The organism is Butyrivibrio sp. X503, assembly GCF_003625475.1.
Taxonomy (GTDB): domain Bacteria; phylum Bacillota; class Clostridia; order Lachnospirales; family Lachnospiraceae; genus Butyrivibrio.
This window is the reverse complement of record NZ_RAIQ01000002.1, coordinates 461374-519044: the sequence shown is the minus strand read 5'-3', so window position 1 is coordinate 519044 and position 57671 is coordinate 461374. Positions and strand designations below refer to the sequence as shown.

The 57671-nt window shown below is 40.4% G+C and carries 53 protein-coding genes (2 of these 53 only partly in view); 47 read left to right on the top strand and 6 right to left on the bottom strand.

The window, feature by feature from the left end:
- From D6853_RS05225 to D6853_RS05190, 8 genes are all read left to right on the top strand, one after another.
- Window positions 1-1015 carry the 3' portion of a sensor histidine kinase gene (locus D6853_RS05225; protein ID WP_120656968.1) on the top strand. 713 nt of this gene lie to the left of the window's left edge, so the window shows 1015 of its 1728 coding nt (coding positions 714-1728); its start codon lies off the left edge, out of view; the stop codon is at window positions 1013-1015.
- An 8-nt stretch (window positions 1016-1023) separates the two neighbouring features.
- Window positions 1024-2619, top strand: coding sequence for a response regulator transcription factor (locus D6853_RS05220; RefSeq protein WP_120656967.1), 1596 nt, complete (start codon window positions 1024-1026; stop codon window positions 2617-2619).
- Between the two features lie 109 nt (window positions 2620-2728).
- A complete protein-coding gene (locus D6853_RS05215) occupies window positions 2729-4267 on the top strand; it encodes an ABC transporter substrate-binding protein (RefSeq protein ID WP_120656966.1) in 1539 nt (512 codons plus the stop codon).
- A 20-nt stretch (window positions 4268-4287) separates the two neighbouring features.
- Complete coding sequence (locus D6853_RS05210) at window positions 4288-5217, top strand: ABC transporter permease (RefSeq protein WP_243108299.1); 930 nt, start codon at window positions 4288-4290, stop codon at window positions 5215-5217.
- A gap of 10 nt (window positions 5218-5227) precedes the next feature.
- On the top strand, window positions 5228-6112 hold the full coding sequence (locus D6853_RS05205) for a carbohydrate ABC transporter permease (RefSeq protein WP_120656964.1): 885 nt from the start codon (window positions 5228-5230) through the stop codon (window positions 6110-6112).
- Window positions 6113-6229: 117 nt separating this feature from the next.
- Entirely contained in the window at window positions 6230-7609 is a 1380-nt protein-coding gene (locus tag D6853_RS05200; protein ID WP_120656963.1) for an ABC transporter substrate-binding protein, read from the top strand.
- 115 nt (window positions 7610-7724) lie between these two features.
- The gene (locus D6853_RS05195) at window positions 7725-8612 is read left to right on the top strand and encodes a carbohydrate ABC transporter permease (protein ID WP_120656962.1); all 888 of its coding nucleotides are present in this window, start codon (window positions 7725-7727) and stop codon (window positions 8610-8612) included.
- A complete protein-coding gene (locus D6853_RS05190) occupies window positions 8609-9439 on the top strand; it encodes a carbohydrate ABC transporter permease (protein WP_120656961.1) in 831 nt (276 codons plus the stop codon). Before D6853_RS05195 ends, D6853_RS05190 begins: the two co-directional genes overlap by 4 nt.
- On the opposite strand, the gene D6853_RS05185 is transcribed toward D6853_RS05190, so the two are convergent.
- Window positions 9440-10261 carry a helix-turn-helix transcriptional regulator gene (locus D6853_RS05185; RefSeq protein WP_158588666.1) on the bottom strand — a complete coding sequence of 274 codons (822 nt, stop codon included), beginning with the start codon at window positions 10259-10261 and terminating at the stop codon, window positions 9440-9442. It abuts the gene before it with no gap.
- Between the two features lie 100 nt (window positions 10262-10361).
- On the opposite strand from D6853_RS05185, the gene D6853_RS05180 reads away from it, so the two are divergent.
- The 9 genes from D6853_RS05180 (at window position 10362) to D6853_RS05140 (ending at window position 19413) form a co-directional block, all read left to right on the top strand.
- Window positions 10362-11195 (top strand): Nif3-like dinuclear metal center hexameric protein, encoded by an 834-nt coding sequence (locus tag D6853_RS05180; RefSeq protein ID WP_120656959.1) that lies wholly within the window; start codon window positions 10362-10364, stop codon window positions 11193-11195.
- 12 nt (window positions 11196-11207) lie between these two features.
- The gene (locus D6853_RS05175) at window positions 11208-11609 is read left to right on the top strand and encodes a DUF3237 family protein (RefSeq protein ID WP_120656958.1); all 402 of its coding nucleotides are present in this window, start codon (window positions 11208-11210) and stop codon (window positions 11607-11609) included.
- A 16-nt stretch (window positions 11610-11625) separates the two neighbouring features.
- On the top strand, window positions 11626-12426 hold the full coding sequence (locus tag D6853_RS05170; RefSeq protein ID WP_120656957.1) for an alpha/beta hydrolase: 801 nt from the start codon (window positions 11626-11628) through the stop codon (window positions 12424-12426).
- Window positions 12427-13230: an adenylyl-sulfate kinase gene (locus D6853_RS05165; RefSeq protein ID WP_120656956.1), complete on the top strand. Its 804-nt coding sequence runs from the start codon at window positions 12427-12429 to the stop codon at window positions 13228-13230.
- A gap of 2 nt (window positions 13231-13232) precedes the next feature.
- On the top strand, window positions 13233-14762 hold the full coding sequence (gene gtfA / locus D6853_RS05160) for a sucrose phosphorylase (protein WP_120656955.1): 1530 nt from the start codon (window positions 13233-13235) through the stop codon (window positions 14760-14762).
- Window positions 14759-15865 carry an alpha/beta hydrolase-fold protein gene (locus D6853_RS05155; protein ID WP_120656954.1) on the top strand — a complete coding sequence of 369 codons (1107 nt, stop codon included), beginning with the start codon at window positions 14759-14761 and terminating at the stop codon, window positions 15863-15865. The genes gtfA and D6853_RS05155 overlap by 4 nt, the downstream gene beginning before the upstream one ends.
- A gap of 92 nt (window positions 15866-15957) precedes the next feature.
- Window positions 15958-16866 carry a hypothetical protein gene (locus tag D6853_RS05150; protein ID WP_120656953.1) on the top strand — a complete coding sequence of 303 codons (909 nt, stop codon included), beginning with the start codon at window positions 15958-15960 and terminating at the stop codon, window positions 16864-16866.
- 161 nt (window positions 16867-17027) lie between these two features.
- Entirely contained in the window at window positions 17028-18713 is a 1686-nt protein-coding gene (locus tag D6853_RS05145) for a putative polysaccharide biosynthesis protein (protein WP_120656952.1), read from the top strand.
- A 25-nt stretch (window positions 18714-18738) separates the two neighbouring features.
- A complete protein-coding gene (locus D6853_RS05140) occupies window positions 18739-19413 on the top strand; it encodes a hypothetical protein (protein WP_120656951.1) in 675 nt (224 codons plus the stop codon).
- 40 nt (window positions 19414-19453) lie between these two features.
- On the opposite strand, the gene D6853_RS05135 is transcribed toward D6853_RS05140, so the two are convergent.
- Window positions 19454-21232, bottom strand: a complete 1779-nt coding sequence (locus D6853_RS05135) for an Rqc2 family fibronectin-binding protein (protein WP_120656950.1) — start codon at window positions 21230-21232, stop codon at window positions 19454-19456.
- Window positions 21233-21382: 150 nt separating this feature from the next.
- Here D6853_RS05135 and D6853_RS05130 point away from each other — a divergent pair, with 150 nt between their 5' ends.
- Window positions 21383-22012, top strand: a complete 630-nt coding sequence (locus D6853_RS05130) for a flavodoxin family protein (protein WP_120656949.1) — start codon at window positions 21383-21385, stop codon at window positions 22010-22012.
- An 11-nt stretch (window positions 22013-22023) separates the two neighbouring features.
- On the opposite strand, the gene D6853_RS05125 is transcribed toward D6853_RS05130, so the two are convergent.
- Both D6853_RS05125 and D6853_RS05120 read right to left on the bottom strand, forming a co-directional pair.
- A complete protein-coding gene (locus D6853_RS05125; RefSeq protein ID WP_120656948.1) occupies window positions 22024-22620 on the bottom strand; it encodes a TetR/AcrR family transcriptional regulator in 597 nt (198 codons plus the stop codon).
- Window positions 22621-22622: 2 nt separating this feature from the next.
- On the bottom strand, window positions 22623-23702 hold the full coding sequence (locus D6853_RS05120) for a hypothetical protein (protein ID WP_120656947.1): 1080 nt from the start codon (window positions 23700-23702) through the stop codon (window positions 22623-22625).
- Window positions 23703-23883: 181 nt separating this feature from the next.
- Between D6853_RS05120 and D6853_RS05115 the strand changes: the two genes are divergently transcribed.
- The 22 genes from D6853_RS05115 to D6853_RS05010 all read left to right on the top strand — a co-directional run bounded on the left by D6853_RS05115 (window position 23884) and on the right by D6853_RS05010 (window position 44645).
- Window positions 23884-24057, top strand: a complete 174-nt coding sequence (locus D6853_RS05115) for a chorismate--pyruvate lyase (protein ID WP_120656946.1) — start codon at window positions 23884-23886, stop codon at window positions 24055-24057.
- Between the two features lie 71 nt (window positions 24058-24128).
- Window positions 24129-24995, top strand: a complete 867-nt coding sequence (locus D6853_RS05110) for an AraC family transcriptional regulator (protein WP_120656945.1) — start codon at window positions 24129-24131, stop codon at window positions 24993-24995.
- 42 nt (window positions 24996-25037) lie between these two features.
- Window positions 25038-25715 (top strand): YczE/YyaS/YitT family protein, encoded by a 678-nt coding sequence (locus D6853_RS05105; protein ID WP_120657010.1) that lies wholly within the window; start codon window positions 25038-25040, stop codon window positions 25713-25715.
- 32 nt (window positions 25716-25747) lie between these two features.
- Window positions 25748-27499: a 1-deoxy-D-xylulose-5-phosphate synthase gene (locus D6853_RS05100; RefSeq protein WP_120656944.1), complete on the top strand. Its 1752-nt coding sequence runs from the start codon at window positions 25748-25750 to the stop codon at window positions 27497-27499.
- 101 nt (window positions 27500-27600) lie between these two features.
- Window positions 27601-28290: an aspartate/glutamate racemase family protein gene (locus tag D6853_RS05095; protein WP_120656943.1), complete on the top strand. Its 690-nt coding sequence runs from the start codon at window positions 27601-27603 to the stop codon at window positions 28288-28290.
- 110 nt (window positions 28291-28400) lie between these two features.
- Complete coding sequence (locus tag D6853_RS05090) at window positions 28401-28982, top strand: DJ-1/PfpI family protein (RefSeq protein WP_120656942.1); 582 nt, start codon at window positions 28401-28403, stop codon at window positions 28980-28982.
- Window positions 28983-29004: 22 nt separating this feature from the next.
- A complete protein-coding gene (locus tag D6853_RS15470) occupies window positions 29005-29193 on the top strand; it encodes a hypothetical protein (RefSeq protein WP_243108298.1) in 189 nt (62 codons plus the stop codon).
- A 57-nt stretch (window positions 29194-29250) separates the two neighbouring features.
- On the top strand, window positions 29251-29982 hold the full coding sequence (locus D6853_RS05080) for an AlkZ-related protein (RefSeq protein ID WP_120656941.1): 732 nt from the start codon (window positions 29251-29253) through the stop codon (window positions 29980-29982).
- Between the two features lie 38 nt (window positions 29983-30020).
- Window positions 30021-30725, top strand: coding sequence for a hypothetical protein (locus D6853_RS05075; RefSeq protein ID WP_120656940.1), 705 nt, complete (start codon window positions 30021-30023; stop codon window positions 30723-30725).
- 66 nt (window positions 30726-30791) lie between these two features.
- A complete protein-coding gene (locus D6853_RS05070; RefSeq protein WP_147367704.1) occupies window positions 30792-32618 on the top strand; it encodes a zinc ribbon domain-containing protein in 1827 nt (608 codons plus the stop codon).
- Between the two features lie 106 nt (window positions 32619-32724).
- Complete coding sequence (locus tag D6853_RS05065) at window positions 32725-33198, top strand: PH domain-containing protein (RefSeq protein WP_120656938.1); 474 nt, start codon at window positions 32725-32727, stop codon at window positions 33196-33198.
- 95 nt (window positions 33199-33293) lie between these two features.
- The gene (locus D6853_RS05060) at window positions 33294-33962 is read left to right on the top strand and encodes a flavodoxin family protein (protein WP_120656937.1); all 669 of its coding nucleotides are present in this window, start codon (window positions 33294-33296) and stop codon (window positions 33960-33962) included.
- 148 nt (window positions 33963-34110) lie between these two features.
- On the top strand, window positions 34111-35292 hold the full coding sequence (locus tag D6853_RS05055; protein WP_120656936.1) for a MerR family transcriptional regulator: 1182 nt from the start codon (window positions 34111-34113) through the stop codon (window positions 35290-35292).
- Window positions 35293-35361: 69 nt separating this feature from the next.
- On the top strand, window positions 35362-36867 hold the full coding sequence (locus D6853_RS05050) for a methyl-accepting chemotaxis protein (protein ID WP_120656935.1): 1506 nt from the start codon (window positions 35362-35364) through the stop codon (window positions 36865-36867).
- A gap of 216 nt (window positions 36868-37083) precedes the next feature.
- Window positions 37084-37899, top strand: a complete 816-nt coding sequence (locus D6853_RS05045; protein ID WP_120656934.1) for a helix-turn-helix domain-containing protein — start codon at window positions 37084-37086, stop codon at window positions 37897-37899.
- 9 nt (window positions 37900-37908) lie between these two features.
- The gene (locus D6853_RS05040; RefSeq protein ID WP_120656933.1) at window positions 37909-38142 is read left to right on the top strand and encodes a purine biosynthesis protein PurH; all 234 of its coding nucleotides are present in this window, start codon (window positions 37909-37911) and stop codon (window positions 38140-38142) included.
- A 51-nt stretch (window positions 38143-38193) separates the two neighbouring features.
- Window positions 38194-38376, top strand: a complete 183-nt coding sequence (locus D6853_RS05035; RefSeq protein ID WP_120656932.1) for a hypothetical protein — start codon at window positions 38194-38196, stop codon at window positions 38374-38376.
- A 411-nt stretch (window positions 38377-38787) separates the two neighbouring features.
- The gene (locus D6853_RS05030) at window positions 38788-40479 is read left to right on the top strand and encodes a hypothetical protein (protein ID WP_147367703.1); all 1692 of its coding nucleotides are present in this window, start codon (window positions 38788-38790) and stop codon (window positions 40477-40479) included.
- A 374-nt stretch (window positions 40480-40853) separates the two neighbouring features.
- Window positions 40854-42191: an ATP-binding protein gene (locus tag D6853_RS05025; RefSeq protein WP_120656930.1), complete on the top strand. Its 1338-nt coding sequence runs from the start codon at window positions 40854-40856 to the stop codon at window positions 42189-42191.
- 17 nt (window positions 42192-42208) lie between these two features.
- A complete protein-coding gene (locus D6853_RS05020; protein ID WP_120656929.1) occupies window positions 42209-42988 on the top strand; it encodes a carbon-nitrogen hydrolase family protein in 780 nt (259 codons plus the stop codon).
- A 230-nt stretch (window positions 42989-43218) separates the two neighbouring features.
- The gene (locus D6853_RS05015) at window positions 43219-43572 is read left to right on the top strand and encodes a hypothetical protein (RefSeq protein WP_147367702.1); all 354 of its coding nucleotides are present in this window, start codon (window positions 43219-43221) and stop codon (window positions 43570-43572) included.
- A gap of 50 nt (window positions 43573-43622) precedes the next feature.
- On the top strand, window positions 43623-44645 hold the full coding sequence (locus D6853_RS05010) for a lysozyme inhibitor LprI family protein (RefSeq protein WP_120656927.1): 1023 nt from the start codon (window positions 43623-43625) through the stop codon (window positions 44643-44645).
- Between the two features lie 297 nt (window positions 44646-44942).
- On the opposite strand, the gene D6853_RS05005 is transcribed toward D6853_RS05010, so the two are convergent.
- Window positions 44943-46115 (bottom strand): CFI-box-CTERM domain-containing protein, encoded by a 1173-nt coding sequence (locus tag D6853_RS05005; RefSeq protein ID WP_120656926.1) that lies wholly within the window; start codon window positions 46113-46115, stop codon window positions 44943-44945.
- Window positions 46116-46826: 711 nt separating this feature from the next.
- Between D6853_RS05005 and D6853_RS05000 the strand changes: the two genes are divergently transcribed.
- Window positions 46827-48572, top strand: a complete 1746-nt coding sequence (locus D6853_RS05000; protein ID WP_120656925.1) for a hypothetical protein — start codon at window positions 46827-46829, stop codon at window positions 48570-48572.
- An 80-nt stretch (window positions 48573-48652) separates the two neighbouring features.
- On the opposite strand, the gene D6853_RS04995 is transcribed toward D6853_RS05000, so the two are convergent.
- The gene (locus D6853_RS04995; protein ID WP_120656924.1) at window positions 48653-49087 is read right to left on the bottom strand and encodes a hypothetical protein; all 435 of its coding nucleotides are present in this window, start codon (window positions 49085-49087) and stop codon (window positions 48653-48655) included.
- Window positions 49088-49419: 332 nt separating this feature from the next.
- On the opposite strand from D6853_RS04995, the gene D6853_RS04990 reads away from it, so the two are divergent.
- The 6 genes from D6853_RS04990 to carB form a co-directional block, all read left to right on the top strand.
- Window positions 49420-50022, top strand: a complete 603-nt coding sequence (locus D6853_RS04990) for a KTSC domain-containing protein (protein WP_120656923.1) — start codon at window positions 49420-49422, stop codon at window positions 50020-50022.
- Between the two features lie 120 nt (window positions 50023-50142).
- Window positions 50143-51252 (top strand): hypothetical protein, encoded by a 1110-nt coding sequence (locus D6853_RS04985; protein ID WP_120656922.1) that lies wholly within the window; start codon window positions 50143-50145, stop codon window positions 51250-51252.
- Between the two features lie 262 nt (window positions 51253-51514).
- Complete coding sequence (locus D6853_RS04980) at window positions 51515-54106, top strand: metallophosphoesterase (protein WP_120656921.1); 2592 nt, start codon at window positions 51515-51517, stop codon at window positions 54104-54106.
- Between the two features lie 80 nt (window positions 54107-54186).
- Complete coding sequence (locus D6853_RS04975; RefSeq protein ID WP_120656920.1) at window positions 54187-54672, top strand: low molecular weight protein-tyrosine-phosphatase; 486 nt, start codon at window positions 54187-54189, stop codon at window positions 54670-54672.
- 18 nt (window positions 54673-54690) lie between these two features.
- Entirely contained in the window at window positions 54691-56205 is a 1515-nt protein-coding gene (locus D6853_RS04970) for a hypothetical protein (protein WP_120656919.1), read from the top strand.
- A gap of 120 nt (window positions 56206-56325) precedes the next feature.
- Window positions 56326-57671: the 5' portion of a carbamoyl-phosphate synthase large subunit gene (gene carB / locus D6853_RS04965; protein ID WP_120656918.1), read on the top strand. 1903 nt of this gene lie beyond the right edge of the window; only the first 1346 of its 3249 coding nucleotides appear in the window; its start codon is at window positions 56326-56328; its stop codon lies beyond the right edge, outside the window.

Genomic DNA, 57671 nt, shown 5'->3' with positions numbered 1-57671 from the left:
GGGAAAAGAGTATGTGCTTGGCGCTGAGAACTACCGTATAAGAGCTTACGCAAAAGAAACCTTCAGTTTTAAATTCCTTCAGTTGGATGTATGGGCGATGCTGGCGATCATCCTGATCCTTTTTGCATATACGATGTTCATGATAAGACACCTCAGAAAGAGCATCATAAGACCTGTCGGTAAGCTTCAGAGAGACATGGAAAAGATCCAGCTCGGAGACTATGAGCTTAGAATATCCGATGAATTCGGAAGCAAAGAATTTAATCTTTTAAAAAACACGTTCAACAAGCTTATGGATGAGATCATGGGACTTAAGATCAAGTCCTATGAGAAGCAGATAACACTTCAGGAAACCGAGCTTAAAGCGGTCAAACTGCAGATAAGACCTCACTTTTTCCTAAATGCGATGACTACGATATCAAGTCTTTCGCAGCAGGGCAAAAACGAGGAAATAAGGCGTTACATAGACTCTTTATCCAAGAATATCAGATATATGTTCAGATCGGGACTTCATACGGTGACGCTTGATGAAGAGATAAGGCACGTCGAGAACTATTTTGAAATGCAGGAGCTTAAATATCCGGGCTGCGTCTTTTTCTACATTGATGCAGCGGATGACGTAAGAGACTGGAACATCCCGCAGATGCTCATTCATACGGTGATCGAGAATGAGTACAAGTACGCCGTCGACATCAACTCGATGCTGACGATCCTTATCAAGGCAGAACCGGTAAAAAGAGACAACGAGGAAATGCTCAGGATAGAGATAGAGGACGACGGAAGTGGATATCCCGAAAATATTCTTGATGACTTCAACAACGGTTCGTCAACAACACCTAAGGACGGAAGCAGAGTCGGACTCTTTAGCATCAAGAGAATTCTTGAAATCATGTATGAAAGAAACGATCTTTTTGAGATCAGCAATATCGAGCCGCACGGCTGCAAGAATACGATGTATATTCCGAAAACGCCCAAACACGAAGTGGACGAACACAGCAAGATAAACATAGATTGAGGAGTATTATGAGAGTGCTTATTGTTGATGATGACATCGCAACCGTTGATGTCATCAGGGATACCGTGGATTGGACATCCCTTGACGTGGAAGATGTGTTCACTGCCTACAATATCAAAGAAGCCAAGAAGATCCTTACGGATGAGCCAATCGATATTGTTATCAGTGACATTGAGATGCCTAAGGGAAGCGGTATTGAGCTTTTAAAATGGTATAGGGAACAGGAACTTGACGGAGAGTTCCTCTTTTTGACGTGCCATGAAAGCTTCGATTATGCAACAAGTGCCATGAAGCTCCATGTTTTCGAGTATCTCCTTAAGCCTTTTGATGTTCATGTCATGGAAGCGACGCTCCGCAAGATGATCGGAGATCTTTTGGATAAAAGAAATATCAAAGAAACCAGCGAGCTTGGGAAATGGGCCAAAAAGAATACTTCAAGGCTCTACAATAATTTCTGGATGGATATACTCACTTCCAAGATCGCGCCGAGTGCTTCGGATATAGAAAAAGAGATAGCTTCAAGGCGACTTGATGTTGACCCGAAAGGCTTATACAGACTTGTTGTATCCAGGCTTTCCGGTATTGAGAAAGACAGGGAGATCATAAGTATAAGTCTCATTCTTTTTATACTCGAAAACATCCACATGGAAGTTCTTTTGGGTGATCCGCAGGCAAATTTCGCCACCGGCTTTGAAGTTGGAGGAGAAGTATTTATTGTTTCGATCGTTCCCGTGGATGAAGGAAAAGAAGAGCAGTCCAAAAAAGATATATTGGAAAAATCCAATGTTCTTCTTACGCAGCAAAAGAAGATATTATTCTCAGAGATGACAACCTGCATCGGAAGAAGCGTTCACATGCATGAGTTTTACGATGCATATCAGAAAATAAAGGGTATTATTCAAAAGAACGTATCCTACTACGGAACGGCTTTTTGCGAGGAGGATGTGGCTAATAATCGCAGCTCATTGGGAATAAACCTTGATTCTTCAAAGCTCGAAGCTCTGCTTTCATCGAATAATAAGATGGAGTTTATGAGCATTATAAAAACCTGCTTAAACGAGACCTCCAAGGGCAATGCTCTTACCGATGATGCCCTGAACAGGCTTGTAAAAGAGATCCAGCAGATCGTATATACATATCTTGGCAAAAAACAGATCGGAGCTATCGGGCTTATTGAGGACGAAAACCTTGGTAAGCTTGAAAAGAATGCGACAAAATCTGTTATCGACATGATAAAGTGGGTGGGCTATCTACTCGATGCCACATTTGAGTACGAGAAAAAAATTCTGAAAAGCTTCACTATTTGTGATAAAATAAATACGTATATTCGTCAACATTATAAGGAACACATCGGTCGAAATGAGATAGCGGAGGAGTTTTTCCTTGCTCCCGAGTATCTTTCCAAGGTCTATAAGAAAGAAACCGGTATCTCGATCAATGAAGCTATAGCCGCTTGCAGGGTAGAACAGGCCAAGCTCCTGCTTGACAGGGGGGAGAGAGTCAGCGACGTCGCAGAAAAGGTGGGGTTTGACAACTTTACCTATTTTTCCACTACATTCAAAAAGCTTGAAGGGGTATCACCGACAAAATATAAGAAAAAATAACCGGAAATATGGTAAGGCGTTTTTTTGAAAATTAATATCGCTTTTTTTAAAGAATCACTTTTTTTCGAATGATAATCTTAAACCATCAAAAAAGGGAGGTTCTATTATAATGAAAAACGTAAAACGTATTCTGGCATTAGTTCTTACAGCAGCAATGGCGATCACGGCTGTTGCATGTTCGGATCCTACGGCACAGCCCGACGCGGGTTCTACAGATGCCGCAGTATCCAAGGAATCGGGTTCTTACGACCAGGTTACCTATGCTTATTGTACTTTCAATAATATTCCCACAGAAGAAGATCTTGATGAGGTTGAAGAAGCCATCAACAAGATAACAAGAGAGAAGATCGGAGCAGAGATTACTCTTATGCCTATTCAGATCTTCGAGTATTCAAGTAAAATCAATCTTGCACTCCAGGGCGGAGAGAAGATTGATATCTTCGAGTCACTCGGTGATTTCGGTTCATATGTTTCAACTGACATGTGCTACGACATCACTGATATGATCGATACCTATGCTCCCGGTGCAAAAGAGATAGTTGGCGACAGCTGGCTTGAAGCTTGCAAGTCAAACGGAGTTCTCTATGGTATCCCCACTATGAAACCTATCGCGCTTACTCCCATGCTCATCTATCGTCAGGACATCGCAGACGAGCTTAATATCGACATGAGCAAGGTTAATTCAATCGAGGATGTTACTTCTGTTCTTGAGACAGTTAAGGCAGGACATCCCGATATGATCCCTCTTGCAGCGGTTCAGACAGGAGAGATCGGACTTTCAACAAACTACGGCGAAGTTGATTTCCTTAACGATGACAGATATAAACCCATCGGCGTGCTTATGGGTGATGATCTTACCGTAACCGATCTTTACGGAACAGACAGATTTAAGGAGCTTTGCAAGCTTGTAAGAGGCTGGTACAACAACGGTCTTGTTATGCAGGATGCAGCAACAACAAATTCAGCTGCTGCAGAGACTATGAGCTCAGGTAACTACTTCGGATACCTCGCTGCATACAGTTATCCCGAAGAGGATACAGCCGTTTCACTTGAAGCACAGGTTGCAGGTTATGACCTTGGAGCAAAGATCATCGGTGATGCTTATCTTTCAACAAGTGATATCAATGCAATTACTTTCATGATCGCATCAACAACTGATGTTCCCGAAGCAGCACTTAAGTTCCTTGATCTTACATATACAGATCCCGATGTTATCAACCTTCTTATCTACGGTATCGAAGGAAGAGATTATGTAAAGAACGCTGACGGCTCCGTTTCATATCCCGAGGGCCAGGATGCTGCTACAGTTCCATATACAGCACAGCTTTCATGCGGAACACTCGGAAACTTCTTTAACATGTACCAGATGGGTGTTGCTAACCCTGAATCACTTCAGTGGGAGCTTGATCAGAACAAGAACGCAAAGACATCACCCGCTATGGGCTTTACCTTTGATTCAAGCAATGTAAAGACACAGTACACTGCAGTACTTAACGTAATATCACAGTATCTTCCCGGACTTATCTGCGGAAGTCTTGATCCCGACACAGAGATAGATAAATTTATCCAGGCTCTTAATGATGCGGGATATCAGGATATTCTTAACGAGAAGCAGTCACAGCTTGATGCCTGGAAGGCTTCCAAGTAATGACTTTGGAGGGTAAACAAGTGAAAGAGACACCTGTTAAAAACAAAAAGAAGAGGTTTAAAAATCTGCCCCTTTCTTTGATCGCACTTCCGGGAGTGATCTATCTTCTAATAAACAACTACATACCGATGTTCGGAGTATTTCTGGCATTTAAGAAATACAGCTTGAAGAAGGGAATCTTCGGAAGTGATTTCTGCGGATTTGATAACTTCAAATTCCTCTTTAAGACCAAGGATGCCATGATCATGACAAGGAATACCGTGCTTTATAATATTGCGTTTATCATAATAGGCACGATCCTTGCGATAGCTGTAGCGATCATGATGTGTGAGCTCGGAGAGAGGAAAAGAGTAAAAGGCTTTCAGGCTCTTTTGCTGTTACCCAATCTTTTATCCTGGGTTGTAATAGGATTTATAGTTTACGCATTCTTAAATGCGGATTCAGGTTTTTTAAACAATACCGTACTAAGGACACTGGGCATCAACCCGGTGTCCTGGTATGCAACCACAGGTCCTTGGCCTGCGATACTTATAATCGTTTTTCTCTGGAAAAATATGGGTTATCAGTCGATCGTGTACATGGCAAGTATCTCCGGAATAGATAAATCAATCTATGAGGCAGCCGCTATTGACGGTGCCGATAAGATGACACAGATCTTTAAGATAACACTTCCGATGTTAAAACCGACGATCATCACGCTTGTGCTTATGTCCATAGGAAGGATCTTTTATTCAGATTTCGGACTGTTTTATCAGGTTCCGCAGAATTCCGGAGCGCTTTTTAACGTAACTCAGACAATTGATACTTATGTTTACAGAGGACTTATGGAGCTTAATGATGTGGGCATGTCTGCGGCAGCCGGCTTATACCAGTCATTTGTAGGCTTTATACTGGTTCTTTTGGCTAATTTTACAGTCCGTAAGATAGACCCGGACAATGCACTTTTCTAAGGAGATGGAGATGACAGAGAGTAAAACTTTTAACAGAGCTTCAACGATCATACTGACTATTCTCGTAGTATTCGCCATGCTCCCGATAGTTTTGATAGTAATGGCTTCATTTACGGCGGAGACTGCGCTTGTAAGAGACGGATACAGATTTATTCCAAAAGAGCTTAGTCTTAACGCATATTACTACATGATCAAACAGGGAAGATTGATACTAAGATCATACGGAGTATCCTTCTTTGTAACCTTTTTCGGTACGGCGGTAAGCGTGCTCCTTACGACAATGCTTGCTTATCCCATGTCGAGAAAGTCATACAGATATCGCAATGTGCTTGCGTTTTTTGTATTCTTTACAATGCTTTTTAACGGCGGAATCGTGCCTTCATACATCATGTGGACAAGATTCTTCCATATCAAGGATACGATCTGGGCACTTATGATACCCAATTATCTCGTCAGCGCTTTTAACGTAATCCTTGTAAAAAACTATTTCCAGAACAGCATTCCCGATTCTCTTATAGAAGCGGCACAGCTTGACGGAGCAAGTGAATTCAAGATTTTTTTCAAGGTCATGCTTCCTCTTGCGATACCTGCTGTCGCTACGATAAGTCTTTTTACGGGAATAGCATATTGGAACGACTGGACCAACGGTCTTTACTATGTAAATAACGAGAAGTTCTACAGTATTCAGCAGCTTCTCATGAAGATAATGAGTAACATTCAGGCGCTTCGTTCAAACTCAAACGCATCACTCCTCGGAACAGGCGCAGTTGAGCTCCCGAGTACTTCGGTAAGAATGGCGATGGCTGTTATCGGAATACTCCCGATTGTCATTATTTATCCTTTTGTACAAAAATATCTTGTAAAAGGCGTAATAGTCGGCGCTGTAAAGGGATAACCAAAAGATAATTTTTGACAATCCAAAGGTTAAATAAGGGAAAGAATAAAAAAGGTTTTGTTAATACAATAGAATCAATAAAAAATCCGGGGTATTTCAAAAGGAGGATACTTTTACATGAAAAAGAAATTATTATCTATGGTTTTGGGAATGTCTATGATCGTGACAGCCCTTGCAGGATGCGGAGTACAGAGCGCAGATTCTTATGAATCCAACACTGATACACAGGCTGCTCCTGCTACAGATGCAGCACCTGCTGAATCAGCTGATACAGCAGAGAGCGGAGAGCCCGTTGATATCTCTTTCTACACAACTGAGACCGGTAAGGATCAGATGTTCCAGGATATCATCGCAGAGTTCGAGAGACTTAACCCCAACATCACAGTTGAGTACATCGCTGCAGGTGATGATCAGCTTCAGCAGTGGATGGCTCTCTATGCTAGTAACGAAGGCCCTACAGTTTCACTTATGGATCCTATCAATATCTGGGAGAACCAGGAGAGAATGCTTGAGCTTACAAACGAGGCCGTTGTTACAAATATTGAGGAGAACGCTCTCAGCACAATGACATTTGACGGCAAGATCTATGCAGTTCCTCAGACCGCAGCAGGTGTCGGAATCCTTTACAACAAGGAAGTTTGCGACAAGGCTGTAGGAGGAGATTTCGATCCTTCAACGATTAAGACAAGATCAGACCTTGAGGATCTTTTCAAGAAGATCGAGGCAACAGGCGTTGACGCCACATGCTTTACAGGTGTTAACTGGTCACTTGGTTCACACTGGCTTTGCCAGGCTTACGGCGGTGCGATCGGTTCAACTCAGGAAAGAGTTGATTATGTAAACAGCATCATCGCAGGCGAGACAAAAGAGATCGACAACGAAGTATTCAACGGTTACATGGATACATTCGATATGATGGCTAAGTACAATCACAATGCTGCAGATCCCCTTGTAGGCGATGTTAACATCGATGCACAGGCACTTGCTGCAGGTGAGTGCGGAACATGGTTCATGGGTGACTGGGCTTGGACTTTCCTTGGACCTATCGTTTCAGAAGGACAGGAGTTCGGACTTCTTCCCGTTCCTCACAGCGACGATGCAAGCGACGTTCTCAACCAGAGCATTGCAACATCATATGCTAAGGGATACTGCATCGACAAGAGCCAGAACACAGAGGCTCAGCAGGCTGCAGGACTTAAGTTCATCGAGTTCATCACATCTGATACATATGCTCAGGAGCAGATGGTTAAGGTAACAGGACAGGCTCTTCCTTACAAGAACTGTCAGGTTGAGATCGAGAGCCCTCTTGGTCTTTCAACAGCAAACTACATCTCACAGGGTCTTACATACGACTTCTACGGAACACCTAACCTTGCACCTTCAGACATCTGGTATGAGTGCGGCGCATACATGTGCGAATACCTTGCCGGTCAGACAGATAGAAAAGCACTTGCTGCTAAGCTTGATGAGTACTGGTCACATCAGGAAAAGAGATAATCTGTTAAACCCACCGGTTCCCGTGGATGATCTTTACAGGCATCTGCGGGGATTCGCCGGATAAAACAATAAAGCGGGGAGTCACGTACTTCCCGCTTCTTTAAAAGGATAAATTATGACTAAGAATTACAGAAGAAGATTAAATGATATCTTTTGCTTTTCGGGCTTTGGACTTCCGGCTCTTATTATCTGGGCCAGCGTTGTTCTGATTCCTTTCATTTACGGAATATGGATTACTTTTACAGATTGGAACGGACTTGCGATGGAGATCCATTATGTCGGTGTGAAGAATTATCTCGATGTATTTGCGGACTCAACTTTTATAACATCATTTTTAAAGACAGTTATCTATGCGCTGTTTACGGTTATTGCAAGTAATCTGGTGGGATTCCTTCTTGCACTTGCCGTTACAAGCGGAATAAAGGGACAGAACTTCTTCAGAACAGGATTTTTTACCCCCAATATCATCGGAGGAATCATCCTTGGTTATATCTGGAACTTTATCTTTTCATATGCACTTACATCCTTCGGAAAGAGCATAGGAGTAGATTGGATGTCTACTTCATGGCTTACAAATCCGACGAGAGCCCTTATAGCTCTTATTATCGTAAGCGCATGGCAGCTTTCGGGTTACCTTATGGTTATCTATATCGCGGGACTTACAAGTGTTCCAAGAGAGCTTATTGAAGCTGCATATGTTGACGGAGCTACTTCTTTTGAAGTTATAAAGAACGTTAAGCTTCCGCTTATCAAGAACTCTACGGCGATCTGTATTTTCCTCTCCATATCAAGAACATTCATGTCCTTTGATATGAACCTCTCACTTACAGCCGGAGGACCTTACAAATCAACAGAGCTCATCGCATACAAGATCTATCAGACAGCATTTACCAGCATGGAGTTTGGTAAAGGCCAGGCACAGGCGATCGTACTTTTCGTGATCGTTGCGGTTATTTCGCTTTTGCAGGTTTATTTCACAAGGAAGGGGGTAGATGAACAATGATGAAAAGAAAAGATAAAAAGACTTTACTGTTCGTTATAACAGCATTTGTTCTCATCCTTTTTATGGTTCCGTTCTTTGTGCTTATAAACAACACATTTAAGCCCACACCTGAATTTATAAAAACACCGTTTGCACTTCCCAAGAACTTTACACTTGAGAATTACAGCATTGCGATTAAGAGAATGGACTTTTGGAAAGCCCTTTCAAACACAGCGATCATAACTGTTCTCACAGTTATCTTTAACATGTTCATCGGAAGCATGACGGGATATCTTTTTGCAAGAAAAAAATGGAAAGTTAATAAAATAGTTTTCGGAATGTTCCTCGCATCCATGGTTGCACCGTTTCAGGTGTACATGATACCTCTCGTTAAAATATATGCAGGACTTTTCGGACTCTCAAACAACCTTTTTATGGTTGTATATATAGCGGTAGGCCTCAACCTTCCTTTTGCGGTATTTCTTTATAAAGGATTTACAGAAGGAATTCCGGAGGAACTTGATGAAGCCGCAAGAATTGACGGTTGCGGATTTGCACTTACATTTTTCAGGATAATAATGCCTCTCCTTAAACCTATTATTATCACTGTAACTGTGTTTGTTGCAATGGGAGTTTGGAACGACTACCTTATGTCGAGCCTTTTCCTTACAAAGTCATATTCAAAGACATTGGCTATTGCCATAAAGACATTCCTTACCAATCATTCGGCTGAGTATTCACCTATGATGGCAGGACTTTTACTTGGAATACTTCCTGTCCTTGCATTTTATCTTATAGGACAGAAGTACATTATTGAAGGCGTAGTTGCAGGTAGCGTAAAAGGATGATTACTTTTTATTCTGCATAAACGCGCCGGGCGTGCATCCGTAGAGCTTTTTAAAGGTTGTGATAAACGATTTTACATTGGGGAAACCGTTATCGAAAGCGCAATCGGTAAGACTCATTTTCCCTGATGACAACTGCTCTGCGGCGTGACTTGCGCGCACGAAATTAAGGTATGAATGGAAGTTCACACCAAGTGATTCTTTAAAGAGTCTTGAAAAATAAGTCGGATTGTATTTGAAATGATCTGCCATAGCTTCGTAGGATAGATCCTCGCGGTAGTGAGCTTCAATATACTCCGTAAAACGAACGGTTATATCCGAGCTGTTCATACCGGCTTTGGACGACGGTCCGTCGGCTTTGCAGTATTTATTCAGGATTCCCAAAAGAGCATAAGTGTTGCTCATAAGAAGATAAGGATATTCTTCGTCTTCGGGATCAAGGTTATAAACAACCTGAGCAATCTTTTTGATCTCTTTTGTAACCTGTTTATTCCCCGGGTTATAAAAGAACAGATTTTTACCAAGCCATTTTTCAATGAACGGATTGGAGATGATAAAGCTGATACCTGTGAAATGATCGTTTAACGACACATAACTGCAGGAATGAAGCTCGCAGCTGTTTACAAGGATCCAGTCGGATTCCTTCATGTCAAAATGGCTGCTACCCGTATTAAAACGGATGTCACCCGTAAGCGTCACGGTGAGCTCAATGCTTCTGTGCCAGTGAAGCGGGGAATATATAAGATTTCCGTCAAGATCGTGACGATAGATCTGCACGGGAAGAAGACTAAAAATATCGTTGTTTGATTCATAAAAATCAGTCATGACAACCTCCGATTTAACACATACATATGATAGCATAATTTTTTGCGGCGGTGTCATAAAGATAAGTTGTACAAGATAAAAGAATAGGATGGTACAAGGCATGACCGTAAAAGAATTGATAGAAGCGATCATAACAAAGAGCGGAAGTAAGAGGTTTTCCTATGAGGAGACCTGCGACCATCTGATGATCGGTGACGTAAACATGGAAATAACCGGTATAGTCACAACATTTATGGCTACCGTGGATGTTATAAATGAGGCGGTCAGGCTTGGTGCCAACATGATCATAACTCACGAACCAACATGGTTTACGGGAGTCGATAAAGAGGACTGGCTTAGGGACGATCCTGTATATCTTGAGAAAAAGAAGCTTCTTGAAGATAACAAGATTGCCGTATGGAGATTCCACGATCACATGCATGCCGGTACGGAGGATGGCATATACAGAGGTTTTGATGAGGAATTCGGATGGAAAAAATACAGAGAAGAACCTTCAGCCGATGTTAAGACCAGCTGGTTTGGTGCCACCTATGTTATTCCCGAGACTACACTTTCTGAACTTGCAGGATTTTTTAAGGATAAGCTTGATATGAATGTCATTCAGCTTGTCGGTAATCCCGATATGAAAGTCAAAAGAGTCGGAGTTCTTGTAGGCGGAGGAAGCCTTGGACTTGGAACAGAAAATCTTCCGATGATCTATATGAAGGAGCAAAACATCGATGTATGCGTATGCGGCGATATCACCGAGTGGACACTCTCGGCATATGTAAGAGACGCATCCCAGCTTGGAATGAACAAGGCAATGATAGTCCTTGGACATGAGAGAAGTGAAGAGTGCGGAATGAAGCATTTGCCCGACTGGCTTAAGAGCATAACAGGTGAGATTAAGGTTACCTTTGTTGATGCCAAAGAGCCTTTCACATATTTGGTATAACGGGAGGCTTCTATGGAAGAGATACTTACAATATACATCGACGTATTGGACGTTTTTGAGGTAAAAGGAAAATCGGCGGAAGCCGCAATGATAAATTTTACCGGTAACTGTAAGGGCAAGTACTTCAACGGCAATGTACTTCCCGGTGGTGTAGATACTCAAAAGGAGTTTTATCCTCAGAACAGGACGCTCTCCGCAAGATATATGCTTGACGGCTTGGACGATGCAGGAAAAGCCTGCAAGATCTTTATCGAGAACGAGGCTGTTCTGGACAGCGATAAAAAGGTTGAATACACCATACCTAAGATAATTACGGATTCAAAGAGCCTTTCCTGGATGGAGGATTCTTATCTCAAAGGTAAGATTGAACCCAAAGGAGAAGGTATTATCATACATATTTTCAAAGTGGATTGAGAGGAGATTACATACAATGGCTTTTGTACAGATGAGTTATTTTTCAACTTCCATTTGGAGACAGACTATTTTTCATGTTTGCCTTCCCAATGATGTTCCGCCTGAGATGAAGGTGGGAAATAAATGTTATGACAGACCGATGAAGACTTTGATGCTTCTTCAGGGATATTCAGGCAATACATTTGACTGGCCGCTTGGAAGTCTCATTTCGGATATATCACTCAGATACAATCTTGCGGTTATTATGCCTTCGGGAGACAACAGCTTTTATACAAACGCAGCCGGCTGCTGCTACAAATACGCTGATTTCGTAGGCTTTGAGCTTCTTGATTATGTAAGGGAGACATTTGGTCTTTCCAAGGATGCCAAGGATACTTTTATCGCAGGTCTTTCAATGGGAGGCTTCGGAGCTATCCATGCGGGACTTGAGCACCCCGAGAACTACAGCAAGATCATAGGTCTTTCATCAGCTCTTATAGTTAACAGACTTGGCGATGTTCAGCCCGGAACCAAGGATGATATCGCGGATTATGATTACTACTGCCATGTATTTGGAAATCTTAAGAAGGTAAAAGAGACTACTAACGATCCCGAATTCATCGTAAAAGAAAGGCTTAGTAAGGGAGATAAGATCCAACCTGTATTTATGGCGTGCGGATCAGAGGATTTCCTTATTGAGAACAACAGAGAGTTCAGAGACTTCCTGTTTGAGAAAAAGGTGGATCTCACCTATAAAGAAAGTCCCGGAATCCATGACTGGAATTTCTGGAATCAGTATTTGGAGCCTTCAATTAAGTGGGCACTGGAGGAAGAATAAATGCTTATTGATAAGATCAAAAAACTCGATACCTGGACAGCACCCGAGTTACCCAAGAATATACCACACGGAGATATGCCGGGTGACAAGGTGGAGATAAACGAAGGACATATAAAGAAGGCAAATATCATTTTCCCTAAGCTCTTACAGCTTCTTGAAGAGGAAGCCAATAAGGGAAAAGAAAAGGTAGTCATAACTGTATGCGGTGGCTCAGGAGTAGGAAAATCCGAGATTGCATCGATTCTTTCATATTATCTCACAAAGGGTGGAATAAAGAGCTATACATTATCAGGAGACAATTATCCCAGACGCATACCCATGCACAATGACGCCGAGAGACTTCGCGTTTATGAGGAACTTGGAAGAGAAGGTCTTGAAGATTATCTTGGTTCCGACAAAGAAATAGACTTCGCCGAGATAGAAAAGATAGCTCTTGATTTTAAGGCAGGCGAAAAGAATATCAGCCTTAAGAGAATGGGAAGAAAAGAAGACGAGCTCTGGCATGAAATTGTTGATTTCTCCGATACGGATGTGCTGATCATTGAGTGGACTCACGGAAACAGCGACAACTACAAGGGTGTTGATATTCCGATATTGCTTAACAGCACTCCCAAGGAGACACTCGAGCACAGAAGAGCAAGAAACAGAGACGGCGCTACAGACAGCCCGTTTACAACTATGGTACTTGAGATCGAGCAGGGCATGATAAAGAGCCAGGCTCACAAGGCCAAGATAATCGTATCAAAGCAAGGGGAGATACTTAGCTTTGATGAATATACCAAACTTATGGAGTCAGAGAAGTAATTATGAGTAAGTCACTAAGTGCCAATAACAAACCCATGTTAAATTCATATCCCGACAGCCTTGGCGGTACACTTAAAGATATAACGCAGTTTTTGAAAAAGGATGAGCTTTTGGGAACTTTTTCATCCTTCTATATCCTTCCGAGCCTGTATCATACAGATCTTGACAGAGGATTTTCCGTAATTGATTACGGCCTTGAAAAGAATCTTGCTACTAAGGAAGATCTTGATGCGCTCAGAAAGATGGGGATCGATCTTAAGCTTGATTTTATATTAAACCATGCATCGGTGCAGTCACCTCAGTTTCAGGATCTTATAAACAAAGGTGAGGATTCCGAATATAAGGACTTTTTCATCAACTGGAATAAATTCTGGGAAGGCAAAGGTGAGCTTACGCAGGAAGGCTATATTCAGCCTGATGAAGAGTATATCAAGGATATGTTCTTCAGAAAACCGGGACTTCCGATACTTATGGTTACGATGCCCGACGGTAAGAAGGTTCCGTACTGGAACACTTTTTATCAGGAGGTAAAAAACACTCCTCAGGGAATAAAGTATCTTGGCCAGATGGATCTTAACATCAAATCGGATCTTGTGTGGGAATTCTACGATGATACTTTACATAAGATTTCGGATTACGGCGCAAGTATTGTCAGACTTGATGCTTTTGCATATGCACCTAAGGAACCGGGAGAAAAGAATTTCCTTAACGAACCCGGAACATGGGAGCTTTTGGCTAAGGTAAGAGAACTTGCAGATAAGTATAAGCTGACTCTTTTACCCGAAATTCATGCATCATATTCGGAAAAAATATATGAGACTATAGCCGATAAAGGCTACATGACATACGATTTCTTCCTTCCGGGACTTATTATCGATGCATTTGAGAATAAGTACGGAGATACGATCGTAAAGTGGGCGAATGAGCTTATAGACAAAAAGATAAGAACTGTAAACATGCTCGGTTGTCATGACGGAATCCCGCTTCTTGATCTTAAGGGACTTATCAAGGAAGAGCAGATTCAGAGCCTTATAGATACCGTTGTATCCAGAGGAGGCTATGTAAAGGATCTTCACGGCGCCAAGAACATGTATTATCAGGTCAATGCGACATATTATTCCGCTCTTGGCGAGGATGATAAAAAGATGCTTGCAGCAAGGGCTCTTCAGCTCTTTATGCCGGGCAAGCCTCAGGTTTGGTATCTTGACCTTCTTGCGGGCAAGAACGACCACGAGGCTGTAAAGGCCGCAGGCGCAGGCGGACACAAGGAGATCAACAGAACCAATTATTCCAAAGAGATGATAGAGAAGGCTTTGGAAAAAGACGTTGTGAAGAGACAGCTTGAGCTTTTGAAATTCAGAAACAGCTTCGGAGCGTTTTCTTTTGACAGTGATATTACAGCCTCATGCGAAGATAAGGTGATCAATATCAAATGGAAAAACGGCGAATGCGAAGCTTTGCTTAAGCTTGATCTTGAAACATTCGATTTTGTGGTAGTAGCAAAGACCGGAGAGGACGAAATAACCGTATGAAGTACAATACATCATTTCAGGCGCTGGCATTTGACAGAGTCCTTCCATACGAGGGGCAGGTTGAGTGCGTTACCTTTGAAAAGGGCAAATGCATTCTTCAGATAAGAGCGCCGAAGGCTACGGAAGTTAATTTCAGATACAACGAGGAAGACCATTTATGTGTTAAGGGTGATGACGGTATATGGAAGACCCCTTATACGGCAGAGGGCGCTATCAATTACGTTCAGCTTATTGTAGACGGTGTGGAGCTCATAACACCTATGCTTCCCATATCATACGGATATTCAAGGCCCTATAACTACGTTGAGCTTGAGAGCAACGATGATTTTTACGGGATTAAGGATGTTCCTCACGGAAGCGTCAGAAAAGAGTATTTCCCTTCATCCGTTACGGGTGAGTGGGAGAGCTGCGTCGTATATACGCCTCCCGGATATGATGATTCCAATGATACTTATCCTGTGCTTTATCTTCAGCACGGTCACGGCGAGAACGAGATGGGCTGGACAGCAGCGGGTAAGGTCAACTTTATTATGGATAATCTGATCGCAGAACGAAATGCTGTGCCTTTCGTGATAGTAATGAACAACGGAATGGTTCAGACACTTGATAAAGATGGAAACAGGGTTGTTGACTTCAAACTCTTTGAAGATTATTTGTTAAAAGATGTTATGCCCTTTATCGAGGGGGAGTTCAGAGTCGGAGGTTCTAAAAAGAAACGCGGTATGGCGGGTCTTTCAATGGGATCGCTCCAGACTTCGCTCATAGGCTTTGCTCATCCCGAGCTCTTTAGTTGTCTTGGAGTATTCAGTGGTTTTGTGACGGATATTATCCAGGGCTCGGAGCTTGATATGCCGGGAAGAGCAAAGAGCGATAACAAGCATCTTGCAATTCTTGATGACGCCGATAGTTTTAATTCTTTATTCGATGTTTATTTCAGGTCGATGGGGGATAAGGATATCTTCTGGGAGAACTTTGAGCATGATGACAAGTTGCTTGAAGAGAAGGGTATCAAGCAGATCCGCAATGTCTACGAGGGCATCCACGACTGGAATGTGTGGAGGAAGAGCATCCGCGACTTTGCCACGCTGATATTCAAGATTTGATTTTTTTAGTAGTATATGATAATATGTTAAAGAGATGTTAAATATTTATAAAAGAAAGGGAAAAAGAAAGGGAAGAGAGGAGAATAATCGTAATGAAAAAAGTTATTGGAATACCGGCATTAGTACTAATGCTAGGAGTATTTCTTATGGGCTGTGGGGAGAAACAGGATGACAGTATTATACCGTCAGAAGTAGAAGTCCAGAAAGCAACTGAAGTAGTATCGGTCGAAGGGGAGACTGATACAGGTATCTCAAATGCATCGGAGGATATGTCTTTTGTAGACGATCCTTGGAATAAAGTATATTCAGTAGATATGCCCGCTTTGTACACTCAGATTGTTGAGGTCGATAACGCCGATGATTTTGAGGGAAGCTGGAAGGCTACTAATTGTCTTTCTGCTGTTTCCGGCAATTTTGAGATAACCAATGAGACAAATAAGGGTTTTCATTTTGAAGGTGAGTTCTTGTACGGATATCGAAGCGGTATGTTAAGCGGAGATGCGCATTTTGTATCAACCAACATGGCTATCTGCAATCAGGACGATGTGGAGGATTCGGCAAGCAACGGTTATATGATCTTTTATCTTGAAAATGATTCATTGTACGTTAATTCAGATCCCGGTTTGGGTGAAATGGGAATGTCGGTTTCACCAAACAATGAATATACAAAGGGAAAGCCTGTTTATACGAATGCTGAAAATATAAAAGCTTTTACGCAGCAGGAGCTTGATGCTATTCATGAAATTGTCGGGGATGAATTATATGAGTATCCATTCCTTGAGTGCACAAATAACTTTATTTTAGAGTCATCTGAGAAGACTTTGGAGGATGGAACTACATGCAAGTATTATGATTGTTATTTTTCCGATATGCCGGAGAGTTATACGATAATATTTGCTTCTGATGGCAGAATATTTATTGACTTACATGATCTTTCAGACGAGTACTTCTTTACAAATGCTGCTGAATGGACAAGTAATAAAATGCCGGAAGTGAAGTAATGCTTTATGTCAGGTAATGAGATGCCGGAGGAATGGACAATAGAATATTGATAGGATTATGCAGTGTTAAGCGAGCACGCTCCTTGCAATCGATAATGGCATATATTAGAATTAAATACTGAAAAAGCTGAATACTATAAAGGGTAAGGCATTATTTCAATATGAGTTCTGAGTCAAAAAAAGGTTTATATAAGCAGGTTGGTTTCCTTGCTATCGCGGGTGTGGTATCAAGAATTATCGGCTTGTTATACAGAAGTCCGCTTACAGCCATTATCGGGGATGATGGCAATGGATATTATACAGCGGCATATTATTTTTATAATATTGCTCTTTTGATATCCGCTTATAGCATACCTTCTGCTATGTCCAAAATTATTTCCGGCAAATTGGCTGTAAGAGAATATAGGAATGCTCACAGAATTTTTAAATGTGCACTTGTTTATGTTTCGGTAGTTGGCGGACTGGCGAGTTTGCTGCTTTTCTTTGGAGCTAATTTTTTTGCTGTTGGAAGAGCGGCTACAGTACTAAAGTTTTTTGCTCCGACAGTTTTCTTTTTCGGATTCTTGGGAGTTTTAAGAGGCTATTCGCAGGCTCATAGGAATATGATTCCTACATCTGTTTCACAGATACTTGAGCAGTTGTTAAATGCAGTAGTCAGTGTCGGCGGAGCATATATGCTTACTAACTACGTCGGCGATGAAGATCTTCCGAAAAGAGCTATGTTCGGTGCTATTGGAAGCGCACTCGGTACAGGTTCCGGAGTTATAATTGCTCTCTTATTTATGCTATTTGTATATAGTGTTAATAAAACAGGTATACATAGAAGAGTCGATAAGGATTTTCATGATGACATGGGAAATCATGAGGCTTTTAAGTTGATATTTATAGTCGTAACGCCTTTTATTCTTAGCACGGCGATTTATAATCTTTCTACTACAGTAAATTCTGCATTGTTTAGCCGAATACTGATCAATGTTAAGAATTTGGAAGAGCATGATGTGACTACTGTTTTTGGCGTTTATTCAGGAAGGGCAATGGTACTTTCCAATCTTCCGATTGCACTTTCGAGCGCTGCAGCAATGGCTATGATACCTGAGGTTTCAACTGCTTTTGCGAGAGGAAATAAAGAAGAAGCGGGAGATACAGTTTCGAGAGTAATGAGAATCATTCTCATGATATCGATTCCTGCGGCAGTAGGCTTATTTGCACTTGCAAGACCTGTAATGATGGTTTTGTTCCCAAGTCCGAATGAGACAATCCCAAGAGCATCATTACTGCTTATGCTCCTTGCTATAACGGTAGTTTTCTATTCAGTATCAACGCTTACCAATGCTGTTCTTCAAGGAATCGGCAAGTTAAAAGAACCTGTTATCAATGCTGCGATTGCATTGGTTATACAGACAGCGGTTCTTTGGATATTGCTTGTGTATACAAATATAAATGATATTGCATTATGTATTGTTACGATCATATATTCGCTTACAATGTGTATACTCAATAACTTTGTGATGAAGAAGCATATTCCCATCACATATGATTTCAGGAAGACATATCTGCTTCCTTCGATATCTGCTCTTGTCATGGGAATTGTGGCATTCTGCACACATATGATATTTGAAAAGCTTTTTATAAAATTATCTTTATGGATTACGATGAAGTTGTACGGAGAGGAGATTGCTAAATATTACTTATCCAATCTTATTGCAACTGTAATCGCGGTCGGAATTGCATTGTTCGTATACTTCGCTGTACTTATTAAGTCAGGCGGAGCATCGGAGGATGATATAAAGAGATTCCCTAAGGGGGTTAAGATCGCACAGATTCTTAAAAAACTTAGGATTTTATAATAAAGGGGATTTAAAGGAAAGAGAAATGAAGAGAAAAAATTTAATGTTATTATTGGCAACAACAGTAGTTGCAAGTATGATTCTTGCAGGCTGCGGGGAAGCAGTTTCAAGTGCAGGTGAAGAGGCAAGCGTAGAAGCATCAACAGAGGAAGTGGATGTAGCTTCCGATGCAGAAACAAGCGGTTCCGAAGGATTGGATAGCGCTGATACTGCAAGTAGTGATGAGAGTACAGAGGCTGTTTCCGGTGAATCTGCTTCTGCTGACGATGCAGCAACAGCTATTTCGGTTCCTGAATTTAGCAGCGCTGACGAAGAAGAGCAGTGGGTACTTGAGCAGATCAGCGGAGTTTGGGAGACAAACTATAAGCCGGCGGATCTTTATGTGTTTGATGGAAAAGAAGTGACACATTATACAGCTATTACCGAAGGTGTTGATTGGCCTGATAGTTATACTAAGGAAAAAAAGAAATCTGAGATAGTTTCTTTTGAGAAGATATCAGAAGATGACAATGAATATTATAGAATTGAATTAAGCGGATTTTCTTGGGCAGTCTTTCATTGGACTCCAAGTATGCCTTATGATCTGACCAGTAGTGAACCATATAGTGCGTCAAGTAGCTTTGAGCGTCCTTATGGTTACAGTAATGAAAATAAGATCACAATTGAGGATTATAGTAAAGACTTTAATATAGTTGAATAAAACAGATTTGAGGGACCGGATTATTTCGGTCCCTCTTTTTTTACTCACTTATAAGCTTTAAGCTTGATATATCGGGAGCGATGGCAAGAGAGTAGTTGGTGTAGTAAACTACAAAGCCGGGCTTTGCGCCGTTAGGCTTCTTGACATCTTTTCTTTTTAGATAATCGATCTCGACTTTCTCCTGATTCTTACCTTTTGAATAGTAAGCTGCAAGAGCTGCGGCTTCTTCAAAAGCTCTGTCCGGAACTTCTTTTCCGCCTGTAAGAAGTACGACGTGGGAACCGGGGATCTTCTTGGCGTGGAACCACCAGTCGCCGCCGTTTGCAGTCTTAAAGGTAAGCTCATCGTTTTGCAGATTGTTTTTTCCTACATAGATATCAAAACCGTCGCTTGAAAGATAGTGGAAGGGTTTACTTACAACCTTTTCCTTCCGCGCGTTCTTGCCCTGATAATGAGCCTTTATATAGCCTGTCTGTTGAAGCTCTTGCTTGATCTGAACAAGGTCGGCTTCTTCTTTTGCAATCTCAAGAGCTGTCTCAACGGATTCAAGCTGATCGATTGCTTCTTTTGTTTCCTTCATCTGTTCTTCAAGAGCTTCTGCTGTTCTTTTAAGTTTAGTGTATTTATCAAAAAACTTTTTCGCGTTCTGAGCGGGTGTGAGAGTAGGGTCCAGTGTTATAGTCACATCTTTTCCCGAGTTATAGTCATTGACCGTTATCTTCTCGGCACCGGGCTCTGCGCTGTAACCGTATACAGTAAGGAGCTCTCCGTAAACGCGGTATTTATCTTTCTTCTCAGCGTCCTTCATCTGCTTAAGCTGAAGGTCATATTTACGAACATTACGTTCAAGAGCAGTCTGTACGATCTTTCTTAGGTCGACCGACTTCTGACGGATTCTTGTGACGATGTTCTTCTCTAAGTAATACTGCATGATAAGAGACGAGATAGTCTCGGGATATACAAGCTCGGCGCCTTCTGAGTCCTCGTAGATTGACAGAGGAATGGAAGCATACTCCTTGGGAGTATCGTTTTCATATGCGATGCAGGGCGTAAAAGAGCCTTCTTTAATATTCTGAACAATTTCATCAAAAGCTTTATAAAGTGCGATCGCTTCTTTGGTTTCAAGGCTGATCGCGGATTTATCTGCGTCGACGCCCGCTCTGTGGCAGATTTCCTGTGAAATGATCGGAGAAAGGCCTGTGTAAGCCGAGTAGATAGCTTTAAAAACAGGCATTCCCTTTGAGAGAACACATGATGAGAAGACATCTGCGTTTGTTTCAAGCGGATTCTCTTTTTCCTGAGAAGGGATAAAGTATTCTCTTCCGGGAAGAACCTCGCGGACTGAGCTTACAGACGCGGGTATGTGCTTGATGCTGTCGATAATGACGTTGTTCTCGTCGACAAAGATGATGTTGCTGTATTTTCCCATAATCTCGATTAGAAGAGTCTTATGGCGAAGATCGCCCATTTCATCGAGGTGCTCGATCTCAAAGCGTATGATCCTTTCAAGTTCCGGCTGTGTGATGCTGATGATGCGGCCGTTCTGAATGTGCTTACGAAGGAGCATGCAGAAATTGGGCGCGGTCATGGGTGAAGGCTTGGTCTCGTCCGTCTCATAGATGAGCGGGAGAGAAGCGCCTGCAGACATCAGAATCTTAGCCTGCTTAATGCCGTATTTATCAATATTCTCGTAGGAGAGCTTGACCGTGATAAGAAGCTCGTCGCTCTCAGTCTGTGCAATTTTATATATACGGCCGCCTGTTAAGCGGTCGCTGAAATCTTTGGTGAGATTTGCAATTGTAATACCGTCAAATGCCATAATTATCAATATCTCCGTTTATTAAAAAGAGTCTGTTTAATTATATTCTGCGAAAGGTAAAAGGTCAAAAAATGAATATCACCGGAACAATTTTTGTTTTGACCAGATCCTTTTAAAATAATAACATTAAAAAGATAGGAGGTTTTTATTATGGCTAAGGTTATTTTATTAAACGGCAGCCCCAAGGCTAACGGCTGCACAGCGACTGCGCTCGCTGAGGTTATAAAGGTTTTGAATGAAGAAGGTATAGAGACTGAGCTTATACATGTCGGCAACAAGGCTGTAAGAGGCTGCGTATGCTGCGGTTCTTGTGGGAACACAGGTAAGTGTGTATTTGATGATGATCTTGTAAATGAAGTTGCAAGGAAGTTTGAAGAGGCAGACGGACTCATTGTGGGAAGCCCTGTTTACTACGCTTCGCCTAACGGAACAATTCTTTCGTTCTTGGACAGACTATTTTTCAGCTCACATTTTTCAAAACAGATGAAAGTCGGAGCTGCGGTTACAAGCTGCAGAAGAGGCGGCAATACAGCAACCTTTGATGTTCTCAATAAGTACTTTACTATAAGCGGAATGCCTGTTGCTTCTTCAACATATTGGAATCAGGTGCACGGTCGTACGGCGGAAGATGTACTTAAGGACAAGGAAGGACTTCAGACAATGAGAAACCTTGCCCGCAACATGGCGTTTATGATAAAAGCCATCGCAGATGCAAAGGAAAAGTACGGTCTTCCTACGCTTGAGAGTGGCGCATTTACAAGCTTCCCTGACGGAAAATAAGTGGCAGGTTTTTACACGACCTTATACAGGATATTGAAAACGGCGTCGAGGAATTCTTTGTTGTTCATTCCGGTTTCTTTCTGAATGAAGGCTTCCTTGTTGGCGGCAAGCTTGATAACACCGCAAAGTGAGCCCCACATCGCAAAGGTCGTGACAAAGGCTTCGTCGCCGAGTTTAAAAAGCTCTTTAATATAGGCGCTGATCTCTTGACCTACGATATACGTATCGAGGTCGGTGTTGTAGAATTTGTTTTCTGAAAAATCAACGTTGATGGTGTCTTGCGCAAAGTCAAAGTACATGGGATATTTTTTATAATATTTCAAAAGACCCTTGCAGATACCGAGGAAATTTTCTTTGTCAGTCTTTTTAGAATCGGTGTTTTTGATGATCTCATTTTTTAATAATGACATGCTTTTAAGGGCGAGATAGCTGACTATCTCGTCCTTGTTTTCAAAATAGGTATATAAAGTCGCCTTGCTGTAGCCGGCTTCTTTGGCAATGTCGCTGACCGTTACCTTTACGGTGTCTTGCTCTTTAAAAAGCTTTTCGGCCGCAGCTGCGATTCTTTCTCTGTGTACTATAGGTTCTTCTTTTATTCGTCTTCCCATATTTAATGTACCTTTATGTAGTCTGATAAGTCCCTTCTGACAGCGTTGTTTTCTCCGTATTTCTTAACACATCCGACGCGAAGGAGCATCTGCTGATTTTCTGAAGGAAGCTGTGTCTTGTATTCGGCTTCCTCAATTGCATAGCTCATCGGATGAACAGATATGTTGTTTTCCGTAAGATCAAGCCAGATATCTGTTGCCTTTATACCGCACTCCACAAGCTCTTTTTTGGAATCGCCGGAAGATACGATGATAAAGCCCATGCATCCGTTTAGCTGACTTTCCGTGTTGGCAATGCCCTGATCTGCGAATGTCTTTCCCTTTGCATTTTCGTGGTTGGTGAAAAGATAGTAGAAGACCTTCTTGATACCCGTGATGCCAAGCTGCTCAGCGCTCAGACCGTCTTTTTTATCTTTTGTCTCTTTATTGGAGAGCCTAAGCCAATTTGAAAGTTCTGCCGCTGTTTCCTCGTCGTAAGCCTGTTTGATATAAGCATCTGCCGTTGCTTTTTTTATTATAGCAAATTCTTTGGTGTCAAAAGAGTAGTATTCGCAGCCGATGTTTTTGCAAAGCTTTGAAACGTATTCGTTTTTGGAAGAATCGCTTATGTCAAAAGCTCTTTTGTCTGTGTGACGTTTCTTGATCCTGGTGATTGTATTTGGATCGATCTTATCTGAGATCTTTTTATATGACAGATTCATGGTATCGGTTGATTCGTCATAGCTGTAAGTAACATTGTACCCGTAAGCGAGAAAAGCCTCTTCGAGGGTTCGTATATAGCATCCGAGTGAGAGGAACTGTTCTCTGGCTTGGGGGTCAACGACGCTCAGCTTTCGCTCGGGGTCGGCAGAGACGGTAAGCTTTCCTTCTTCCGGGTACAATTCAATGAGCCAGCATTGTATGTTGTGAGAACTCGGGGCAAGAGAGCCCAGGTACATAATCTCGGACAGTTCTTCGTTAAGTCCTTGTATATTCTTATCTGTATTCACGTTTGTTTTCCTCCCTGTGACAAGTATTGATGTGAGCGCTGCAACCAGCATGATCGTAGTTGTGATAAGCGCTATCAGTGTTTTCTTTTTCATAATATGGTCGCTCCTGAAGTATATATTTTAATTAAACCGCTGGTTTAATTGATACATCGTAGTAATTAAACCATTGGTTTAATTAATTGTCAAGAGGAAAATGAATCATTAACCCCGCCCCTTAAGTTATGGTAGTATATTTATACGAAATATATTTTTGCAAAAGACAAGGAGAACACTTATGGAAACCTGGTACTACGTAGTAGACAGCATTGACGGAGATTATGCCAATCTTAAGAGATGCGATATAGAATCAGACGATCTTAAGCTTGTTGCGAGAGCTCTTTTGCCCGAAAGTATTGCAGTCGGAACTAAGCTTAAGTATGAGTTTATGCAGTATTCTATAGCAGAGTGATATTTGATAAAATAAATAGGACAAAATTTGATAGTGTTAAAGTCAAAATATAAGAAGTAAAAGGGTGGATTATGGATTACAGTCAATACGAAACATACGGTTTTGATAACGTGAGCGCTTTTAATATGTCTACCGGCTTTAAAGAGCGCAGCTACCAGATGCATTGGCATTCCTACGGCGAGATTATTCTCGTGGGACCGGGCAAGACCAATGTATATAAGGTCAATCAGGACACGTACACTCTTGTAGAGGGTGATTTCGTGCTGGCATGGCCTATGGAGATGCATTCTATAGTTGACGCGGACAGAGAAGAAGCGCTTGTTATTCAGTTTAGCAATGCTTTTGTCAATTCACTCTTTGATCTTCAAAGAATCATGCATTTTTACAGGAATCTGCATGTCATCTGCATCAATTCGCATCCGCTCCTGGCAGCCAAGCTTAAAGAGATCACGTATAAGATGAAAGAGATATTCTTTTCGGACGGACCCGACCGTGAGCTTAAGTGTTGCATGCTTTTAATGGAGTTTATGATGACACTTGATGAGTACAGAGAGGAGTTTGTTCCCGAGATCCAGCCGGGAGCACACAACGGATATACGGATGACGTCATGAAGAGGATGATCGGAGTTACTGATTATATCAAGAATAATCTGACTTCCGACGACCTTTCTCAAACTACTATGGCAAAAAGAGTCGGCATCAGCAGGGACTATTTTTCCAGAATGTTCAAAGAAGTTACCGGAATGAATTACAATAAGTGGCTAAACATGATCCGTCTGGAGAAAGCTATAGAGCTTCTTTCCAACAAGGGGATGACACTCACGGAGGTTGCGATGTTATCGGGCTTCCAGAGTATTCCGAGCTTTAACAGGGTGTTTCATAACGAAAAGGGCATGGCTCCCGGAGAGTACAGGGATCTGTACATAAAAGAGAGGTAAGCTGCCCATATATCAGTATTTTTTATGAGGGAAGGAAAAAGAATGTCTAATACGGATATCATTAAGTTTTTGTCTGAGAGAAAAAGGCGTATCGCCATGTCTCTTGCAGGCGTTATTATCTGTGCGATAAGTGTCGGTATCTTTAAGCTTGCCGCGCTCGGCGTAGATCCGTTTCAGTCTCTTATGAGCGGACTTGATGCGATCATTCCGATCGAATTCGGTACCTTGTATGTAATTGTAAATGCGATTCTTTTAATATTCAGCTTGGTTGCGGACAGGCATAACATCGGTATCGCAACCTTTATCAATCTGTTTCTTTTGGGATATATCACACAATTTACGTACGCAGCACTTCAAAAGGTATTTCCGAATCCGTCTATGATCTTTAGGATCATCTGCCTGATCATAGGAATCGTGATCATCTGCTTTGGTTCGGCTCTTTATATGACGGCGGATCTCGGTGTTTCGACATATGACGCGGTTGCCATCGTTATGGCAAATAAGTGGAAGCTTGGAAAGTTCAAGTACATCAGGATCTGCACAGATCTTGTTTGTGTAACTCTTGGCTGCGCTTTATTTGTAATGGCAGGTAATGCGATCGGCAAGATCCCTACGATAGCAGGTGTCGGAACGATAATCACCGCGTTCTTTATGGGACCGCTCATCGATTTCTTTAATATAAAGATAGCAAGACCTATGCTTGAGAGAGGCAAGAAATAATCAGAGGCACAGCACGTTAGAAAGGATTATTTATGGAATACAAGTTACTTAAAAATATTCAGGGACCTTCGGATGTGAAAAAGCTTTCTGAGAGTGAGCTCATAGAGCTTGCTGCAGAGATCAGAGAGGCTCTTTTTAACAGAACAACAAAGATAGGCGGTCATTTTGGACCGAACTTCGGAGCGGTTGAGCTTACGATCGCCCTTCACTATGTATTTGAGTCGCCCATTGATCAGTTTGTGTTTGACGTTGCACATCAGACATATCCTCACAAGATGCTTACGGGAAGAGCTGTGGCATACTATGATGATGCACACTTTGGCGATGTTTGCGGCTTTACTCATCCCGATGAGTCAGAGCATGATATGTTCTACATTGGACATACTTCTACTTCTGTAAGCCTTGCAACAGGACTTGCCAAGGGACGTGATGTTACGGGTAAAAAAGGCAACGTCGTTGCAATAATCGGTGACGGCTCTCTCAGTGGCGGTGAGGCCCTTGAGGGTATCGATTATGCAGGTGAGATGGATTCCAATCTCATCATCATCGTTAATGATAACGAGCAGTCCATTGCCGAGAATCACGGCGGTCTTTACAAGAATCTTGAAGAGCTCAGAAAGAGCGCCGGCACTTGTGAAAATAATCTTTTCAGGGCGATGGGACTTGATTATAAGTATGTAGAAGAGGGCAATGACATACAGACTCTTATCAAGGCTTTTTCTGAGGTAAAAGACATTGATCATCCGATAGTCGTTCATGTTCATACACAGAAGGGTAAGGGCTATCCGCCTGCCGAGAAGGATAAGGAAGAGTGGCACTATGCAATTCCTTTTAACAGAGAAACCGGAGAAAAATATGGCGGTGGCGGAGAGTCTTATTCGGATATTTTTGCGGATTATATGCTTGAAAAGATTAAAAAAGATGATTCGGTTGTATGCGTGACTGCAGCGATACCGGGAGTGGCGGGACTTACCGAGGTTGTAAGAGGACTTATGGGTAAGAATTATGTCGATGTCGGAATAGCCGAGGAACAGGCTGTTGCGATGTGCTCAGGTATTGCAAAGAACGGCGGTAAGCCTGTATTTGTCACAAATGCGACATTTGCTCAGAGAGTATACGATCAGGTGACTCAGGACGTTGGACTTAACGGAAGTGCTGTAACGATAGTTCTTTATTCTTCATCAATATTTGGAATGGGCGATGCGACACATATCGGTATATCCGCTATGGGCATGTTTACAAACGTTCCGGGAATCGTATATCTTTCACCCACTAACCGAGAGGAGTTTATGGCTATGCTCGATTACAGCCTTGAGCAGAATGATCATCCCACGATCATTGCGGTTCCTTGCGATGGCGTAAATGCGGCGGAGTATGATGTTGCCAAGAGCTATGGCGAATTCAATAAGTATCAGGTTTGTGAAAAGGGTGAGAAGGTTGCGGTCCTCGCACTCGGAGATTTCTTTAATATCGGCCGCAAGGCAGCTACACTTATCGAAGAGAAGACCGGAACAAAGGCAACACTTGTTAATCCCAGATACGCTTCGGGCGTTGATACGGCTCTTTTGGATGAGCTAATCAAGAATCATGATACGATCGTAACTCTTGAGGACGGTATCCTTGAGGGAGGCTTTGGTCAGAAGATCGCTTCATATCTTGGAGGCAAGGACGTTAAGGTCCTTAACTACGGCTTCGAAAAGAGATTCTATGACGGCATTTCTTCAAGCGAAGTGCTTAAGATGAACAGGATCACACCTGAGCAGATCGTTGAAGATATTATGTGAAAACCGCACCATTACAAAATTGTAAGGTAATAATATATTGTATTCCTCCTTGGTGAGTGATATAGTTTCAAGATATATTCACACATCAAGGAGGCTTTTTTATGAAGACTATCGGACTTATAGGTGGAATGAGCTGGGAGAGCACGATCACTTATTATGAGATCCTTAATAAGGAAACAGTGGCTAAGCTCGGTGGATTCCACAGTTCCAAGATCATGATGTACAACGTTGATTTTGCGGAGCTTGAAGACAACATGAGTAAAGGCAACTGGGACGGAAATGCCAAGATCCTTACTGACGCGGCGGTCAGACTTGAGAAGGCCGGCGCTGATTTCATCGTCATCGCGACAAACACAATGCACAAGCTTGTACCTCAGATCGAACAGAAGATAAGTGTTCCGATCCTTCATATTTCCGATGCGACGGCAAATGCCATAAAGCGCGACGGATATAAAAAGATCGCACTTCTCGGAACGAAGTTTACAATGACTCAGGACTTTATCAAGGACAGACTTGTAGATGCGGGACTTGAAGTGATGATCCCCGATGAAGCAGATATTGAGCTTGTAAACGACGTTATCTTTAACGAGCTTTGCCTTGGCAAGGTGCTTGATTCATCAAGAAAAGAATATCAGAGAATAATCTCATACATGAAAGATAGAGGCGCTGAGGGCGTTATCCTCGGCTGTACCGAGATCGGAATGCTGATCAAGGAAAGAGACAGTGTGCTTCCTGTCTATGACACGACTATAATCCATGCAACAGAGGCCGCAAGGGAGGCACTTAAGTAATCAGCAGACTCAGTTTTTTTGAGTCGTGCTGTACTACTTAGTTCTGGCGAGCAAAGCGAGAGCAGAACTTCCTTTCGGATTTTTTCAAAATATGAGGAGATTATACGATTATGAATATTTTACTTTTTTGCTGTAAGGGTTTTGAGAACATGGAGTTTGCGCCTTTTGTTGACGTTATGGGCTGGGCCAGAAATGACCACGGCTACGATGTAAACGTCACTACATGCGGTTTTACCAAGGTTGTAAATTCCACTTTTGATATCAAGATAAATATGGATAAGACGATCGATGAGATCAGCGTGAGCGATTATGACGCGCTTGCGATCCCCGGCGGATTCGACGAGTGGAACTTCTATGATGAAGCGTATGATGATAAATTTCTTGAGCTCATCAGAGAGTTTGACAGACAGGGCAAGATCATCGCATCTATCTGCGTCGGTGCTCTTCCCATCGGAAAGAGCGGAGTTCTCAAGGGCAGAAACGCAACGACCTATCATTTGAGAGATGGCTATAGGCAGAAAGAGCTTGCTGAGTTCGGAGTTAACGTAATCCCCGATCAGAGAGTCGTTGTCGATAAGAACATCATCACAAGCTTTTGCCCCGAGACTGCAGCAGACGTAGCTTTCACACTTCTCGAGAAACTCGTCGGAAAAGAAAAGACCGCTGTCGTTTCTGAAGCGATGGGCTACTAAATACGTAAGGCAGGAGCAAAAGATGAATGTTGAATATAAGGACATTAAAGATTTCACCAAGGAGCAGCTTGAGGATTTATTTCTTTCTGTTGATTGGTCATCAGGACATTTTCCTGATAAACTTGTAGTAGCGATGAAAAATTTTAAGACAGTCATTTCTACGAGAGATGCGGCTTTGAAAAGAGTACCGATGCATCGCCGATGTTTATAACATCGCTTTGGACGTAAAAGAAAAATACTTGGGTTTCACTCATATGGAGGGCGACTTATGCCAAATGAAAACGGAACATGGATAATGTACGGCGTATCTTGGAACGATCCTGAGTGTTTGCACAGCTATGAAGAGGCAATTGACTACATAAATGAAGTAGGCTTTTTGCCTCTTTTTAAAAATGACATTCCCGGATTTTCGCTTGAGGAGCGAACTGTTCCCAAGTACTGGTGGTGCGGAGATCCTGAAGTCGACCCGTGGGAGTGGCGAGAGCTTATCGCAAGAAGCGGAAAGGTCGCCTACGGCAAGTTTTTTGATAAAAAAGCCGGATTCATTTCAAAGAAATGGCTTCCATATTTTGTCAATGTAAGACGAGACGGATATGATTTCGATGCGCTATGGGAGGACGGAAAAGCTTCAGCCAAGCAGCGCAAGATCATGAGTCTTTTTGCCGAAGAAAATGAAGACGCCGAGATTTATTCCAATGAGCTTAAGGCAAAGGCAGGTTTTGGAAAAGGCGGAGAAAAGAATTTTGACGGAACCATAACCGGTCTTCAGATGCAGATGTATCTTTGCGTCCGCGATTTCAGACAAAGAAAGAATAAACTTGGAGAAGAGTATGGCTGGCCGATCGCGATTTACTGTACGCCTGAGCATCTGTGGGGCTACAAGCATGTTACCAAGGCATACAAAGAAGATCCGAAAGAATCTGCAAAGAGGATCATAAAGCATATGAATGATATTTATCCGGTGGCAACACAGAAGCAGCTACAGAGGATTATAATGTAAGTGGTAACAAACGATCATTAGATTGATAGGAGGACAGTATGAAAACAGCGGGGAATCAAGTATCTTTTTTTAGAGCATGGGGCAGAATATCTTCAAAGATAGTTAAAAAGAATCTTTCGGTTTTGTATTTAGAGATCATAGGATCGTTTTTGATAGGTGCTATTCTTCTGGGACTTATAGCATATTCTATAGTTACTCATAATCAGGTTTTGATCGATATTGTTTCTTCCAGTAATTTTGTGATAATCATATGTATAGCGGCATTTTGCGCTTTCATAAGATTTTTTATTGAGTTTATCAAATACATAGGCAATTTAAAAAATTTTTCGGATTTTGATTATGCAATTATTGAAGAGGAACTTGATAGGATGAATACATATAAGTTCCCTTACAATTTGTATCTGACCGAAAACTACATCATTAAACTTCATAAAATGTATAGCGGCGCAGTAAGCAAGGAAGATGTTGATACATTTATGGTCAAGTATACCGATGTTGAGTGGGAATATGGAGATATAATCGGATTTGAGAGTGCTAAGATAAAGGACAATATCGGTGTTGCGATTTATGGAAAAGAAATTGGAAAAAAGGTAATTTTCAGAGCGCATAATAATGATGCCAACAGGAAATATGCCGATCAGATTATTGGAGTGATCGCAATGAAAAATCCGAATGTCAAGGTTGGCTACACTGAGGAAAACAGAATCTTGTTTGAAGGTGCCGTAAAACAAAATTATATGTGATAATAATTTATAGTATTATTAACGTGACTGTAAGACCTAAGCTTTTTAGAAAGTGGGGATGAAAAATTGTATTGTAAGATCTGTGGGCAGATAGTAAATAAGAATCAGAAATTTTGCATGAACTGCGGAGCACCGGTTGAACACGATGCTTCTTTTTCTGAGCAGGAAGAAAATTCTCAGTCAAATAATTCTGCGCAGGAGAATGCAAATGCGCAGCAGAACACGCAGTTTATTCCAAATAGGAATGCAGCTCCGAGTACCTATATTCCGCCTCAAATGAATTACGAAATGCCTCGAAATATCTATGTGGCTCCGCCAAAGAAGGAAAACAAAGTTTTGGTGGCGTTTCTTATTGGGCTTGTTGCGCTTTTTGTAGTCGGCGGGGTTGTGTCGGCTGTGATCAGGACTTATAAATCCACATTTGGTAATGAATATAACCAAAAAGAAGAGGAAAGTGATACGTACTCTTCGGTTGAAGAAACGGATTCGTCTGAAGAGTCGGATGATAATGGCGGTTCTGTTGAATACACTGCTGAAGATTACACGGGACCCTATGATTATTTTAATGGCGAATGGGTTGTTCCTGTACAGGGAGCGTTTGTGAGTTCAAGCGGACAGGTCAATACCGAGTATCTGGGAGAACCGATGGCTATCGCACAGACGACCGATCTCTCCGGAGGAATGGTTCTGGTTAACGACGGATTCAGATATATAAATAAAGAGGCTGCTGATATTGAATTTGCTCCGAATGCCGTATGCGCCGATATTTCCCCTAAAGGAAGCAGTATGTTTTATTTGATTCCCACGGGAACCAAGGGGGATGAAGAAGTCGGCTCATTGTATGTTATTGACACCGATAACGGAAGTTCAGAACTTATCGCGGAAAACGTTGTTCGCAGTTCACCGGTTATTTCTCCGAGCGGAAAGTATGTTGCATATTCGAGATATACTCTTGAAGGTTTTCAGCTTTTTATCGGCGGAAAAGATGTGAAGGAAGAGATGATCGATATCGTACTTGCCGATCCTGTTTGTGTATCGGATGACAAGCAAATGTTTTATATTAATAGAACCAATTCGTGTTTCAGTGGCTTTGACAGCGCGCTGTGCTTCCCTTTATTTGATGGGGCTGAGATCACGGATACTTTTATAAGTTCCGATTGCAAGGAGATTGTGGCAACCGGAAAAGACGGAACTTATCATTATAAGTTCTATACCAATGACAGCTATCAGAAATTATCCGATTCTAAGCTTTCGGGTATTATCACAGACTGTCTTACTCAGCCATACGGACAGGTTGCGAACACCACATACTGTGATGCCCCTTCGCTTACAGACATTCTTTTTATCACGAAGGATAAGACTATATTTGCGATGAACAGTGATAACTCCGGTATTACCAAGCTTCCTCGCACTTATTCTGACGTATCGAATATAATCATGAAATCGGATGGTGAGAAGAGAAGCGTATTTTACGCAAGCGAGGGTAAATTCTATCGATTTGATTTTGACGATAAAGCTTCCGTAGAGTCGATTGTCTACGATGATTTTGAGGTTGACGGTTTTGTCAGCAGCTATGACCTTAAGAAGATCTGGCTGATCTCTGACGGTGACATTTATTACCTGGAAAAAGACAAAGCTACACTTGTCGCATCCGGTCTTCCAAGCTACGTGGATCCGCTCGATGACGGGATCATGTGGAACGTTGAGGATAACTGGCTTTATTACTTAAAAGGCGGTAAACTGTGGCGCGTTAATACTACGGAGGGCAGCAATCAGGTCGTATCTAAGGATGCAAATGTCCTGACGAATATCTACGGTAAGCTATATTATCTTCCGGAAGACAGGACCGAGGTTTATCTGTTTATGGACGGCGAATTTAAGAAGGTGATGTAAAGCGTTTTGCCTAAAAGTGGTCTTTGCCGGACAAAGGGAGCTGTTCATATTGCGAATGTAATGATATAGCTGTATATTGTTTTACATAGGTATGAAAGGAGAGACTATGAGCAAGATTGTAAATAAAGAGCAGTACCAGGAATCCATAAATGCAAAAGGGGAAATTCGTTACAGGGAAAGACAGAGACTTCTTTTCTTTGGCCTTCCTTGGACTTTTACCAAATATGAACTTAGAGACAATGATCTTACGATAATCAAAGGCTTTTTTACCGTAAAAGAAAATGATTGTTATATGTACAAGATCTCTGATGTTGAGATAACAAGATCGCTCTTTCAGCGTATCTTCGGTCTTTCAACAATTATCTGCTTCACTTCGGACGTAACGGATAAGACTATCACGATGAAGAATATCAAGCACGGACGCGAGATCAAGGATTATCTTCTTCATGCATCCGAGAATGCGAGACTTCGCAGAAGAACAGTGAGCATGCAGAATATCGGCTATGAGGGAGATGATATTCATGACCTTCACGACATGCATGATATGAGCGATATTCATGATGCCCAGGATTTTGAATAAATAAAACGTGATTTGGAAACGGAGTGCATTGCTCCGTTTCCTTTTTTCAGTATTATAATTATCTTAATAATAATCGCAAAGGTGGGAGATAAAGTATGAAAGTATTGGTAATCAACGGGAGCCCTAGAAACATCGGTGTCACGGCAAAGACGCTTCATGTTATCGAGAAGGAACTGGTTGGTTTTGGCGTAGATGTTGAGTTTGTTGAGCTTGGAAATATAAATATGTCGCATTGCATCGGCTGCTGTTCTTGTTATACGACAGGGCAATGCCATATAGATGACGACGCGGAAGAGTTGTCCAAAAAGATCGCGGAGGCTGACGGGCTTGTGCTCGGTTCGCCCACATATGCGAGCAACGTGTCCGGAATCATGAAGGATTTCATAGATCGCGGACATTTTGTTATTGAGCAGCTTCTTTACGGGAAGTACTGTGTCACGGTCGCAACAGGTGAGAATTACGGAAATAAAGACACGCTGAAGGTTTTGAATAATCTTGTGCTGTATTCGGGCGGAAGGCTCAGCGACAGCGTTCTTATAAAGGCTCCGTTTAATGATGCTTCGGGCGTTGAAGAAATGGTTAATGCCAATGGCAAGAAGGCTGCGAGAAAGCTTTTTTACGGTATGGAGAAAAAGAGTGTGCATCTGTTGCAGAGTCTTTTTCATTTCATCATCTTTAATTTCGGAATCAGGTCTTTTGTCCAAAAGAAAGGTAAGAAGTACAGCGGAGTTGTGAAGAAGTGGGAAGCTATGGGGATTTGTTAGGGGAATCGCGGAGGAAAATAGAGGCGAAGAAGTATCAGGCGATAATTATTTATTGTATGGGGAAATGATTTTTACCCCAAAACCCCATTGACTCTTCCCTTAGGGAACCCCTTAAGGTGGATTTATAAACGAAAAGGAGGTTCCGAAAATGGAAAAGAAAATGACATCAGGAGAAATGGCAAAGAAGGCGGGAGTATCACAGAAAGCGATACGTCTTTACGATGAAAAGGGGTTGCTTAAGCCGACCGATTATTCTGAGGGCAACTATCGCTTGTATGATGAAGCTGCGCTGCAGATCCTGGAAAAAATCGTTGCGCTTAAGCAGATAGGTTTTTCGCTTGAGGAGATAAGAGACAATCTTAAAAGCGGCGAAGCCGGCGACATCAAAGATGCGTTGGAGATTCAACTTCAAAAGATGGAGGAAAAGAAGTACCGTATTGAGAAAACTACTGATGCAATAAAGAGAACACTGGCTAGGGGAGATGAACTTGATTGGGACGATGTTGCTGGTATCGTTCAGTATGTTAGTGCCGACCAAAGTGCCGATGAGCGTCACTGGGATGCGCTTAAGCACACAAGCGGAGAGCTTGACTGGTATGTGAGAATCTTTCAAACACTTGATATTAAAGAAGATAATAGAGTGCTTGATCTTGGCTGCGGATACGCAAAGCTTTGGAGAAACAACTGGACCGATATTCCTAAGGGAACAAAGATTTCCGGTTATGACATTCACGGAAGTTGGGCCGATGATTTTGAAAAATACATTGCCGATAACAAGGATACACTTCCGGAAGGCGTAAGCATTGAACTTGAATTTGCCGATCTTGAGGATGAGAAGACTTGGCAGAAAATTGATTCTACGGGAGAATATGACCTTGTTGTGGCTCACTACCTTGACATTGAGATTAAGAACATTGAAGCTATTGTTGCTCATGCAAGCCGCGTTGTAGCTGAAGATGGCGTATTCTCTTTTAACGGAGCAAACGTTGCAAACTGGAATAATGTCTTTAAAGAAGTGATCGAAGCTGTCGGCGAAGATGCGTCTTTCATAGATGAGACGGTAGACAAGCAGACCCTTAAGAGAAATGAGTATATAGCTATGATGCAGAAATACTTTGCAAGGGTGGAGTCGGTTCTTTTGCCCAATTATTGGCATTATACCGAGGCAAAAGAAATAGTGGCTAAGATGAAGGACTACTATAAGGAGTACGAAAAAAACATAGTGAGGTACGAAGATAAGCTCCTGGATTATTTTAAAGAAAAGATTGAAAAAGACGGCGAGTATGTTTTTGAAGCAAAAAGTCAGTTTTGGCATTGCTATAAGATGTGATAAAATAAAAAGCGAGGTGTTGTTATACAGTGTATAATTTCATGAAAAATCATACAAAGGAGGCTCGCTATGTTATTCAAGAAGGAAAAAAACAATGATATTCTACTTGAAGCAATAGGCAGAGGAAGCGTAGAGGATGTACTTAAGGGCGGAAGCCTGATAAGTGATCAGGGAGTTGTTTCGGAGACGGATAAGGCTGCAATACGACAGATAAATGATAAAGTTTCCAAAATAATGGAATACGCCAATGGCGAGACCGAAAAGCTTGGTATGGTTAATGAAATAATACATTCAGGTATGTGGGAAATGTATTTCAATCCCGCGACCGGAGAGGTCAATAAGGTCTATTGGAGCGATGAATTTCGCAGGATGATAGGCTATAATGATACATCGGATTTTCCGAACACATTGGAGGCATGGACGAGCAAATTGCATCCTGATGATGCGGATATGGTTCTTGCTGAGTTTACTGCAACTTTGAAAGATAAGACTAACACTAAGAAGTACGATGTCAATTACCGTTTACAGACAAAGTCGGGTGAGTACAGGTGGTACCGTGCTGCCGGTAATCTTTCAAGGGATGAAAACGGAGTTCCTGAAATATTCATAGGAATATTCATTGATATAACGGATCAGATGGAACAGGCGAGAAAGCTGGAGATTGAGACTCAGCGCCACGACGCCATCGACAATACTCTGTCAGAGGGTAGCTGGAGCATGAACGTTATCGGCAGAGATCCTTCCAATCCGGATAATCCTTTCTGGTGGAGCCAGCAATTTAGGCATCTTCTTGGATACCGTGACGAGAATGATTTCCCGAATGTGCTTAATTCTTGGAGTGACAGCCTTCATCCGGAAGATAAACAGGCGGCGTTAGACGCTTTTGGCAAGCATGTCAATGACTATTCCGGCAATACACCTTTTGACATTGAATACAGATTGAGGCGTAAAGATGGCGTTTACAGATGGTTTAAGGCCGTTGGTACGACTGTGAGGGAGAGTGACGGTACGCCTATAGTTGTTGCCGGATCAATTCTGGATATAACGGATTCCAAGAAGAATAAAGAGATTGAGAGCCAGATGAGAACCAGCGTAAATAACCTCACGCAGGCTCTTTCCGAAATGTCAAAAACCGTTGACACTGCGACAAAAGACATGACCGGAGTTGCCGACAAACAGGCTGAGATCGTAAAGTCAACCGACGTGATAAATGAATCGGTTGAGGGTTCCCTTAAGATAATCGATATCATTCAAGACATAGCCTCCCAGACCAATCTTCTTTCACTTAATGCATCGATTGAGGCAGCCAGGGCCGGAGAAGCCGGCAAGGGATTTGCTGTGGTAGCGGAAGAAGTCGGAAGACTTGCAGTTACTTCCACAAATACAAGTAAGGAGATTGCCGAAACGCTGAGCCATATGTCGGAAACTATCAAGACAATGGTGGACAAGACTGTCGGTATAAATGATAACATCGCTTCGCAGGGTGCTGCGATGGAGGAGATCAATGCCAATATCGAAGAATTGAGCGCGATGGCGGAAACCATCAACCGGATTTCACAGGGATTGAACGAGTAACGTCGCAATAATTTCAAATATGTTTTTTGCCTCTATCTCTATATGGGATAGAGGCTTTTTTTACTCTTTTTTGTTGCATTGGTATTCGAGTTCAAGTTCAACTTGAATATATTATTGAAACATAAATCTGTACTTGCTAGAATTATAGTGGATTCGGCAATAGTATAAAGCTGTAAAGAAGAGATCTCTCAACGAAGCAATTCTAGGAGGAATAAGATGAGTATTGGAACAAATATCAAGCGTCTTAGGGAAGAAAGAAAAATGACGCAGGATCAGGTTGCGGAAGCTTTGGGAATAACTTTTCAGGCCGTATCTTCTTGGGAAAGAGATGAGTACAAGCCGGATACCGATAAGCTGATCAAGCTGGCGGAATTCTTCGACGTTTCTGTTTCTGCAATCGCCGAAGAGAAAAGCAATACATTCAAGACAAAAGAGGCAATTTATGACTGGGAGCACATGAAAACCTTTGTTAAAACCACAGCCAGAAACTTTAAACTCCCCGCTACACTCAAGGCTGTCGATTATGCCATAAAGGCGCATGAAGGTCAAAACAGAAAACATTCTTCGATTCCGTATATCTATCATCCGCTGAATCTCGCTTGTCATGCTTTGTCGATGGGGATTGTGGATGATGCGATCATAGCCGCTTGCCTTCTTCACGATGTTGTTGAGGATTGTTCCGCAAAATTAGATGAGCTTCCTGTTGATGAAGAAACGAAAGACTTAGTAAATCTTTTGACTTGTGAAAAGACAAATGATGAGAATCGACAAAAAATCAGAAGTGCATACTATAAGGCTATTTCAAAGAATCCCAAGGCTGCGCTCATAAAGTGCATGGACAGATGCAATAATCTCACAACAATGTCCTGGGGGCTGAGCCGTGATAGAATCTACCGTATGATAAAAGAAACAGAAGAGTATTATCCCGTTTTGCTGAAAACCATAAAAGATACGACGGAATATAACAACGCTGCGTGGCTTCTGAAGTACCAGATGGAGAGCATGTTGGATATATACAAGAGATTGCTGTGAGAGGTGAATATGAAATCTATTTTGATCAAAGATACTACAAGAGAAGAAAGAGAACGTATAGTGGCGGAATCAATCGGCAATATCGATGGAAGCTGCGATGGCTGCAGCGCCGGGCTGATAGAAATGTATCAGCCATACATAGATGGCCTTAAAGAAATCCGTGATATCAATATGGAGCTCAGAGCACATTACGAATCCGGAGTGGATGGACCGGTGAAGGCTGACTGCGGATATAAGAGGTAACAATTGTTGATGGAGATAAGATTATTCTGAAGGGATGATTTTTTAATAGAAATGTGGAAGATAAAGCAGATTTTTGATGGGGATTATGGCTGTGAAGAATTGCAGCCGGGGCAGAAGCCAAAGGTATCGGTAACTCTTGTTGATGATGCCGGCAATGAAAAGATTGTATCAGCAGAAGATGATTGGCTTTTGGAGAATGGATTGGATGTTGGCTCAGAGTGGCCAATTCTATGAAGCGAACCATTTGATAGATTAGTCGTAAGTACTGCTACTATTGCTGGAAATAAAATAGTGGCAGTGCTTTTTTGTGAGTGGATTCTGCTACTATCGTAGAATACAAAAAAGTGGCAGTGAATTATTGACGTAATGTTCTGCTACTATTTCAAAAATGAAAATATAGGCAGTTTATTTTAGATTAGACAAACTGCCACTTTGGAAAAAGTGTAGAAAGTGGCAGAATACCTAGGCAAAAATCGACTGCTACTTTTAAAGAAAAGAAAATAGTGGCAGAAAAACTTTGAATTGTATTCCGAGACGACTTTTTTTCCTGATTTTGCTGCCCATGATATCCCCGTCTATTCGTAGTTATCACACAATCTGTGTTATAATCACTCTGACTAAGAGCAACAAGGAGCTATTCATAATATGACTTCAAAAAATGTACCACAAATCTCGTTCCCTAAGGTTATTAGGACTATAATTCCATTATGTATAGCAGCTATTCTGTGTGGTTGCTCAGGCAATTCAGAAAGTGTTTCCGAGAAAAGCGACGTGCAAGCTTCTAGCGTTGCTTCTTCTGATCATGAAATTACAGTGGATGATCAGCTTATGACCTTTTACAATACAAGGGAGCAGTGGGAAATAGTTGACGGTCAATATGATAATGGCGCTGAGGGTATAGAATTTACAGGTGGTTATTCATATGCGGTAACGGACATAGACGAGGATGGTAATTTGGAGATACTTATGTCCGGAGTTGCCGGAACCGGTCATTATTCTACAAATGTTTTTTATGAATTCAGTGGTATAGATAAAATTGAAAAGATGGACACCTCGGGATTTGGTATTGATGAATCCGAGCCGGACATTAGTGAGGATTATCTGGCGGGATTTGTGGATTATCAGGGCGAGACAAGATATCTTTTTAAAGATTTTCAGGGATATGGAGCAGGTTGCGGAAGGATCAACTATTATTCGGTTTCGGTAAAAGAGAATTCTTTTTCAACAAATCTGATTGGCTTTGTTGTATATTATGATGACTCGACCTCTTATTATGATAAAGAGGGAAAGCTCATTTCTTTGAATAGTTTTAACATAGAACTTAATGGGGCTTTCAGAGAAGAAAAGTTTAAAAGTATTTTCCGATTTTCCAATATCACACCGGATAATCTGAGAGCTTCTTATGATGGTATTTCTGAGTATAAAGATCATACGCTTGATGATTTCAAAATAAAATCGACATCAGATCTGAATGAAGAATTATCTGATGGGGGTTCTATCACTGTTGATGACTCTGTATTGGATTATTCGGATATTGATCCTCAAACGAAAAATATGTATAAGGCATTTCTGGAAAATGAGACAGATGCAATTATCATGAGTTCTTGCATTGATACTACCAATGATAAATGGTTTAGTACTGCATTTTCTGAAGGAAAAAAATGTAGCATCAAAGAGATCAAAAGTAAGTGTGCTGAAAGTGTAAGCGTTCCTTATGGAGATAAAACAATCGGACGTTACATGGATTGCGGAATGGATGGCAATTATGAGTTCTTGGTTGAGATGAATGTCCCGAATAACTGCAAGACTTATATTGTTTTGAAAGCAATTAATGACAAAATATATATTTGTTATGTTGGGGACGAAATGGAGCGTAAAGCAATATATTTTAAAGAAAATGGTGTTCTTGGCTACATGGTAAATGCCAATGGAACATTGCATTATGGTAATGACTATTTCATAGACGCTGACGGTGTGTGCCATTTCTACGAGTATTACGGCATTGATGCTATCCATGACGGCGCACTTTGCAGCGATTACCCCGATTCAGTACTTGTTTCCAACAATGTGGATTCGTTGTCTTTTAGTTTTACAAGTTTTTCAGAGGATGAATCTTCGCCTACTTATCTCCATGACATGGTGATAAGCACAGACGATGGCTATATTGATCGAAATGATGAAAATGAAGAGCTGTTTGCAGAAGCTGAAAGGATATTTGCGGACAAGGGCTACAACGTTTTAAGCGATGAAGAGGCAGAAGAAAAACTACAAGAAGGCAGAGAAAGGGCCGGACTTAAGCAAGAAATTTATGACGCTGAAGTGGCGTACTATTACTAATTCGAAATGGAGCAATTAAAATATGAATTTAAAAAAAGGACCACAAACCCCGTCCTCCGGGACCACCCGCATACTTTTCATCTGCCACGGCAATATTTAATGCCTATGCAAAGAATGGCGGAAATAAGCCATTTCTGTGCAAGGAAGTATCTGATTTACACCTTGTTTACACCTTTTAAGGTGAACTACCCGATGAGATGAGAGCACTCTGCGTTATGCAGGGTGCTTTTTGTCAGTAATTTGGAAGAAACGGTACTAAAAGTAGAAATAAATCTTGAAGAAACGGAATAGCTCCCTTGAAATATTGAAGAAATGGTACTATAATCCATTTATAAGTTTGAAGAAATGGAACCATGTTGTTTTGAGGAGATAGTATGTTTAAGAGAAAAGCTTTAGAAAAGCTAAAATATTGGAAAGAAAAAAAGGCACCAAAGTATTCTGTTCTTTTAGAGGGTGCCAGGCGTGTTGGAAAAACGACAATTGCCGAAGAATTTGCAAAGCAAGAGTATAGGTCATATATAAAAGTGGATTTTGCTAACATAACGCAGGATGTTCTTGATGTGTTCGATGACATAGCAAATTTGGATATTTTTTTTCTTAGACTGCAAACTGCAACTGGGATAACGTTGTATAAAAGAGAATCCGTTATTATATTTGACGAGATCCAGCTTATGCCTAAAGTGCGCCAGGCTATAAAGTACCTGGTTGCGGACGGAAGATATGACTATATTGAGACCGGTTCTCTGATCAGTATAAAAAAGAATGTCAAGGATATAGTGCTTCCATCTGAGGAGATGAAAATACAGATATATCCGATGGACTATGAAGAATTTATGTGGGCCATCGGAAATGATACCTATGGCGTATTGCGGGATTTATATAAGCTTGGGAAGTCGGTTGGAAATTCCTTAAACAGAAAGCTGATGCGGGATTTCAGAATTTATATGGCGGTAGGTGGAATGCCTCAGGCTGTAGAAGCTTATGTGGAAGGCAGGAATTTTACAGAAATCGATGAAGTAAAGAGAGAAATCATAGATTTGTACAAAGACGATTTCTTCAAGATCGATGATACTGGACTGATTGGAAGAATGTATGATTCTGTTCCGACGCAGTTGGCAACGGATAAAAGAAGCTATGTTATTTCGGCAGCTACAGGCAAAAAAAAGATCGATAAAGATTTAGAGCGTTTACATGATTTGCTGGATTCAAAGACGGTATTATCATGCCATAATGTCCTTAATCCGAGCATTGCGTTATCTCAAACGAGAGATGATGATACATTCAAACTTTATTTGGCTGATACAGGGTTATTTACTACCATGATTTTCAGATCATCAGGAAAGATGGATGAAAATATTTATACGAAATTGTTGAGCGATTCACTTCCTGCAGATTTGGGATATTTATACGAAAATGCAGTTGCTCAGATAATTGCCGGATCGGATATAGACCTTTATTATCACACATGGGAGAAAGAAAACAGTTCTCACTACTATGAGGTTGACTTTTTGCTTGCTTCGAAAACAAAGATAGTTTCGATTGAAGTTAAGTCATCCGGAATCGGTAAGCATGAATCAATTATAGAATTTCAGAAAAAGTATTCTAAGCATGTTTCGAAGGAAATATTGTTATCACAAAAAGATATAGGCAATAGTGAAATGCTGAAATTATATCCATTATACATGTTGCCATTTTTAATTGAAGACCTATGAAAGGATGAGAAAGAGTTATGAGGTTGGCGGCTTATCAATTTGCCGTATGTGGTGATATTGTTCATAATCTTGAAATAATAAAAAAAGCTATAGTGAGCGCATCAGAGAATAAGGTGGATTTGATCATATTTCCCGAATGTGCTTTGACAGGGTATCCGCCTCGTGATATTGCCGGTTCAGACAGAATCAATGTCAATGTGGTTTCGGAAGCTATACAGGAGTTACAGAAACTGGCAGACGAACTGGATATTCACATTATAGTAGGAACAATCAACTACGTTGATTCAAAATACTATAACAGAGCATACTTGGTTTCACCTAACAAAGCCAAACGCTGGTACGACAAACGGGCACTCTATGGGTGGGATGAGGATAATTTTGCACCCGGCGATGAAAATGGAATATATGAAATAGACGGGATAAAGATTGGTGTAAGAATTTGCTTTGAAGTACGGTTCCCCGAGTATTTTAGAGAACTGTATCGGGAAAATACCGATTTGGATATTGTACTGTTTTATGATGCGGATGATAAAGAGGATGAGACTCGGTACCAGATGATTCGAGGACATCTGATTACAAGAGCTGTAGAAAATATCACACCCATATTGTCTGTAAATGCGATTCATCCCTATCAGACAGCGCCTACCTGCTTTATCAATGCATCAGGGGGAGTATGTAAAGAACTGGATAAGAATAGTGAGGGAATGCTCATATACGATTTTGAAAAACAGGAATTAAACTTTGGCGAAATTGGGCGTAAGCGCTATTCGGATCAATTGTCAGGATCTTCGACCTGAAGTTTATGGAGTTGAGAAAATGGAAATTGTTACGGATTATTCAGAGGCCGTGATAGAGACAAGTAATCTTATCATGAAAAAGGCTGTATTTGGTGACTGGGAGCAGCTGTACTGAAATATAACAAGCCGACCGGAGTCTGCCAAATATATGCTATGGAAGATCGATGATTCTGAGGAAGAATCAAAGGACAGGACGCTTCGGACTCTTGATTTTCAAAGTAAAGAAAAGTATGCGCTTATTTGATATATTCAAGAAAAAGAACAATATTTCTTTTGCAGATATTGATTCAATGGATAAAGCAAAAGAAGAAGTCAGAAAAGGCAATTTAGAGATAATGTATCTTATGTCACCTATGTTTGGCGGCGCAGAAGATGAATCAAATATTTTATATGTTCCTGTCGGAGTAAATAGAGTAAAAGAAAGCTATGACAATGTACTGGCGGATCTTGTTGAACAAGGCAAAGCGAAATCATTTAATTGCACGCCTGAGTATAGAGGAAATAGTGTTGTTCCATGCAAGATCACACTTACTTCCGGTATGGATGGAAAAGATGTATTAAATCAGACAATAAATGTTTGGTAGGATGAGATAAAAGGGGATAAATTAAGCTTATTCAGGAAGGAAAGAGGAAAATGACGAGAAGATTTTTACCTATATTGATATGCGCTTTTTTGGCAATGTCAGGTTGCGGAAATGCCCCTAGCGATGTTTCGACTGAGGCTCCTGCGGTTGATTCGGGGGCTACGGAAGCTACTTCTTTAGAAGTAAGCTCTGCGGAAGCAGATTCTGTTGTTTCGGAGGAGACAGGTCTTTTCCCAATTGATGAGTGGGAAGAAAAGTGGGAATCCAAATATGGAAAAGACGATTTTTCAAAAGAGAAGTTCGATCGATCCCAGTATGAGGAAGACGTTGTTAAATCAAAGGTTGATGCGGCGGTTAGTAATAGTTCCTCTTTAGTAGAGGAAATAAAAGAAATAGAGAATGTGGCGCATTCTTATACGAGTTATCACAATGAGGATTTGGGCCAGCAGGATATGAATGCCTTAAGCTTCGCCGAGCTATATACATGGGAGTACGAGATGAACGGGCTTCTTGACCGGATTTCAGAAGAAGCGGATCCGGACAAAAAAGATAGTATAGAAATTGAACAGAATAAATGGATAGATGATTTTGATAGATGCTTTGAAGCTTTTCAGTGGGATGACGGATCATGGGCGTCTATGATCAATTCTCAGATCCAGGCAAGATTCAATAAGAACCGCTGTATTGTGCTGGCAAAAAAACTTGCCGAGATCAGAGGCGAAAGATTTGAACTTCCGGAAAGATTTTTCAAGGATAATTCATATGTAAGTGAAGATGCAGCACTGGATATTTCTTCAGGCATGGAAAATGGCTCGATCAGCATAACTTATGCGCCTAGAGATAAGAATAAAATTGAGTTGCTTGCATATGATCCGCTGATCAATGAGAACACGATATCATTTGAGACCGGTTTTGTTTTTGAATTTGGAACTGATGGAGAAAAGAATGAAGGAGGCACGACTGTTGCGGGCAAGATCATTTATGGTTGGGATGGAGCTGTTTTATCGATAACAGAATCCGATAATAAGGATCTTCCGGCCGGAACCGAGATAAGCTTCCCGAAGGCGATGTGAGCCGGCGAGCCCGGTGGCCCCACGAAACGGGGGGGTAGTAGGTTTTGCGAAAAAAAGAATAAGACCAAGTATGTAAATGAAATAAAGACTATAATCTGAAGTTTGATTATAGTCTTATTTTTTTAGAAAATCTCTTTAGAATAGTGTTTGATTTACTATGCACTGGAGCTTATGACAAGTTTGAGCATATTCTCTTGTTTTTATTGTTTAATGTAAGCACCTAATTGAAAAGGGTGTAATACTGAGCATGACTTAATATAGCTAATTTTTGGGGATAAAATGCGATGGCATGAATAACTAACACTCCTTATCTTCATAAGGTGTTGATGCATATCCATTATCCTGTAGATGTTTGATTAATCTGTTTAGCTTTTCTCTACTCATTTTCTTGAACCATTCCGTATTTCCAAGCCATTTCACAAATGTGGGACTAATTAAATAGTATATTTTAATAAAAGCTCGTCCATACCAATTCTTAGCAAGAGTATAATCACGAAATCTTCTTAGAGTCCATACTTCGGGGCAATCATAAGAACCATATATTGCAGTGGCGACATAACAAGCGCCAGAGCCTGTCGTTGATGTATTATTAGAAATCGATTTGAATTCAATAGTCCATTTCTTTACATTTTCTTTTTCTTCATCTGGTAATAGTGCAACAAGTCTATCATATTCTGAACTCTTTTGTGCACTAACTGCATTAGCATCAGGTTGAACACCGTAAATAAGTAGTCTTTTGACATACTCTTCTCTAGCATCTACAAGACAATCAATACACTCTTTAAGTAGATTTTGCATTTCTTTGCTTTTAGAAACTTCGTCTTGATTAAAGTCATTTAGCAGGTCAATGATGTTTACAAATCTTAAAGTTATACCTAATATGAATATCTGATCAGTATTTAGAGCAGCTTGCTTATTTATACGTGCCAATTGACTAATAGTTTCTATATTGTCTCTTGAGAGTGATAATTGTGTTGAAAGTAACTGCATTTTCACTATCTCAAGCAATTTGAGATGCACAGAACTAATTCTTGTTTCTTTATTTGTTTCGCTTTCAAATTCTATTGCATTTCTCGCAGCATTCAAAATACCTTCTATTGCTTTTGAATTTTCTATTGTTTTTTCGGCATTTCTAAGTCTAAACTCCTCTCCTTGCATTTTTAAGAACCAAGCATCTGAATTCTTCGCGTCTATTTCAAGCGCTTTATCGCAATATTTCAAACATTCTTTATAGTTTCCAACACTAATAGCATTTTGAGAAAGCTGAATTAGATTATCAATGCTTCCGTTAGTAACATTAATAGTTGCACCTGCAAAACTATTATTATTGATAATATGAGTGTGATAGTTTTTGATGACTTTTTCGGTGACGAAAGCAGTACCACAGTGTTCGCATATTCCTGCATCTTGAGAATCATCAACCTTAATTTGAGCTCCGCATTGTGAGCAAATTGCCGCTACTAAAGCCATATTTCCCTCCTTTTTTTCAAATCATCAACAATGTTATTTTAATTGGTACTTAGGATCATAATTCATTGTCTCTTTCGTTCATAAGTATATTTATATTTTATAGTACAATTAGGGCATTTTTTCGTTAGATAGTTCTTTTTATAGCTGTATTTCACAAAAATATAGTAAAAATATGTAGAAAAATTAATGTGTTCAAATATAATTTTAAAGGTAAAATCATCTGTTATATATTAAATTTACATAAAATATAAATGCATTTAGAGAAAAATAACCTAGCAAATAAAATGAAAAATGTAGAACGATAAAAATGTTATGAGAAAGAAGCTATCTACGTAGTATAATTAATTTGTATTGGTAGAAAGAAGTGGCTGGCAACATGAGTGATTTTATTGATTTAACAGGGGAAAAATTGGACATTGGACTGTTCTTGAAAAGAAAAATTAGAAAGCAATGGAATTTAAAGATTGGTGAAGAACTATAGTGTACTATTTATTAACTAAGCTATGGGGAGATATTGGTATATCATTGAATATTTAACGTGCCTTGTTCGATTTGTAATGAAAACGTATGGAAAGAGAATGCAATTTATGGTAAAAAGACGCAGCGTTATTTTGGCCATTAATGTATAGAAAAAGAGCATTTGAACTGAAGAAAGCTGTAATCTAATAGATGGCGTGGAATTTGCGATGATTCTATTAGGAGGAATAATAGATGAATAAACAGATTATTTCTTTGTTCATGCTATGTTGTCTAGTATTGACAAGTTGCGGGAGCAAAAATACTAATGGAAAAGATGAGATTCCAACTGAAAATGATGTAATACAATCAAATGCGACAAATAATATATCTGAGGCTTCTACTGAGACTACTGTTGAGAAGGATGATTCAAAATTGTGGCGAGAAGCATATCTGACATATTTGAATGAAAAGTTATTGCCAGAATATTATTATACTTATGAATTCATTTATGTAGATGATGATAATATTCCTGAATTGGTTCTTAATAGCGGAGCTGAGGCAGGTGGAAATATCATATTAACTTTTCATGATGGCATGACAGATACACTTCAGACTAATAGGATTGGATTTAGCTATATTGAAAAGCAAAATTTGCTGAATAATTGTGGTGGCCATCAGGGATACTATTTTGATTACATATATAAGATAGTAGAAGGAAAATGGGAAAAAATTCTTAGTGGAGAATATTGGTCAGATGATATAAAAAATTTAGTATATGATGAAGAACTGAATAGATATCATACTGATTATTATTCTATAGATGATATTGAGACTAGTGAAGAGGATTACTTAACTAAGGTTTCTGATGTATATGATAATTCGAGTGCGAAGGTTCCGGATTCTCCATTGATCATCGATGAAGTATTTCATTATTTGGAAACAGGTGATTATATCTCTGCCAATCATAAGTATGAGATTGTTATAGATGACTGTACTTGGTTGGACGCTCAAGAAAAGTGCCACGATAAGGGCGGTTATTTGGCTACACTCACATGTCCTAAAGAGATTGAACGAGTGGAGGAGATGATCAGAAATGAAGGGATGGATAATTCATGTTTTTTCGTTGGATGTAGGCGTGGAGCGGAAATGAGTCCTAACAGTTATCCAAGATATGGTCTGTTTTGGGATGATTTAAGTTTGAGAGATCCGTCTTGTATAGGAAAGTGGTTTCATGATGAACCTTCATTTTCTGGTATAACATCTAATGGCGTGGAAGTTAGAGAAGATTTTGTTGCATTTGAGAAAGGAAAAGATTTAAATGAGTTTTTCTTTAAAGATGTGACGAATAACATTATTAAGTATTATCCTGAATACAGTGGCAAGCTGGGGTATATTTGTGAGTTTGACGATGAAGACGATACGCAGCTGAGAATAAATAATAGTATTACTTTTTTATATTCTCTTGAAGGTCTCAGCGCAGATGAGATTGTTGAAGAGTGTAATATCTATTTGAACAACAAACTAAATTCAAGTCAGTCAGATAGTGACTATGAGAAGGTATTCAAAGTTAGGCCAATGTCAATGGAAGAAAGTGATAATAGTTATGATGCAGTATATTATAGGTTTATTCCTGTTTTTGGAACTGCTTTCAATTGCAATCCGGGACTTGATCTTATAAAAAGAATTAATGTTTCAAGAGGATCGGGGGAGCCGCAGCCAGGATTTGAAGCGTACGCTGAATGGAAACGTATGTCTGTTAGTATTGACTTAGATATTCAGGATCGTGAAAAAGCAATTCAAGTTTATGAAAAGTTTTATGAACAACTAGCGCCTTTATACGAAAATAGTTTTGAGATACGCGATGATACGTATTGGTCGTCTGCGGGTAGTTTTTGGAATGAAGACCATACACTAAGTTCAGGAGTCCAACTTGTTTGTCTAGCAGAACATGATGATTCTTACGATATCTTTGTTATTAAGTGGCACAATGTTGAGTAAAATTGAAGAGAACCTCGTGGTTAAACCATGAGGTTCTCTTTTCTGGCCTAGTGATAGGTTGGTTGACAATAGCACCGACTTTAAAAGTCGAGCCATCGGCTATCTTTTTTGAATCCCAAGATCCTGTTCTGGAAGCTATCCATAATACTATCGTAATCGGTGTAATCTATGTTGCATTTGAAACGAGAGTTCCAAGCATTCTTAAGTGCATCGCAGATCACAGGAGCTCTTTCGCCCTCGTTCTTAATGATCGCCGGAAAGACGAAGATGATGAGAAACATGTTTAGGTTCGTAAAAATGCCCATGCGAGCCTTTCCAAACTTATCAAACGCAACGTGGACGTCATTGCAAAAGATCTTCGAAGCAGTAGCAACATCGGCTGCCTCTACCAATTCTTTAAGACAACCATATCTCTCAGACAAGAACATGTTCATCTTGTCTTCATACACTTTTTTCTCAGATATCTTGCTAAGAGGTTCAACCCCTTCAAAAATCTTCATAATATCAAATGCCATAGCTTTTCTCCGTTAGTTGTTCTGGTTGATGTTAATTATATTCCAATAGTGGCGGGCGTTTCAACATAGAGGTAAGGAATGAAACTACTAACTTAATTGATGAGAGGCTGACCAAAATACAGCACAACAAACAAGATTGTTGTTTTTTGCAAGTGGGATTTGGCCCAATGTCCTATCTCTAAAATATGCATAAATACAAGGTTTACGGCTTAATCATCTTTTAAAAATCATAAAATTATAATCAAAGATATTTAATTACATTTTATAGTGATATATCGCTATTGTGATATACTTTATTTAAATTATCGTAAACTTCATTGGAGGAGAATAGGATGCGTAAATATTTAATTCCAATATTATTGTGTGTTATCCTCGCAGGATGCTCTGATGCTCAAACTTATGATGATGTCTATAGAGAAGGATATGATGAAGGATTAAGAGATGGCGCATATAATTATGACAAGCTGGACTGGAGGGATGTAGCTGATTACCTAAAGGAAAGCGACGGCGATCTTCTCATTGTGGATAAAGGCGATTATGCTTGTCTTGCAGGGCATAATGCAGGTGTTTTTGCAGAATACCCTATGGAGGACAGTATATGGTTGGAATATAAAGAGGATGATTACTTTGCAGACATGTACTTAGATTTTTATTTTGATGGCTACAATTATTTTTCAGATATAGATGACAAAGGAGACTTCGATTACAAGGCTGTTGCTATGATTGATACATCTAGGATTTCTGATGCGATAAAGGAAGTAGGATATGATGATTACCATGAAGTTGCTCTGATAAGATGGGAACAAGGGGACTTGTATGCATATAATGATGTTGAAGAGGCTGTATTTGAGGATCTTATAACAGCAGAATCAATTGGCAAATTTGCAAATGAGAATATTAAAGGTAAATATGAATATTACAAGATAGAAGAATGAGGAAACATATAATGATAAGTTCAAAGAATTTGATCATTATTTATCGCGTCAGAAGAAAAAGATTATTTAGGATGAATATATCGAAATCATATTTCTTTTAAACATTTGGAGGTGAATATTATGAAGAAATCTATTTCAATTGTTATTATGACAATCTCATTATTTCTTTTATATGCATGTTCACCAGAGAACAATTCTAAATCAGGAGAAACAATTAATCTGAACGATTATGTAAAGGTATCATTTAGTGGATTCAATCAGGCAGGCATTGCTGACGTATATTTCGATAAGGAATCGTTTATGCTTGATAACATTGATAATGTTAGCTATAAAAAAGAAAGTGAGCAGGTTTATAAAGAACTTTATGGAAAAACTGATAAATCGGCAGCATATGAAGTATTGAGGTTTATTAAGGTAAACGTGGATAATAGTTATCACCTCAATAATGGCGATAAAGTTAAGCTATTCTGGAATATAGATGAAGATAAAATCGAGTCGTATTTTAAAATCGATTATATTTTTTTAGAAGAAGAATTTCAGGTAGCAGATTTAAAGGAAGCAGGTACATTTGATCCGTTTGAAGGATTGCAGCTAAGTTTTTCAGGAGTCGCTCCTTATGGAACAGTTAGTGCCTATAATGATTCGAATGATTATGGGGGAGAATATTTAATAACTCCAAATGAGAATCTCAAAAACGGGGATGAAATTAAGGTGAATTATAATGTCACAGATATAAGTTCATTGATTTCTAGCTACGGGGTTTGCCCTAGTAAGTATGATGCAAATTATACTGTAAGCGGACTTCAGACATATGTTTCATCTGTGGACGAATTAACAAGCGAGCAGTTATCAAAACTTAAAACGGATGCAATAGAGCAACTTTGGGTACCAGGGTATGGTATATATTATGATGCTATATATAAGGGAAATGTGTTCTATGTAGCAAAGGGGGAACCCGCACACGGAGTACATTTTTTGAAGTGGTGTGGATTTCCTGTTGATAATGCAATTTGTATGGTATTTGAACATCCGAAGGATTCTCATGACGCTTCTGATAAGGCATATACGATAATAGCACTCGAAAACCTAATTAAGGATGAAGATGGAAATCTTACATATAATAGATTCGATATGTGGCCATATGAAACATGTACATCTATGGCGGAAGTGAAAGACTTACTTATAGGATCTTTTGATGATATTATGAACAGTTCGAGCTCATTTAATTAAAGAAATCGAAGTAATGAATGTATGGCGTGATGGGATAATCTGTCACGTCATTTTATTACTTATAACCCACGAAACGGACTAAAGAATGATTATATTCCAAAATGTCGGTTTATATTGTGGAATTGTCGCATTTAGTATATATAATCATTAGACCGATAACTAAAAAGGACGCATTAGTTTATGTGATAGAATTATGTAGAATATAAAATACCGAGCTTCCGTTCTAAGATGGTAGAGCAATTACATGTGAAGGAGCAAAAAAGTGGTCAGCATATATGATATCGTATGGCAAAAATGCAATTTTAAATCAGCAGGGACTCATCATCTTGATAAGTTCATAATGGAGCAGATTTTTGAGGAGACAAAGCCTACAAAAGACGAGTCTTGGACTGATGATTTTGCAAATATATTTGTTGGCAGCGTTTTTCTTGATATCGCATCAAAATACCTTTGCCTTAAAAGGGGAGAGGTGGATCTTGCGTATGATTATATCTTTCCTGTAAATGACGGTTCAAAGTACTATCAGATAGCAGTCGATAAAGAAAAGGACATAGAGCTTTCCGATTTTTGCCAGATTTATTTAAAATACTGCGACTATGGTGAAGTTGCGCATGATACGGTGCATGAATGGCTTCCAAGGAATACTTCAAAAAAGGGCTTTTCGCATTATGAGTATCTTATCCTGGAATATGCTTCACTTCTTGAAAAATTTGAGGCTGTTGAAGGTGCTACACTCGGCCCTAAGTGCAGATTTGACGGAGCATACAATAATATCATAAGCTGCAGCTATACAGAAGACCTCCTACATATAATGAATGATACCTTATGGGTTATTACTACCTCGCATTTTGAGAAGAGAAATGTGATAACACTTCTAATTGCATATGTCATGGGCATGAAGAACGATAAGGAAAAGTACAGTAAGATAAAAAGATTTGGTGTTTTCAGCATTACAAGAGGTACAATACATACCGTTCCTGTTGAAAAGTTCACGCAGAGTACATTTAAAAACATTGCCAAAAGCTATGTCGGCTACAAGGATGAAGGACAGGAAAACTGGGAAGATTTTGAAGGTACAGATGCCAACTTATTCAGGGAAGTTGCAAACTATCACAAGGACTTATTGCCTCCAGAGGTTTTCAAGAAGTATTACGTTCAGAGTGAAAACATAGTAAAGCAAGAGTTTAAGAGACTGCCATACATCATTGAGGCCAAAGAAGGAAGTGATACCGCGCTAACGGTAATAGCTCATTCGATGAAGAACATGCCTGCTTTTACATCCGGAAAGCGAGACGGAATAGAAGATTTTGCTATCTATTATATAAGTGATATCCATTTGGAGCACCATGTCACGGGAGAAGCACAAAAAAACAAAAGAAATCTCATGAAAGAGATAGAAGATATTGCAAAAGGTTTAGTGACAAAGACTCTTGCAAGAAAGCTCTTTGAGAAAAGAAACGACATTATCATCATGTTTTTGGGAGATACCTCAAACAGCATCGAACTATCCCGAATCTTCTATGAGTCATTCATGGCTGAAATCAGAAGACATACAACAGAGCCAAAGGTTTATGCGGTAATTGGAAATCACGAGCTATCAGAATTTGACACATTAAAGGGCGGGATAAGAGAGTATAAAAAGCTCTTTAAGAGTGTTGGTATAACCATGCTCCACAATGAATATGAGGTAATAAGAGTCGGATGCTTTGCAGCAAACAACATCGCTGTTGCTGGTGGAGTCGGTTTTGCAAAGTATAATGATAAGTTCAACTCTGATACACAGGTTGGCGCCGCAGATATGACGCATAAAAAGGACTCCAAGGAATCCGATGCGCTTAACAAGATCCATACAAAGGTTTTAAATGACCCTTCGGCGTATGGTAGAATTATCTTGTTTTTGAGCCACTATCCACTAAAAGACTGGATGAGAGAAGAGGATATAAGCTCAAGATGCATGTATTTTAACGGACATAACCACCAGAACACATCCGTTACGACGCAGAATCGGAGCATCTATTCAGATGGTCAAATCGGATATAAAAAGAAGAAGATAGCATTTAAGAAGCTGACAGTTGGCCCGTATTATAATCCGTTTGTGGATCTTGAAGATGGCGTATATGAAATAGGAATTGAATCTTACCATCAGTTTTATGAATACAACTCAGAAAGGCTTAATGGCACATATTTTATCGACCAGCAGCTTAAGAAGGGCAGCAAGCTGTGCATGATCAAGCAGTATGAGTATTATGGCTTCTTCATAGTAAAAGATGATGGCATAATGATATGCAAGGGCGGCAGAGTAGCGGGACTACCATATAATAATGGATTCCAGTACTATGCAGATAATTTTGCTCAGATGGTATCGCGTTATATCAACTTGCTGTTGCCTTTTAGAAAAGCTGAAGAGATGTTATCAGAATATCTAAAAGCTATTGGGCTTTCAGGCAGAATTCACGGATGCATTATCGACCTGGATTTTACAAACCATATCATGATAAATCCTGTAGACGGCAAGGTGACGGTATATAATTCCCCGGTATTTGGGATTGTAAAAGAGTACGACAATCTAGGAGCTATACTTGAAGAAATGGCTCAGAAGGACCCAAGGCTATATTCGAAGAGTCTGGAAAAATACAAGAAAAAGGCACTGAAGCTTCCAAGGGTTGTAAAAAACATGAGTGGAGAGTACGAGAGAGTAGAAACAGATTCGGAGAGTACATACGGAATATCAAGGGATATAAGAAACGTCGAGAGGCTGTTTACCAATAATATTTTAAGGGACTGGGAAGATAGACTGCTATATCGCGAAAGCAGAGAAGGTATTAGCACATCGAAAAAGGTAAGAAAACGCTGAGTGCCTAATTTGGAAATCTTTTTGAAAAATAGATTTGATCAACCTCGCATGGTTGATCAAAGAACTAGGAGAATACAGGTATGATAAGAATACTGTTCGTCTGCCATGGCAATATCTGCCGCTCGACAATGGCGGAGTTTGTTATGAAAGACATAGTGAATAAGGCGGGAGAAGCGGATGAGTTTCATATTGAGTCCGCGGCAACGCACACAGATGAGATTTGGAATGGGATGGGAAGTCCTGTTTATCCGCCGGCAAGAGCGAAACTCAGGGAGCACGGGATCGGAACGGATGACAATGAGCTTGGAGTAAGCGCCAAGAGAGCAAGGCTTTCTGTAAAGGGAGACTACGACAAATATGACTACATAATTGGTATGGATTCTGCGAATATACGCGACATGAACCGTATTTACGGCGGAGATCCTGACGGAAAGATATACAAGATGCTAGATTTTACCGATAGAGACGGTGATGTGGCAGACCCTTGGTATACGGGGAACTTCGATGCAACTTGGAGAGATGTATCTGAAGGTTGCCGGGGACTTTTTTCACATATAAAAGAATAATTAAGGAGAATATGTTTTATGAAAGGGAAGAGAGTAATTGCGCTGTTTATTATGGCAGCGTTGTTTATGTGCGCATGCCGGAAAGAAGGAGTAAGCTCACAGGACTTAAATGATAATGCTGCTAAAAACGAAGCATCAACCGTGGCATCGTCTGCCATAGAGCCTGAACAAAGGTATACAAGGGAAGCCGATGATAAATCCGGCTTATACACTGCTTTTTTAAATGATGAGGAGCAGGTAACCATTGAGTTGGAGCATAAGTATAATGATTATGCCGGGATAGTTGATGATGATTTTAAATTTGATCCCGGCGAAAGTATCAATCTTAAGACTTTGACGGAGAGACTCAGTGGAGCTTTTTCCAATGACGGCGAAGAAGTATTCTTAGATGATCATCGATATATAGATTGCGGAAATGACGGTGAAAAGGAGCTTCTTGTTACTTTTCAGCATAAAGAAACAGATCCCGATTACTATTCATTGGTAATTAAAGAGCGCGATGGTAAGCTTTACTTGCGCTATGGTAAGTACGGAGAGGGTTCTGATATAGGTGATGACGGATATATTCATTCTTCAGGGAAATATACCGGTTCTTCCTGCTATTTTAAATATGGTTTTTTAGATAAAGACGCCAATTACATTTTTTACTACAGCGGAGTATATGATCTTGATCTGGCAGACTATATGTCGACTTTTTATCCGGATGAGGATGCTTCGTTATGGAATGACAGCCAGCTGATTTCATATACTTTTGGTCAATATGATGAAGCTAAGACTTACTTCCGATTTTTTAGAGACTATGACAAGGATTATAAAAAAGAAAATGATCCGGATAGTTATTTTGTAAAAACATTGAAAAAAAGCGGAATTGATCTGTGCACAGAAGAGGAATTGGAAAAGCTTCTTTCTGACAGAGCAAAAGAGATCGGATGGGAGACAACTGTACCTACTGAGCTGACACAAGAAGAGCTTGATGCCATAAACGAAGATTTTAATGTAATAAAAAAAGATAATATAGAAAACAGGTTTTTTCTTAAAGAGGAATTTAGCACTGAAAAAGAAATTGAGGATATACAAGAAACCGTAAGCTATGTAAAAGAGCATTTCGAAACTGAGGCCAAATCCATAACGGGTTCCTATAAAGTCGTTTCCGGAAAAAAGGAAGGCGATAAATATACTGTAAGAGTTGAAGTGACAGACGGAGATAACTGGGCTGAATTGGTATTTCCTCCTCGTGATGTTACTTTTACAAAGGATGGAGATACTTATAAATTTATTGCCAACAAATTTGACTGGGCAGAAGAAAGCAACATAGATAAATCCTATAGAGTTGATCTAAAGGAATATTCGGGATCTTTATATTGTTATACTTATGAATACTCTGATAAACAATCACAATCAAACCTGATTGAACCCGGCGAATCTTTTATATATGTGGTTTATAACGGTGAATGCGTTGACAGAATAAAGGATCATCCTGAAATGATCACATCAGAAGAAGCTGATGAAATAATAAAAGAAAATTTGAATTAACTTAATATAACATGGAACAAAATTGCTAAATTGCGATTTGGACAAAAAATCCCTTGTGAAAATCCCTTTCTGATAATAGAATGATAAGGATGATTAAATTAGACACAAGGGAGGAGTTCCATGGGACAGAGAACAGACATACACAAAGTGCTGATAATCGGTTCAGGACCTATTGTTATCGGGCAAGCGTGTGAATTTGACTATTCAGGAACGCAGGCGTGTAAGGCGCTTCGTAGTCTTGGATATGAAATCGTATTGGTAAATTCAAATCCGGCGACTATTATGACAGACCCGGAAATGGCAGATAAGACATACATCGAGCCACTTAATGTGGATCGTGTTGCAGCAGTTATTGAAAAAGAAAGACCGGACGCTCTTCTACCTAATCTTGGTGGACAATCTGGTCTTAATCTTTGTTCTGAGCTATATCAGGCAGGTATTCTCGATAAATACAATGTAAAAGTTATAGGTGTTCAGGTTGACGCTATTGAGCGTGGTGAGGACAGAACCGAGTTCAAAAAGACCATGGATATGCTTGGCATTGAGATGGCTCGTTCTAAGGCATGCTACAGCATAGAAGAGGCACTTGCTGAAGCAGATGAGCTTGGCTATCCCGTAGTTCTTCGCCCTGCATATACAATGGGCGGCGCCGGCGGCGGACTCGTTTACAACAAAGAAGAGCTTCAGACCGTCTGTGCAAGAGGTCTTCAGGCATCTATCATTCATCAGGTTCTTGTTGAGGAATCAATCCTCGGATGGGAAGAGCTTGAGCTTGAAGTAGTTCGTGATAAAGACAACAACATGATCACAGTCTGCTTTATCGAGAACGTTGATCCTGTCGGTGTTCACACAGGTGATTCATTCTGTACGGCTCCCATGCTCACAATCGATGAAGACCTTCAGAAAGAACTCCAGCGTCAGGCTTACAAGATTGTTGAGCACATCGGCGTTATCGGCGGAACCAACGTACAGTTCGCTCATGATCCCGTTTCCGGACGTATTATCGTAATAGAGATCAATCCCAGAACATCCCGTTCTTCAGCCCTTGCAAGTAAGGCAACAGGCTTCCCGATCGCCTTGGTATCGGCTAAACTCGCTACAGGACTTACACTTGCAGAGCTCCCCGATTCCAAATTCGGAACCCTTGATAAATATGTTCCCAACGGAGACTATGTCGTAGTTAAGTTCGCTCGTTGGGCATTTGAGAAATTCCACGGCGTAGAAGATAAGCTCGGTACTCAGATGCGCGCTGTCGGCGAAGTTATGAGTATCGGTAAGAACTTCAAGGAGGCATTCCAGAAGGCTATCAGATCCCTTGAGAAAGACCGCTACGGTCTCGGCGCCATCGAGAAGTTTGAAAAGATGGACAAAAAAGAGCTCCTTCGCCTGTTAAAAGATGCTTCTTCAGAGCGTTACTTCCTTATGTACGAAGCAATGAAGAAGGGTGTTACAGTAGACGAATTATA

What these genes read in the sequence shown, in the direction of transcription:
- D6853_RS05220 (WP_120656967.1), top strand. Translation starts at nt 1,024, where the DNA reads ATGAGAGTGCTTATTGTTGATGATGACATCGCAACCGTTGATGTCATC.
- D6853_RS05215 (WP_120656966.1), top strand. Translation starts at nt 2,729, where the DNA reads ATGAAAAACGTAAAACGTATTCTGGCATTAGTTCTTACAGCAGCAATG.
- D6853_RS05205 (WP_120656964.1), top strand. Translation starts at nt 5,228, where the DNA reads ATGACAGAGAGTAAAACTTTTAACAGAGCTTCAACGATCATACTGACT.
- D6853_RS05200 (WP_120656963.1), top strand. Translation starts at nt 6,230, where the DNA reads ATGAAAAAGAAATTATTATCTATGGTTTTGGGAATGTCTATGATCGTG.
- D6853_RS05195 (WP_120656962.1), top strand. Translation starts at nt 7,725, where the DNA reads ATGACTAAGAATTACAGAAGAAGATTAAATGATATCTTTTGCTTTTCG.
- D6853_RS05190 (WP_120656961.1), top strand. Translation starts at nt 8,609, where the DNA reads ATGATGAAAAGAAAAGATAAAAAGACTTTACTGTTCGTTATAACAGCA.
- D6853_RS05185 (WP_158588666.1), bottom strand. Translation starts at nt 10,261, where the DNA reads ATGACTGATTTTTATGAATCAAACAACGATATTTTTAGTCTTCTTCCC.
- D6853_RS05180 (WP_120656959.1), top strand. Translation starts at nt 10,362, where the DNA reads ATGACCGTAAAAGAATTGATAGAAGCGATCATAACAAAGAGCGGAAGT.
- D6853_RS05175 (WP_120656958.1), top strand. Translation starts at nt 11,208, where the DNA reads ATGGAAGAGATACTTACAATATACATCGACGTATTGGACGTTTTTGAG.
- D6853_RS05170 (WP_120656957.1), top strand. Translation starts at nt 11,626, where the DNA reads ATGGCTTTTGTACAGATGAGTTATTTTTCAACTTCCATTTGGAGACAG.
- D6853_RS05165 (WP_120656956.1), top strand. Translation starts at nt 12,427, where the DNA reads ATGCTTATTGATAAGATCAAAAAACTCGATACCTGGACAGCACCCGAG.
- gtfA (WP_120656955.1), top strand. Translation starts at nt 13,233, where the DNA reads ATGAGTAAGTCACTAAGTGCCAATAACAAACCCATGTTAAATTCATAT.
- D6853_RS05155 (WP_120656954.1), top strand. Translation starts at nt 14,759, where the DNA reads ATGAAGTACAATACATCATTTCAGGCGCTGGCATTTGACAGAGTCCTT.
- D6853_RS05150 (WP_120656953.1), top strand. Translation starts at nt 15,958, where the DNA reads ATGAAAAAAGTTATTGGAATACCGGCATTAGTACTAATGCTAGGAGTA.
- D6853_RS05145 (WP_120656952.1), top strand. Translation starts at nt 17,028, where the DNA reads ATGAGTTCTGAGTCAAAAAAAGGTTTATATAAGCAGGTTGGTTTCCTT.
- D6853_RS05140 (WP_120656951.1), top strand. Translation starts at nt 18,739, where the DNA reads ATGAAGAGAAAAAATTTAATGTTATTATTGGCAACAACAGTAGTTGCA.
- D6853_RS05135 (WP_120656950.1), bottom strand. Translation starts at nt 21,232, where the DNA reads ATGGCATTTGACGGTATTACAATTGCAAATCTCACCAAAGATTTCAGC.
- D6853_RS05130 (WP_120656949.1), top strand. Translation starts at nt 21,383, where the DNA reads ATGGCTAAGGTTATTTTATTAAACGGCAGCCCCAAGGCTAACGGCTGC.
- D6853_RS05125 (WP_120656948.1), bottom strand. Translation starts at nt 22,620, where the DNA reads ATGGGAAGACGAATAAAAGAAGAACCTATAGTACACAGAGAAAGAATC.
- D6853_RS05120 (WP_120656947.1), bottom strand. Translation starts at nt 23,702, where the DNA reads ATGAAAAAGAAAACACTGATAGCGCTTATCACAACTACGATCATGCTG.
- D6853_RS05115 (WP_120656946.1), top strand. Translation starts at nt 23,884, where the DNA reads ATGGAAACCTGGTACTACGTAGTAGACAGCATTGACGGAGATTATGCC.
- D6853_RS05110 (WP_120656945.1), top strand. Translation starts at nt 24,129, where the DNA reads ATGGATTACAGTCAATACGAAACATACGGTTTTGATAACGTGAGCGCT.
- D6853_RS05105 (WP_120657010.1), top strand. Translation starts at nt 25,038, where the DNA reads ATGTCTAATACGGATATCATTAAGTTTTTGTCTGAGAGAAAAAGGCGT.
- D6853_RS05100 (WP_120656944.1), top strand. Translation starts at nt 25,748, where the DNA reads ATGGAATACAAGTTACTTAAAAATATTCAGGGACCTTCGGATGTGAAA.
- D6853_RS05095 (WP_120656943.1), top strand. Translation starts at nt 27,601, where the DNA reads ATGAAGACTATCGGACTTATAGGTGGAATGAGCTGGGAGAGCACGATC.
- D6853_RS05090 (WP_120656942.1), top strand. Translation starts at nt 28,401, where the DNA reads ATGAATATTTTACTTTTTTGCTGTAAGGGTTTTGAGAACATGGAGTTT.
- D6853_RS15470 (WP_243108298.1), top strand. Translation starts at nt 29,005, where the DNA reads ATGAATGTTGAATATAAGGACATTAAAGATTTCACCAAGGAGCAGCTT.
- D6853_RS05080 (WP_120656941.1), top strand. Translation starts at nt 29,251, where the DNA reads ATGCCAAATGAAAACGGAACATGGATAATGTACGGCGTATCTTGGAAC.
- D6853_RS05075 (WP_120656940.1), top strand. Translation starts at nt 30,021, where the DNA reads ATGAAAACAGCGGGGAATCAAGTATCTTTTTTTAGAGCATGGGGCAGA.
- D6853_RS05065 (WP_120656938.1), top strand. Translation starts at nt 32,725, where the DNA reads ATGAGCAAGATTGTAAATAAAGAGCAGTACCAGGAATCCATAAATGCA.
- D6853_RS05060 (WP_120656937.1), top strand. Translation starts at nt 33,294, where the DNA reads ATGAAAGTATTGGTAATCAACGGGAGCCCTAGAAACATCGGTGTCACG.
- D6853_RS05055 (WP_120656936.1), top strand. Translation starts at nt 34,111, where the DNA reads ATGGAAAAGAAAATGACATCAGGAGAAATGGCAAAGAAGGCGGGAGTA.
- D6853_RS05050 (WP_120656935.1), top strand. Translation starts at nt 35,362, where the DNA reads ATGTTATTCAAGAAGGAAAAAAACAATGATATTCTACTTGAAGCAATA.
- D6853_RS05045 (WP_120656934.1), top strand. Translation starts at nt 37,084, where the DNA reads ATGAGTATTGGAACAAATATCAAGCGTCTTAGGGAAGAAAGAAAAATG.
- D6853_RS05040 (WP_120656933.1), top strand. Translation starts at nt 37,909, where the DNA reads ATGAAATCTATTTTGATCAAAGATACTACAAGAGAAGAAAGAGAACGT.
- D6853_RS05035 (WP_120656932.1), top strand. Translation starts at nt 38,194, where the DNA reads ATGTGGAAGATAAAGCAGATTTTTGATGGGGATTATGGCTGTGAAGAA.
- D6853_RS05030 (WP_147367703.1), top strand. Translation starts at nt 38,788, where the DNA reads ATGACTTCAAAAAATGTACCACAAATCTCGTTCCCTAAGGTTATTAGG.
- D6853_RS05025 (WP_120656930.1), top strand. Translation starts at nt 40,854, where the DNA reads ATGTTTAAGAGAAAAGCTTTAGAAAAGCTAAAATATTGGAAAGAAAAA.
- D6853_RS05020 (WP_120656929.1), top strand. Translation starts at nt 42,209, where the DNA reads ATGAGGTTGGCGGCTTATCAATTTGCCGTATGTGGTGATATTGTTCAT.
- D6853_RS05015 (WP_147367702.1), top strand. Translation starts at nt 43,219, where the DNA reads ATGCGCTTATTTGATATATTCAAGAAAAAGAACAATATTTCTTTTGCA.
- D6853_RS05010 (WP_120656927.1), top strand. Translation starts at nt 43,623, where the DNA reads ATGACGAGAAGATTTTTACCTATATTGATATGCGCTTTTTTGGCAATG.
- D6853_RS05005 (WP_120656926.1), bottom strand. Translation starts at nt 46,115, where the DNA reads ATGGCTTTAGTAGCGGCAATTTGCTCACAATGCGGAGCTCAAATTAAG.
- D6853_RS05000 (WP_120656925.1), top strand. Translation starts at nt 46,827, where the DNA reads ATGAATAAACAGATTATTTCTTTGTTCATGCTATGTTGTCTAGTATTG.
- D6853_RS04995 (WP_120656924.1), bottom strand. Translation starts at nt 49,087, where the DNA reads ATGGCATTTGATATTATGAAGATTTTTGAAGGGGTTGAACCTCTTAGC.
- D6853_RS04990 (WP_120656923.1), top strand. Translation starts at nt 49,420, where the DNA reads ATGCGTAAATATTTAATTCCAATATTATTGTGTGTTATCCTCGCAGGA.
- D6853_RS04985 (WP_120656922.1), top strand. Translation starts at nt 50,143, where the DNA reads ATGAAGAAATCTATTTCAATTGTTATTATGACAATCTCATTATTTCTT.
- D6853_RS04975 (WP_120656920.1), top strand. Translation starts at nt 54,187, where the DNA reads ATGATAAGAATACTGTTCGTCTGCCATGGCAATATCTGCCGCTCGACA.
- D6853_RS04970 (WP_120656919.1), top strand. Translation starts at nt 54,691, where the DNA reads ATGAAAGGGAAGAGAGTAATTGCGCTGTTTATTATGGCAGCGTTGTTT.